Here is a 57,494-nt window from a genome sequence, read left to right as displayed (position 1 = left end):
TGCGTACACAGCCGGCACTGACCGGGTCCTGGTTCAAATAAGGGTCGGTGTACTGGCGAAGCACGGCTTCCACCGCTGCGCGATTGACGGCGCTCATGGGCTACTCCCGAAAAAGACTGACTGAAACAGGCGGCTATCCTAACCGTTCCAGCGGCGTTACGGCATGCTTTCGCAGGATGGGAAGATTCTGAAACAGCGCCACGGGGTGAAATATATTTCCCGGCGCTTTATAGTGGCCGACCTCCGTTTCATCAAGTAGCCGAGCCCCATGTCCGAGCCACGCAAGATCCTCGTCACCAGCGCCCTGCCCTATGCCAATGGTTCCATCCATCTTGGCCATATGCTTGAGTACATCCAGACCGATATGTGGGTGCGCTTCCAGAAGCATCGCGGCAACCAATGCATTTATGTCTGCGCGGACGACGCCCACGGTTCGGCCATCATGCTGCGCGCCGAAAAGGAAGGCATCACCCCGGAACAACTGATCGCCAATGTGCAGGCTGAACACAGCGCCGACTTTGCCGAGTTCCTGGTGGATTTCGACAACTTCCACTCGACCCACTCCGAAGAAAACCGTGAGCTGTCGAGCCAGATCTACCTGCGGCTCAAGGAAGCCGGGCACATCGACCAGCGTTCGGTGACCCAGTATTTCGACCCGGAAAAGAAAATGTTCCTGGCCGACCGCTTCATCAAGGGCACCTGCCCGAAATGCGGTACCGAAGACCAGTACGGCGACAACTGCGAAAAGTGCGGTGCAACCTATGCACCCACTGACCTGAAGGATCCAAAGTCAGCAATCTCCGGCGCCACGCCGGTGCTCAAGGATTCCCAGCACTTCTTCTTCAAGCTTCCGGATTTCCAGCAGATGCTGCAAACCTGGACCCGCAGCGGCACCCTGCAGGATGCCGTGGCCAACAAACTCTCCGAATGGCTCGACAGCGGCCTGCAGCAATGGGACATCTCCCGTGATGCGCCGTACTTCGGCTTCGAGATCCCGGGCGAGCCGGGCAAATACTTCTACGTGTGGCTGGATGCGCCGATCGGCTACATGGCCAGCTTCAAGAACCTCTGCGACCGCACGCCGGAGCTGGACTTCGACGCGTTCTGGAACAAGGACTCCACCGCCGAGCTGTACCACTTCATCGGCAAGGACATCGTCAACTTTCACGCCCTGTTCTGGCCGGCGATGCTCGAAGGTTCGGGCTACCGCAAGCCAACCGGTATTGCCGTGCACGGCTACCTGACGGTCAACGGCCAGAAAATGTCCAAGTCCCGTGGCACCTTTATCAAGGCGCGCACCTACCTGGACCACCTGTCACCTGAATACCTGCGCTACTACTACGCGTCCAAGCTGGGCCGTGGTGTCGATGACCTGGACCTGAACCTGGAAGACTTCGTACAGAAGGTCAACTCGGATCTGGTCGGCAAGGTCGTTAACATCGCCAGCCGTTGCGCCGGGTTTATCCACAAGGGCAACGCCGGCGTGCTGGTGGCCGAGAACGCCGCCCCGGAACTGACCGACGCGTTCCTGGCCGCCGCGCCAAGCATTGCCGATGCCTACGAAGCCCGTGACTTTGCCCGTGCCATGCGTGAGATCATGGGCCTGGCCGACCGCGCCAACGCCTGGATCGCCGACAAGGCTCCGTGGTCGCTGAACAAGCAGGAAGGCAAGCAGGCGGAAGTCCAGGCGATCTGCGCAACAGGCATCAACCTTTTCCGCCAGTTGGTGATCTTCCTCAAACCCGTGCTGCCACTGCTGGCCGCCGATGCCGAGGCGTTCCTCAACGTGGCGCCGCTGACCTGGAACGATCACGCCAGCCTGCTCGGCAATCATCAGCTGAACGAGTTCAAGCCGCTGATGACCCGTATCGACCCGGTGAAAGTCCAGGCCATGACCGACGCTTCGAAAGAAGACCTGGTCGCCAGCCAGACCGACACTGGCGAATCGACGCCGGCGGGTAATGGCGAACTGGCCAAGGATCCGATTTCCCCCGAAATCGAGTTTGACGCCTTTGCTGCGGTGGACCTGCGTGTCGCGCTGATCGTCAGGGCCGAATCCGTGGAGGGTGCCGACAAGTTGCTGCGCCTCACCCTGGACCTCGGCGGTGAGCAACGCAACGTGTTCTCCGGGATAAAGAGCGCTTACCCGGACCCGTCCAAGCTCGATGGCCGCCTGACCATGATGATCGCCAACCTCAAGCCTCGGAAAATGAAGTTCGGTGTTTCCGAAGGCATGGTGATGGCGGCCGGCCCTGGTGGCGAAGAGATTTACCTCCTGAGCCCTGACAGTGGTGCCAAGCCAGGCCAACGTATCAAATAAGCTACCTTGTAATGAGCGGGCTTGCTGAGGTGAAGGAACTGGTTGTGGTGAGCGGGCTTGCCCGCTCACCACAAGAAAGCCCCACCTTCCATTAAACCCAGTTTGCTTAACCGGCACGCCCATGATCACAGCATGAACCTCATTCAACGCATCGACGCACTGCTGCCGCAGACCCAATGCGGCAAATGCGGGCACCCAGGATGCAAACCTTACGCCGAGGGCATTGCGCGGGGTGAGGCGATCAACAAGTGCCCGCCCGGCGGACAAGAAACCATTGCCGGTCTTGCACTGTTGCTGCACGTACCGGTGCTGGATCTGGACACCAGTCGCGGGGAAGCGCCTGCCCAGGTTGCCTATATCCGCGAGGCCGAGTGCATCGGCTGCACCAAGTGCATCCAGGCCTGCCCAGTAGACGCAATCGTCGGCGCCGCCAAGCTGATGCACACCGTCCTCATGGATGAGTGCACCGGCTGCGACCTGTGCGTTGCGCCCTGCCCTGTCGACTGCATTGAGATGCGCCCAGCGACCGGCGTGCTGCCAATGGTGGGTGGACTGGCGATCAACGATCATCAACATCATGAACGCGGCCTGAAACGCGACAGGGCGCGACGACGCTTTGAGCAACGCAATGCACGCCTGCAACGGGAAGAAGCCAATAGACTCGCCGAACGCCAGGCTCGGGCCAAGCGTTCCACGTCGGTTTTGCACGTGCAGGCCGATGTTGCCCAGGATGCAGCGACCAAGAAAGCCAAGATCGCTGTCGCGATGAGCCGCGCCCAACTGCATAAGTCCTTGAAGGCGTTTGGTCACCCCCCCACCTTTGAACAGCAGTCGCAGTTGATCATCCTGCAGCAGCAGTTCGAAGCAGCGGAACAAGCGTTGGCGGCCTTGGAGGTGGATCAGCTACCGAAAGCAACGACGGCATCCAGCAACACTGCTGATCTGAAACGCGCCAAAATCCAGTTGGCGATGCGTCGAGCGGAACTGAAGAAAGCCCAGGACCTGAACGTCGCACCGCAGCATCTGGACGATGCGCAACATAAGCTGGACGAAGCGCAGCGCCAACTGGATGCCCTCAGCGAAGCCTGATCCGCAAACCTGCCATGTGTGTTGATACAATCCCGCCGACCGTCTGCAAGGAACCCACCGCCCAATGAACGCCGCAAAACGCCTGGAAATCTTCCGCAGGCTTCACGAAGACAATCCGGAACCCAAGACCGAACTGGCCTACTCTTCGCCATTCGAGTTGCTGATTGCGGTGATCCTGTCGGCCCAATCCACCGACGTTGGCGTCAACAAGGCCACGGCCAAGCTGTATCCCGTGGCGAACACACCGGAAGCGATCTATGCCCTGGGTGTGGAAGGGTTGTCCGAGTACATCAAGACAATCGGCCTCTACAACAGCAAGGCCAAGAATGTTATCGAGACTTGCCGCCTGCTGGTGGAACTGCATGGTAGTGAAGTGCCACAAACCCGTGAAGCTTTGGAAGCCCTGCCAGGGGTGGGTCGTAAAACTGCCAATGTGGTGCTCAACACCGCGTTCCGGCAACTGACGATGGCGGTGGACACCCATATCTTCCGGGTCAGCAACAGAACCGGCATTGCCCGTGGGAAGAACGTGGTTGAGGTCGAAAAGCAGTTGATGAAGTTTGTACCCAAGCCCTATCTGCTGGATTCTCACCACTGGCTGATCCTTCATGGGCGCTACGTTTGCCAGGCCCGCAGGCCGCGCTGCGGCAGCTGTCGTATCGAAGACCTGTGCGAATACAAGGACAAGACGTCCGACGATTGAGGGATCATTGGTTTTTTCGATCAAGCGATTGAAAAAATCTTTTTTACCCGATCATGGTTTATCGTTATAAGGAGCGCCAACGGCAGTCTTAGCCCGGAGTGAACCTTATGAGCACTGGCAAAGAACAACTGGAAGTGGAAGACGACCTCGTTGAGTCGGATGACGATGGAACAGAGGCACCTGTGTTAGAGGTTGCCAAGACCAATTTGAGCAAACGCCGCACCATCGACAATCTTCTGGAAGAACGACGCTTGCAAAAACAGCTGGCCGATTACGACTTTGATCTCTGATCGAGCGGTCGACGGCCGGAAGCCTCCCTCACGGAGGCTTTTTTCTGCCGGTTACCCAAAGCGCTGTGCAGCGTCCTCCTCTATACCAGACCGTTACGCTGGGCCAGTTCGATCAGGTCCACAAGGGAGCGGGCGTTGAGCTTGAGCAGCAAACGTGTCTTGTAGGTGCTGACGGTCTTGTTGCTGAGGAACATGCCATCGGCAATCTCCTTGTTGGTCCGGCCTCGAGCCAATTGCTGCAATACCATCATTTCCCGACCCGACAGGCGCTCGACCATATCGGCCTCGCTGGCGTTGCCCATGGTGGAGCGCACAGAGTTGAGCGCCTGATTCGGGAAATAGCTATAACCCGACAATACCGCCTTGATCGCACTCAGCAATTCGGTCAGATCCTGTTGCTTGCACACGTAGCCGGCAGCGCCTGCCTGCATGCAACGCATGGAAAAATGGCCAGGGGCCTGGGACGTCAGCACCAACACCTTGAAGGGCACCGATTGTTTGGTAGAAGACAGCCGGCAAATAACTTCCAGCCCATCAAGTTTGGGAATCCCAATATCCAGTATGACAATGTCCGGCATATGCTCCCGTGCAAGTTGCAATGCATCGACACCGTTATCGGTCTCGGCAACGACCTCATAACCATGACGCTCCATTAGCATACGCACAGCAAGACGAATGACGGGATGATCATCCACGATCAGCACTTTATTCATGAGAAAGTCCAATTTCGCTGTTCGAATTATTTAGAGCAAGCACAATAGCCTAGTCGTTTCCTGGTTGGCATAGCGTTCCCCCCCGAGCAACAGCAAGCAGAGACCCACCCCACAGCGATAAAGGAATTGCCCTACAAAAAAACGCCAACTCGGATGTATCCAGTTTTATGGATCCTTTCAGACCTTTCTGGGGGCTTACATATTTTGAGTGAAATATCCATCGAGTATCCGAGGCTGGGTAAACGTGCCGTACGCAACTCTCAGGAAATGCCCATTGCCTCTGCCCCACGCTAAGGAATACCGGCAAGAAATGTCCGACTGTTTTAGTTCCATTTAACATATCCTCTTACACCCTTAATTCCTACAGACTATTCCATGGTTTATACATTCACCTCACTTTCATGAGTGAATCTTCTGTAAGACCAGTTCCTAAACAGGTGTAAAAAAATCATTCGCCCTACAAACTTTCAACAACAACACCGTCGAAGGCGCATTCAAAAACGGCGCGGCAAAAAAACATCAACAAATGTTTAACCATTTATAAACATCGCAATCCCATACAAATTCCATAGGCAAAAAAAATGGCCCCTGAATAAGGGGCCATTCTTGAAAACCGGCTGAGACTTAGAACAACGAGCGACCTTTGTTGGCCGCAATGCGCATGCGCAGTGCGTTCAACTTGATAAAGCCTGCTGCGTCCGCCTGGTTGTAGGCGCCGCCATCTTCTTCGAAGGTAGCGATGTTGGCGTCGAACAGCGACTCATCGGACTTGCGACCGGTGACGATCACGTTGCCCTTGTACAGCTTCAGGCGCACAACGCCGTTTACATGCACCTGGGAAGCATCGATCATCTGTTGCAGCATCAGACGCTCAGGGCTCCACCAGTACCCGGTGTAGATCAAACTGGCATACTTGGGCATCAGCTCGTCTTTGAGGTGAGCCACTTCGCGGTCCAGGGTGATGGATTCGATGGCCCGGTGGGCGCGAAGCATGATGGTGCCGCCAGGGGTTTCGTAGCAACCACGGGACTTCATGCCCACGTAGCGGTTCTCGACGATGTCGAGACGGCCGATACCGTGTTCGCCACCGATACGGTTCAAGGTTGCCAGCACAGTGGCCGGGGTCATTTCGACGCCGTCCAGCGCGACAATGTCGCCGTTGCGGTAGGTCAGTTCCAAGTATTGCGGCTTGTCTGGAGCGTTCTCCGGGGAGACGGTCCATTTCCACATGTCTTCTTCGTGCTCGGTCCAGGTGTCTTCCAGCACGCCGCCTTCATAGGAGATGTGCAGCAGGTTGGCATCCATCGAGTACGGGGACTTCTTCTTGCCGTGACGCTCGATCGGGATCGCGTGCTTTTCAGCGTAATCCATCAGCTTTTCACGGGACAGCAGGTCCCATTCACGCCAAGGGGCGATCACTTTCACGCCTGGCTTGAGCGCATAGGCACCCAGTTCGAATCGCACCTGGTCGTTGCCCTTGCCGGTAGCACCATGGGAAATGGCGTCGGCGCCGGTTTCGTTGGCGATTTCGATCAGGCGCTTGGCGATCAGCGGACGTGCGATGGAGGTACCCAGCAGGTACTCGCCTTCATAGACGGTGTTGGCGCGAAACATCGGGAAGACGAAATCGCGGACGAACTCTTCGCGCAGGTCGTCAATGTAGATCTCTTTCACGCCCATGGCTTGCGCCTTGGCACGTGCAGGTTCGACCTCTTCGCCCTGACCCAGGTCAGCGGTGAAGGTCACCACTTCACAGTTATAAGTATCCTGCAGCCACTTGAGGATCACCGAAGTGTCCAGGCCGCCGGAATACGCGAGAACGACCTTGTTTACGTCGGCCATGCCATCACTCCACGGGGTTGTACGGAAAGGCGTCGATTCTACCGACCAAAACCGTGAATTTACAGGGGCGCGACAGCAAATGCAGATAAAGCGACAGATTATGTCGAACGGGCGACCGATGGTCGCACCTCAGGACGTGTGCGCTGGGTTGCTCGGACCAGCGGCCTGGGGTGCTGGTTTTTCGGGAGCTGCCACGCGCTCAAGCTGGATATTCACACGGCGATTGCGCGCCCGGTTGGCGGCATTGGTGTTGGGCGCCAGGGGGTAGCTTTCACCATGGAAGCGCAGGGTGATCTGCGACTCCTGGATACCGTTGGCCTTGAAGTAGTCCATCACCGCCAAACCACGGCGGCGCGAAACGTCGCGATTGGTCAGGCGGTTGCCGCTGTTGTCCGAATGGCCATTCAACTCGATATGGTTGACCGTCGGGTCGGCTTTCATGAACGCAAGAATCACGTCGAGTTTCTTCTTGGCGGCCGCGTCCAACTCGATACCGCCACCAGGGAATCCGACTTCGGTCTGTTTGACCTGATCGTAATTCATCGGCAACAGCTTGGCGGTGCACAGCTGGTAGTCGTTATAAGCTTTGTTGAATTTCACCGGCAACAAGCGGATTTCGGAGTAGCCGCCTTCACGGCTGTAGTGGCGGACCGTCGGACTACGCCCTTCCAGCAGTCCGGTGAACAGGCGCCCGGCCTGACCCTGCGAGCTGTTGAACAACACATCGCCACTGCCGGCACGCACGGCGCCGAGGTTGATATCGCCTCGGCCTGGCTGCCAAGGGGCGGCGGCGGCCAACAAGGTGGCCGAGCCGGCGCCCAGCGAACCGTTATAGGCTTTCAGACGAAATGTTGCCTGCTCACCCGCCCGGCGCACGAACTCACCCGAACCGAAGTCGGTGATCGGTTGGGTCAGGCGGCACTCGAACTGGTCGCCTTCCACCTTCCACTCGATATTCTCCAGACGTGTCTGGAACGTGAGGGCCATCGCGGGCAGGCTGGCGAACACACTGAGCAGGGCTAGATAATGCTGGCGCACGGGAGGCTCCACTGGTTTCTACAACACTTCAAAGCGTCATACATCGATAAGGCATATAAAAGGCTATCGGTTGCATCCTGCAAAACTTGATAGCGAGTGCCTGATAGAGTCTTTTCCGGTAGCATTCCCCCCAGATTGACCCGCCTGGAATCCCCAATGTCCGACCGCCTGACCCTGCTGCGTCCCGACGACTGGCATATTCATCTTCGCGATGGTGCTGTGTTACCCCACACCGTGGCCGATGTAGCGCGCACGTTTGGCCGCGCCATCATCATGCCTAACCTGGTACCTCCGGTGCGTAACGCCGAGCAAGCCGATGCCTACCGCCAGCGTATCCTCGCTGCACGGCCGGCTGGCAGTCGCTTCGAACCGCTGATGGTGCTGTACCTCACCGACCGTACCCAGCCCGAAGAAATTCGCGAGGCCAAGGCCAGTGGTTTTGTGCACGCCGCCAAGCTATACCCGGCCGGCGCCACCACTAACTCCGACTCCGGCGTAACCAGTATCGACAAGATCCTGCCGGCCATCGAAGCCATGGCAGAAGTCGGCATGCCGCTGCTGATCCACGGTGAAGTCACCCGTGGCGATGTGGACGTGTTCGATCGCGAGAAGATCTTCATCGACGAACACATGCGTCGCGTGGTGGAGCTGTTCCCGACCCTCAAGGTCGTGTTCGAGCACATCACCACCGCCGATGCCGTGCAGTTCGTCACCGAGGCCTCGGCCAACGTCGGTGCGACCATCACCGCGCATCACTTGCTTTACAACCGCAATCACATGCTGGTGGGCGGGATTCGACCGCACTTCTATTGCCTGCCGATCCTCAAGCGCAATACCCACCAGGTGGCCCTGCTGGATGCGGCGACCAGCGGCAATCCGAAGTTCTTCCTCGGCACCGACTCCGCACCTCACGCCCAGCATGCCAAAGAAGCCGCTTGTGGCTGTGCCGGTTGCTACACTGCCTATGCCGCCATTGAGCTGTACGCTGAAGCGTTCGAACAACGCAATGCGCTGGACAAGCTCGAAGGGTTCGCCAGCCTCAATGGCCCGCGTTTCTATGGCCTGCCGGCGAATACCGATCGCATTACCCTGGTTCGTGAAGACTGGACCGCCCCTGCCAGCCTGCCGTTTGGCGAGCTGACTGTCATCCCGCTGCGCGCCGGTGAAACACTGCGCTGGCGCCTGCTGGAGGAAAGCAAGTGAGTGAAGACCATTACGATGACGAACACGAGCACGGCGGTGGCGGCTCCCGTCACCCGATGGCCGAGCGGTTTCGCGGCTATTTGCCGGTTGTCATCGACGTAGAAACCGGTGGTTTCAACTGCGCCACCGATGCGCTGCTGGAAATCGCCGCGACGACTATCGGCATGGACGAACAGGGTTTTGTGTTCCCGGAACACACCCACTTCTTCCGCGTCGAGCCGTTCGAAGGCGCCAACATCGAGGCGGCCGCCCTGGAGTTCACCGGGATCAAGCTTGATCACCCATTGCGCATGGCAGTGAGTGAAGAAGCGGCACTGACCGATATTTTCCGTGGTGTGCGCAAGGCGTTGAAGGCCAATGGCTGCAAACGCGCGATCCTGGTCGGCCACAACAGCAGCTTTGACCTGGGCTTCCTGAATGCCGCCGTGGCGCGGTTGGACATGAAGCGCAACCCGTTTCACCCGTTCTCCAGCTTTGACACCGCGACCCTCGCCGGGCTCGCGTATGGCCAGACGGTGCTGGCGAAAGCCTGCCAGGCGGCCGGTATCGACTTTGACGGTCGCGAGGCCCACTCGGCCCGCTACGACACGGAGAAGACCGCCGAGCTGTTCTGCGGCATCGTCAACCGCTGGAAGCAGATGGGCGGCTGGGAAGACTTCAACGATTGAGCAAAGCTTGTGTGGAGAGTCGACTTGTTGTGGTGAGCCCGCTCACCACAGAGGTCATATCCCACACATAAAAAAACCGGCCCTATCACAGGCCGGTTTTTTTGTACCCAGATTCTGGCTTACAGCTTGCCAGCGTTCTCGGTCAGGTAAGCCGCAACACCTTCCGGCGAAGCGTTCATGCCTTTGTCGCCTTTTTTCCAGTTGGCAGGGCAGACTTCGCCGTGCTCTTCGTGGAATTGAAGGGCGTCGACCAGACGGATCAGCTCTTCCATGTTACGACCCAGTGGCAGGTCGTTGATGATCTGGGAGCGAACCACGCCTTTGTCGTCGATCAGGAACGCGCCACGGAAGGCCACGCCGCCTTCGGACTCAACGTCGTAGGCCTTGGCGATGTCGTGCTTCATGTCGGCAGCCATGGTGTATTTGACTTTGCCGATGCCGCCATCATTGATGGCGGTGTTGCGCCAGGCGTTGTGAGTGAAATGGGAGTCGATGGAAACAGCTACCACTTCAACGTTGCGCGCCTTGAAATCGTCCATGCGGTGGTCCAGAGCGATCAGCTCCGAAGGGCAGACGAAGGTGAAGTCCAGCGGGTAGAAGAACACCAGGCCGTATTTGCCTTTGATGGCTTCAGACAGTTTGAAGCTGTCTACGATTTCGCCATTGCCGAGGACGGCAGGTACGTCGAAATCCGGGGCTTGTTTGCCGACGAGTACGCTCATTGGTTATCTCCTGATGTGAGGGTGACGATTGAAGTAAAAGGACCGGCCCTGAGTCTGCCGTTAATAAGCGACAGCCCTGTGACGCAGTCACGCTTCGTGAAGACCGACCATCATACACTGAAAAAACCGTTCGTCAGTGCGGGCACGGTGCCAGCGAATACCCTACGATTCTACTTTGACAATCATTCTCGTTAACATTAAGATCCACCGCACTTAAGCCTTAAACCCGCGATGGTTCTCCCTTATGTATGTGTGCCTCTGTACTGGCGTCACCGACGGAAAAATCCGCGAAGCAATCTATGAAGGTTGCTGCAGCTACAAGGAAGTGCGTGAAGCTACCGGCGTTGCCAGCCAGTGTGGCAAATGTGCTTGCCTGGCCAAGCAAGTGGTACGGGAAACACTGACACAGCTGCAGACCGCTCAGGCCGCTCTCCCCTATTCAGCAGAATTTACACACGCCTGATTGGCATGTTTTAAAGAACCGGACTTAGTGTCCGGTTTTTTTATGCCCGCAATTCAATAAGTTAGCGCTAAGACGCGGAACACAAACATTCTTATTCCGATTAATTTTCATTTATTATTCAATAACTTAGGTTTGACACTAGGGATTCTGCCGCTCAAACTCCGCCTTATACACAGCTATTACAGGGCAGGACCCCAGTCATGAAAGGCGACATCTCAGTCATCCAGCAACTCAACAAAATCCTTGCCAATGAACTGGTCGCGATCAATCAGTACTTTCTGCATGCGCGCATGTATGACGATTGGGGCCTGGAAAAGCTGGGCAAGCGTGAATACAAGGAATCGATCAAGGCCATGAAGGACGCGGACGCGCTGATCAAGCGCATCCTGTTCCTGGAAGGCCTGCCGAACGTGCAGGACCTGGGCAAGCTGAACATCGGCGAGGACACCAAGGAGATGCTCGGCAGTGACCTTGGCTTTGAGCGCAAGAGCCACAGCGACCTCAAGGCCGCTATTGCTCACTGCGAAATCAAGAGCGACTTCGGCAGCCGTGAACTGCTGGAAGACATTCTGGAAGACCAGGAAGAGCACATCGACTGGCTGGAAACCCAACTGGGCCTGATCGACAAGGTCAGCCTGGAAAACTACCTGCAATCGCAGATGGGCGAGTAACCCCGTTTTCTGTAGGAGCGAGCTTGCTCGCGAAGAATGCCAACGATAACGCAGCGGTCCTGATTTATCGCGGCGCTCTCAGGCTCTTCGCGAGCAAGCTCGCTCCTACAGTAGAAGCAAAAAAGCCCCGCTCTCTCACGAGAAGCGGGGCTTTTTATTGCAAGCGAATCACGCGTCGGTCTTGGCCGCCGCATTTGCCGCTGCTTCTTTGATCAGCGCTTGCAACGAACCATCAGCCGCCATCTCAACGATGATGTCACTGCCGCCGACCAGCTCACCGGCAACCCACAGTTGTGGGAAGGTCGGCCAGTTGGCGTACTTCGGCAAGTTGGCGCGGATTTCCGGGTTTTGCAGGATATCCACGTAAGCGAACTTCTCGCCGCACGCCATGATGGCCTGGGATGCCTTCGCGGAGAAACCGCACTGAGGAGCGTTTGGCGCGCCCTTCATGTAAAGCAGAATGGTGTTGTTGGCAATCTGCTCTTTGATCGTTTCGATGATATCCATGGAACACCTCGGCTGGAACTTTGCGACTCACAGGTCGGCACGGTGGCGCATTGTAACGCAAAATTCCAGCGTGGTGCTCAGGCCGCTGCGACCTGCACCGGAACGCCATTGAGTGCGGCATTGCCCGACAGCTCATCCAACTGCCGTTCATCGGTCAAGTCATTGGCACTGGCCCCTGGCTGCCCGCTGGCAATCGTCATCTGCACGCCCGGGCGCCCATGGCCCCAACCATGCGGCAGGCTGACTACACCGGGCATCATGTCCAGGCTGGCCAAGACTTCCACTTCAATCATGCCGATGCGCGAACTCACACGCACCCGCTGGCCATCGTGCAACTGCCGACTGGCCAGGTCATCGGGGTGCATGAACAATTGATGACGCGGCTTGCCTTTCACCAGCCGATGGTAGTTGTGCATCCAGGAATTATTACTGCGCACGTGGCGGCGGCCGATCAGCAGCAATTCGTCAGCCACCGGCACCGGCTGCGCGGCAAAACGTGCCAGATCGGCAAGAATCACCGCCGGCGCTGCTTGTACCATGCCATCAACGGTTTTCAACCGAGCGGCGAGATTGGGCTGCAGCGGCCCCAGGTCCACGCCATGGGGATGATCCGCCAGCATCGCCACCGACAACTTATGGCTGGACGCATCACCGTACACTCCCGCACGTAGCCCGAAATCGATCATCTGCGCAGGTGGCATGGTCGGCTTGAGCACCGCGCCAGTTTGTGCGGCAAACGCCTTGGCCAGGCCGACAAAAATCTCCCAGTCATGCAGCGCGCCCGCAGGCTTGGGCAGAATCGCCCGATTGAAGCGGGTGACATTGCGCACCGCGAACATGTTGAAGGTAGTGTCGTAGTGATCATTCTCCAGCGCCGAAGTGGACGGCAGGATCAGGTCGGCATAGCGCGTGGTTTCGTTGATATAGAGGTCGATGCTGACCATGAACTCCAAGCCGTCAAGGGCTTGTTCCAACTGCCGGCCGTTGGGTGTCGACAACACCGGGTTGCCCGCCACCGTCACCAAGGCGCGGATTTGCCCTTCACCTTCGGTGAGCATTTCTTCGGCCAATGCTGACACCGGAAGCTCGCCGCCGTACTCCGGGCGCCCGGACACCCGACTCTGCCAACGATTGAAATGCCCGCCCCCGGTGGATGCCACCAGATCCACCGCTGGCGTGGTGCACAGCGCACCACCCACGCGGTCCAGATTGCCCGTCACCAGATTTATCAACTGCACCAGCCAATGGCACAGCGTGCCGAACGCCTGGGTCGACACCCCCATGCGTCCATAACACACCGCTTTATCAGCGGCAGCGAAGTCCCGCGCCAGCTGGCGAATCTGTTCGGCAGGCACCGCACATTGACGGCTCATGGCCTCGGCGGTAAACCCGGCAATGGCACGACGGACGTCCTCAAGACCTGTAACCGGCAGATGGCTGGCGCGGGTCAGATTCTCGGTAAACAACGTGTTGAGTATCCCGAACAGCAACGCCGCGTCACCGCCGGGGCGCACGAACAGGTGCTGGTCGGCCATCGCCGCCGTCTCGCTGCGCCGTGGATCGACCACCACCACTTTGCCACCCCGCGCCTGGATCGCCTTGAGGCGCTTCTCCACATCGGGCACGGTCATGATGCTGCCGTTGGACGCCAGTGGGTTGCCGCCCAGGATCAGCATGAAGTCGGTGTGATCAATGTCGGGGATCGGCAACAACAGGCCATGGCCGTACATGAGGTAACTGGTGAGGTGATGCGGTAATTGGTCCACCGAGGTGGCGGAAAACCGATTGCGCGTCTTCAACTGGCCCAGGAAGTAATTGCTGTGGGTCATCAACCCGTAGTTGTGCACGCTGGGATTGCCTTGATACACCGCCACCGCATTCTGCCCGTGCCGCGCCTGAATGCCTGCCAGCCGCTCAGCTACAAGCATAAAGGCGTCTTCCCACGCGATCGGCTGCCATTCACTGCCCACCCGCAGCATCGGTTGGTGCAGGCGGTCGGGGTCATTCTGGATATCCTGCAGCGCCACGGCCTTGGGGCAGATATGCCCGCGACTGAATGTATCCAGCGGATCCCCCTTGATCGAGGTGATCGCCAGGCTGCCGTCGTCGGCCTGGGTGGTTTCCAGGGTCAGGCCACAAATGGCTTCACACAGATGGCAGGCACGGTGGTGGAGAGTCTTGGTCATGGCCAGTCTCTTTTATAGGGGCTTTGATCCCACTATGGGCCGGGAGCGGCAGGGGCGCCACCAACGTTCGCCCCGTGAATCGACCAGCATCAGGCCAAGCCATAGGCAAGCGTGAGCAAATGTTTCAAAGCCCGGCATATAGCCTCTGAAACCGACGCTGCCTGGTCTGCGCCCGTCTCCGCGCATTGCAAAAGGTCTCGGCGCCAGTGTACAAATGGCCCGCTGCTGTCTGGAAATCGTCTTCAAAAGCGCTTCGGCGCCCTGCTTGAACACCCTTAAAAACCGTAGCCCTATTGGTAAGACGCGACATTTAATTATAAGATCGCGCCTTCCCCTATTTCGTCGCCCCGTGCGGCTTTCGCCGCAGGTCTCGCCCGTTGTCACAATAAACAAGGCTTTGAGTATCTGCGGTCTGTTGCAAAAAGGTAGTTAATGATGAGCGCAAGGCACTTTCTCTCCCTGATGGATTGCACGCCCGAAGAGCTGGTCAGCGTGATCCGTCGAGGCATTGAGCTTAAAGACCTGCGTAACCGCGGCGTACTGTTCGAGCCTTTGAAAAACCGCGTGCTCGGCATGATCTTCGAGAAGTCGTCGACCCGCACCCGTGTGTCGTTCGAAGCCGGCATGATCCAACTGGGTGGCCAGGCTATCTTCCTGTCCTCGCGCGACACCCAACTGGGCCGTGGCGAGCCGATCGCCGACAGCGCGAAAGTGATGTCGAGCATGCTCGATGCCGTGATGATCCGTACCTTTGCCCATAGCACCGTGACCGAATTTTCCGCCAACTCCCGTGTACCCGTGATCAACGGCCTGTCCGATGACCTGCACCCGTGCCAGTTGCTGGCTGACATGCAAACCTTCCTTGAACACCGTGGATCGATCCAGGGCAAGACCGTGGCCTGGATCGGCGACGGCAACAACATGTGCAACAGCTATATAGAAGCCGCCATCCAATTCGACTTCCAATTGCGCGTTGCATGCCCGGAAGGCTACGAGCCTGACGCGCGCTTCCTGGAGCAGGCCGGCGACCGCGTGATCCTGGTTCGCGACCCGCGTGACGCGGTGATCGGTGCGCACCTGGTAAGCACCGACGTCTGGACCTCCATGGGCCAGGAAGACGAGACCGCCAAGCGCCTGGCCCTGTTCGCCCCGTATCAGGTGACCCGCGCCCTGCTCGACCTGGCCGCGCCTGATGTACTGTTCATGCACTGCCTGCCGGCCCACCGTGGAGAAGAGATCAGCACCGACCTGCTCGACGACCCACGCTCGGTCGCCTGGGACCAGGCTGAAAACCGCCTGCATGCACAAAAGGCCCTGCTCGAATTCCTCGTCCCACCGTCGTACCACCACGCATGAGCCATTCATTACTGCTGAACCTGCGCAACCTGGCATGCGGCTATCAAGATCAACGGGTGGTACAGAACCTCAACCTGCACCTCAATGCCGGCGACATCGGTTGCCTGCTAGGCTCCTCGGGCTGCGGCAAGACCACCACCCTACGAGCGATTGCCGGGTTTGAGCCGGTGCACGAAGGTGAAATCAGCCTGGCCGGCGAAGTGATCTCCAGTGCCGGGTTCACCCTGGCCCCTGAGAAACGTCGCATCGGCATGGTGTTCCAGGACTACGCGCTGTTTCCTCACCTGAGCGTGGCCGACAACATTGCCTTCGGCATTCGCAAGCACCCGCAAAAAGACCGCGTAGTCGCCGAGTTGCTGGAGCTGGTAAACCTGAAGAACCTGGGCAAGCGCTTCCCCCATGAGCTGTCCGGCGGCCAGCAACAACGCGTCGCCCTCGCCCGGGCCTTGGCGCCAGAACCGGCCTTGCTGTTGCTGGATGAGCCCTTCTCCAACCTGGATGGCGAGTTGCGACGCAAGCTCAGCCACGAGGTGCGTGACATCCTCAAGGCCCGCGGCACCAGCGCAATCCTGGTCACCCATGACCAGGAAGAAGCCTTCGCCGTCAGCGACCAGGTCGGCGTGTTCAAAGAGGGCCGTCTTGAGCAGTGGGACACGCCCTACAACCTTTATCACGAGCCGCAGACGCCCTACGTCGCCAGCTTTATCGGCCAGGGCTACTTCATTCGCGGCCAGTTGAGCTCGCCGGAATCGGTCAGCACCGAGCTGGGTGAGTTGCGCGGCAACCGCGCCTACACCTGGCCCACCGGCGGTGCGGTGGATGTGCTGCTGCGTCCGGATGACATCGTCTACGCGCCGGACAGCGGATTGAAAGCGCGGATCGTCGGCAAGACCTTCCTCGGCGCATCGACGCTGTACCGCCTGCAGCTGCCGACCGGCGCGCAGCTGGAGTCGATTTTCCCGAGTCATGCCGATCATCAGGTCGGTGCGGATGTGGGCATTCGGGTGGCCGCCGAACACCTGGTGTTGTTCCAGGCGTCAGGCAGCACGGCCGCACACATCCCTCCAGTCGAATCCGGCGTACGACGCTACAGCCCGGTATAAAACCTCGTCATGCCCGGCCAATTTCCGCGAACTTGGCCTGGGTATGCTCAGCCAGCACCGCCGCTGGCAATTCAACCTCCAAGCCCCTCCTCCCCGCACTCACAAAAATCGTCGCAAACGGCTGCGCTGTCACATCGATAAACGTGCGCAATCGTTTCTTCTGCCCCAACGGGCTGATGCCGCCTAATAGATAGCCAGTGGAACGTTGAGCGGCCGCCGGGTCGGCCATTTCGACTTTCTTGACGCCTGCCGCATGCGCCAGGGCTTTCAGATCCAGACTTCCGACGACTGGCACCACCGCCACCAACAATTCGCCCTTCTCGCTGCTGGCCAGCAAGGTCTTGAACACCTGCGCAGGGTCCAGGCCCAATTTTTCCGCGGCCTCCAGCCCATATGAAGCCGCCTTGGGATCATGTTCGTAACTGTGAATTCGATGTTCGGCGCGAACTTTTTTCAACAGGTCCAATGCAGGCGTCATGGGGTCTCCGAGGCGTGGCAAACAGATGGCCAATTCTAGGCCAAGCCCACGCAAAACGCTCTAGTCCGCCCACTCTTGCGGTACACGAGCAATGTGACAAGCGTGATCATTCACCAGACCAATAGTTGGAAAGTGACTGACGGTTCACTTTCGACCTTTGACAGCCGTCATTCTTGTCTATATTTTTTCGTTTCCGAATACTGTAGGAATAGTCCCGCAGCGTTCAAGCAGTAAGCCGCGTCCGGGATGGGGATCCCTGCCACGGTGAAAATCGCGCAACAACCCGTTGAGGTTGTGCGCCAGACAAGAACAACAACTGAGGTTTTCCATGACAACTGCTCTTCAACAGCCTTCACTTTCGAGCCAATGCATGGCCGAATTCCTGGGGACTGCGCTTCTGATCTTCTTCGGTACAGGATGTGTCGCTGCGCTCAAGGTCGCGGGTGCCAGCTTTGGCTTGTGGGAGATCAGTATCATCTGGGGGGTCGGCGTCAGCATGGCGATCTACCTGAGCGCCGGTATTTCCGGAGCCCACCTCAACCCGGCCGTCAGCATCGCGCTGTGTATTTTCGCTGACTTCGACAAGCGCAAACTGCCCTTCTACATTCTTGCCCAGATCGCCGGCGCCTTCTGCTCGGCAGCCTTGGTGTACACGCTCTACAGCAACCTGTTTTTCGATTACGAACAAACCCACCATATGGTGCGCGGCTCCCAGGCCAGCCTGGAGTTGGCGTCGGTGTTCTCCACCTACCCCCATGCGCTGCTGAGCACCGCCCAGGCGTTCCTGGTGGAGATGGTCATCACCGCCATCCTGATGGGCGTGATCATGGCCCTCACCGATGACAACAACGGCCTGCCACGCGGCCCGTTGGCGCCGCTGCTGATCGGCCTGCTGATCGCGGTGATCGGCAGCGCCATGGGCCCTTTGACCGGCTTTGCGATGAACCCGGCGCGGGATTTCGGACCCAAGCTGATGACGTTTTTTGCCGGTTGGGGTGAAATGGCCTTCACTGGCGGCCGCGATATTCCTTACTTCCTCGTACCGATTTTCGCGCCGATTGTCGGCGCATGCCTCGGCGCCGCGGCCTATCGCGGGCTGATTGCCCGCCACCTGCCGAGCGCCGCACCTGCTATAGAAGAAACACCTGACACGGCTGTCAACGGCAAGACCCGTATTTCCTGATAGCGCCAGCCTGGACGCACCTGCCCTTTTTGCGGCCCAGGCTGATTACCGACTTTCTTATTTTCCAAGGCATTCGACATGACCGATATTCAGAATAAGAACTACATCATCGCCCTTGACCAAGGCACCACCAGTTCCCGGGCGATCATCTTCGATCGTGACGCCAACGTGGTGTGCACCGCCCAGCGCGAGTTCGCCCAGCATTACCCGCAAGCGGGTTGGGTCGAGCATGACCCGATGGAGATCTTCGCCACCCAGAGCGCGGTAATGGTCGAGGCCCTGGCCCAGGCCGGCCTGCACCATGACCAGGTCGCCGCCATCGGTATCACCAACCAGCGTGAAACCACCGTGGTGTGGGACAAAGTCACCGGTCGCCCGATCTACAACGCGATCGTCTGGCAGTGCCGCCGCAGCACCGAGATCTGCCAGCAGCTCAAGCGCGACGGTCACGAGCAATACATCGGCGACACTACCGGCCTGGTCACCGACCCGTACTTCTCCGGCACCAAGCTCAAGTGGATCCTCGACAACGTCGAAGGCAGCCGCGAGCGTGCGCGCAACGGCGAACTGCTGTTCGGCACCGTCGACAGCTGGCTGATCTGGAAATTTACCGGCGGCAAGACCCACGTCACCGACTACACCAACGCCTCGCGCACCATGCTCTTCAACATCCACACCCTGGAGTGGGATGCGAAGATGCTGGAGATCCTCGACGTGCCGCGCGAAATGCTGCCGGAAGTGAAGTCTTCCTCGGAAATCTACGGCCGTACCAAAAGCGGCATCGCCATCGGCGGTATTGCCGGCGACCAACAGGCCGCCCTGTTCGGCCAGATGTGCGTCGAAGCCGGCCAGGCCAAGAATACCTACGGCACTGGCTGCTTCCTGCTGATGAACACCGGCGACAAGGCGGTGAAGTCCAAACACGGCATGCTCACCACCATCGCCTGCGGCCCGCGCGGCGAAGTGGCCTACGCCCTGGAAGGCGCCGTATTCAACGGGGGCTCCACCGTACAATGGCTGCGGGATGAGCTGAAAATCATCAACGATGCCCACGACACCGAATACTTCGCCGGCAAGGTCAAGGACAGCAACGGTGTGTACCTGGTGCCCGCGTTTACCGGTCTGGGCGCACCGTACTGGGACCCGTATGCCCGTGGCGCACTGTTTGGCCTGACCCGTGGCGTACGCGTGGATCACATCATTCGTGCGGCCCTGGAGTCGATTGCCTACCAGACCCGCGACGTGCTCGATGCCATGCAACAGGACTCGGGCGAACGCCTCAAGGCCCTGCGCGTGGACGGCGGCGCGGTGGCCAACAACTTCCTGATGCAGTTCCAGGCCGATATCCTCGGCACCCAGGTCGAGCGCCCACAAATGCGCGAAACCACTGCGTTGGGCGCGGCCTACCTGGCCGGCCTGGCGTGCGGCTTCTGGGGCAGCCTGGACGAGCTGCGCGGCAAGGCGGTGATCGAGCGTGAATTCGAACCGCAACTGGACGAAGCCGCCAAGGAAAAACTCTACGCCGGCTGGCAAAAAGCGGTCAGCCGCACCCGTGACTGGGAGCCGCACGAAGGCGCTGAATAAGCCAACGTCGGGTTGTAACTGGCAGGGAGCGGATTCCTGCGTCATCATGGGCCACTTTTGTATGGCAGCCCAAAGGACGCCCCATGAATCTGCCTCCCCGCCAACAACAAATCCTCGAGCTGGTCCGCGAACGCGGCTACGTCAGTATCGAGGAAATGGCGCAGCTCTTCGTTGTTACCCCGCAAACCATCCGCCGCGATATCAACCAGCTGGCGGACGCCAATCTGCTGCGCCGCTACCACGGCGGCGCGGCCTATGACTCCAGTGTCGAAAACACCGCGTACGCCATGCGTGCCGACCAGATGCGCGACGAGAAACAGCGCATCGGCGAAGCCATCGCCGCGCAGATCCCCGATCACGCCTCGTTGTTTATCAATATCGGCACCACCACCGAATCCATCGCCCGTGCGTTGCTCAACCACAACCATCTGAAAATCATCACCAACAACCTCAACGTCGCCACCATGCTCAGTGCCAAGGACGACTTCGATGTGTTGCTGACCGGCGGTAATGTGCGGCGTGACGGGGGGGTGGTCGGTCAGGCAAGTGTCGATTTCATCAACCAGTTCAAGGTCGACTTTGCCCTGGTAGGCATCAGCGGTATCGATGAAGACGGCAGCCTGCTGGACTTTGATTACCAGGAAGTGCGGGTTTCCCAGGCGATCATCGCCAATGCACGCCAGGTGATCCTGGCGGCGGACTCCAGCAAGTTTGGGCGCAATGCCATGATTCGCCTGGGGCCGATCAGTTTGGTGGACTGCCTGGTGACGGATCAGCAGCCGGTGCCGGCGTTGGTGCAGTTGCTCAATGACCACAAGGTTCGTCTGGAAGTGGTGTAGCGCCTGCACTGACGCCATCGGGGGCAAGCCCCCTCCCACATTGGAATGCCATCAACCTGTGGGAGGGGGCTCGCCCCCGATAGCTATTTACCTGACCACCCATTTCTCCAGCCAGCACTGGCTCATGTTCAAAAATTTTCCTTTCTCCGCCCTTCGATGAGTTTTTTCAATCGAAGTCAGGTGGCTGCGCGCGCGTTTATCCGCTACCATTTTCGCAAATGAACATTTATGTTCGAATTCCAATACGAAAAAAGATCGCGAGGCCAGCCGATGAACCCTTCTACCTTGCCTGCCCCACCGCTCGCCGAAGTCTATGACGTTGCCGTTATCGGTGGCGGGATCAATGGCGTCGGCATTGCAGCAGACGCAGCCGGGCGCGGTTTGTCGGTATTCCTTTGCGAAAAGGACGACCTGGCCAGCCACACCTCCTCCGCCAGCAGCAAGCTGATCCACGGCGGCCTGCGCTACCTCGAACATTACGAATTCCGCCTGGTGCGCGAAGCCCTGGCCGAACGTGAAGTGTTGCTGGCCAAGGCCCCCCACATCGTCAAGCAGATGCGCTTCGTACTGCCGCACCGCCCGCACCTGCGTCCGGCGTGGATGATCCGTGCCGGCCTGTTCCTGTACGACCACCTGGGCAAGCGCGAAAAACTGGCCGGTTCGAAAAGCCTCAAGTTCGGCGCCGACAGCCCACTGAAAAGCGAAATCACCAGAGGCTTCGAATACTCCGACTGCTGGGTCGATGACGCCCGCCTCGTGGTGCTCAACGCCATGGCCGCCCGCGAAAAAGGCGCGCACATTCACACCCAGACCCGCTGCATCAGCGCACACCGCAGCAACGGCATGTGGGAAATGAACATGGAACGCGCCGACGGCAGCCTGTTCTCGATCCGTGCCCGCGCCCTGGTGAATGCTGCCGGCCCGTGGGTCGCCAAGTTCATCAAGGACGACCTGAAGCTGGATTCACCCTACGGCATCCGTCTGATCCAGGGCAGCCACCTGATCGTGCCGAAACTGTACGAAGGCGCCCACGCGCACATCCTGCAGAACGAAGACCAGCGCATCGTCTTCACGATTCCGTACCTGAACCACCTGACCATCATCGGCACCACCGACCGCGAATACACCGGCGACCCGGCAAAAGTCGCGATCACCGAAGGTGAAACCGACTACATGCTGAAAGTGGTCAACGCGCACTTCAAGAAACAACTGAGCCGCGATGACATCGTGCACACCTACTCCGGCGTGCGCCCGCTGTGCAACGACGAGTCGGACAACCCGTCGGCCATCACCCGCGACTACACCCTGGCACTGTCCGGCGGCACGGGCGAAGCGCCGATCCTGTCGGTGTTCGGCGGCAAGCTGACCACGTATCGCAAACTCGCTGAGTCGGCGATGGCGCAACTGGCACCCTACTTTACCCAGATGCGCCCAAGCTGGACCGCCACCGCCAGCCTGCCGGGCGGTGAAAACATGACGACGCCAGAAGCCCTGGCCGAAGCGATTCGCAGCAAGTTCGACTGGATACCGAGCGAGATCGCCCGCCGTTGGTCCACCACTTACGGCAGCCGCACCTGGCGACTGCTCGAAGGTGTGCAGTCGCTGGCCGACCTGGGCGACCATCTGGGTGGCGGCCTGTACACCCGCGAAGTCGATTACCTGTGCGCCGAAGAGTGGGCGACCCAGCCCCACGACGTGCTGTGGCGCCGTACCAAGCTCGGCTTGTTCACCACCCAGGAAGAACAGGACAACGTGCAACGTTACCTGTCCAAGGTCGAGCAAACCCGTGCAAAGATTGAAGCGGCCTGATCAGGTCGCCTTGAAAAGCCCCTGCACCGAAAGGTCCAGGGGCTTTTTTATGCAAGAAAAATCCCACACCCCCTATTCGGTTTTCCGAACGCCACACCACAGCCTATTCGGATTGCCGGATCACGGCGTGATAAATTCTTCGAAACAAAAATTTAATACCCTTATAAATCAAATAGATAACCTTTTATTCGAGGTATGGCACGACTCATGCTCTACACTCCCTGACGATTGCCTGAGACGCCTCAGGAGCCGTCACGGGCATTCGCTGTACAAGAGAGCCGTTTAGCCGGCTTCATAAAAAAAACAAATGTCGAGGAAGTATTGATGCGCATCGTTCCCCATATCCTGGGCGCAGCTATCGCTGCTGCTCTGATCAGCACTCCAGTTTTCGCCGCCGAACTCACCGGCACACTGAAGAAAATCAACGACTCCGGCACCATCACCCTCGCTCATCGCGACAGCTCCATTCCGTTTTCCTACATCGCGGATGGTTCGGGCAAACCTGTGGGCTACTCCCACGACATTCAGCTGGCTATCGTTGAAGCCCTGAAAAAAGACCTGAACAAGCCCGACCTGAAGGCCAAGTACAACCTGGTGACTTCGCAAACCCGTATTCCGCTGATCCAGAACGGCACCGCGGACCTCGAGTGCGGTTCCACCACCAACAACGCCGAACGCGCCCAGCAAGTTGATTTCACCGTCAACATCTTCGAAATCGGCACCCGCCTGCTGGTCAAGAAAGACAAGGACGGCAAGCCGTCCTACGCTGACTTTGCCGACCTGAAAGGCAAGAACGTCGTGACCACCGCTGGCACCACGTCCGAGCGCATCATCAAGGCGATGAACGCCGACAAGCAGATGGGCATGAACGTCATCTCCGCCAAAGACCACGGCGAATCCTTCCAAATGCTGGAAAGCGGCCGCGCCGTTGCGTTCATGATGGACGACGCCCTGCTGGCCGGTGAAGAAGCCAAGGCCAAGAAGCCGGACGACTGGGTCATCACCGGTACTCCACAGTCCTTCGAAGCCTACGCGTGCATGGTTCGCAAAGGCGATCCTGACTTCAAGAAAGCTGTCGATGACGCCATCGTTGCCCTGTACAAATCCGGCGAAATCAACAAGATCTACAGCAAATGGTTCGAGAGCCCGATCCCCCCAAAAGGCCTGAACCTGAACTTCCCGATGAGCGACAAGGTGAAGGAGCTGATCGCCAACCCAAGCGACAAACCAGCCCCTGACGTAAAAATCTGATACCTGACTAAGCTTATCTCCTGAGGGAGCCAACCTCCCTCAGGCGTCTGTTACTACCTGCTGGCTTTATTGTGGAACACTCGACCTGGCGGTTTTCGAGCCGATCGCGTGTGCCTGGCGTTCACTGCCGGGCGGGAAAGGATCTTCCCCAAGCGGGTGCTTGTACATCGATCGATTTCGAGGGGAGACCCTAATGAATTACAACTGGGACTGGGGCGTGTTCTTCAAGTCCACTGGCGTGGGCAGCGAGACTTATCTCGACTGGTACATCGCCGGCTTGGGCTGGACCATCGCCATCGCTGTCGTGGCATGGATTATCGCCTTGCTGCTGGGGTCCATTCTGGGCGTCATGCGCACCGTGCCAAACCGCATCGTATCGGGCATCGCGACCTGCTACGTGGAACTGTTTCGTAACGTGCCGCTGCTGGTTCAGCTGTTCATCTGGTACTTCCTGGTACCCGACATGCTGCCGCAGAACCTGCAGGACTGGTACAAACAGGACCTCAACCCGACCACCTCGGCCTACCTGAGCGTTGTCGTGTGCCTGGGCCTGTTCACCGCTGCCCGTGTGTGCGAACAAGTGCGTACCGGCATCCAGGCGCTGCCACGTGGCCAGGAATCCGCTGCACGCGCCATGGGCTTCAAGCTGCCGCAGATCTACTGGAACGTGCTGCTGCCCCAGGCCTACCGGATCATCATTCCGCCGCTTACCTCGGAATTCCTCAACGTCTTCAAGAACTCCTCCGTGGCGTCCTTGATCGGCCTGATGGAACTGCTGGCGCAAACCAAGCAGACCGCCGAGTTCTCGGCCAACCTGTTTGAAGCCTTCACCCTGGCCACGCTGATCTACTTCACCCTGAACATGAGCCTGATGTTGCTGATGCGCGTGGTCGAGAAGAAAGTCGCAGTGCCCGGCCTGATCTCCGTGGGGGGTAAATAATGGACTTCGATTTCAGCGGCATCATCCCCGCCATCCCGGGCCTGTGGAACGGCATGGTCATGACCCTGCAGCTGATGGTCATGGGTGTGGTCGGCGGTATCGCGCTGGGTACGGTTCTGGCGCTGATGCGCCTGTCGTCCAGCAAACTGCTGTCGCGTGTCGCCGGCGCTTATGTGAACTACTTCCGCTCGATCCCGCTGCTGCTGGTGATCACCTGGTTCTACCTGGCGGTGCCGTTCGTATTGCGCTGGATCACCGGCGAAGACACCCCGATCGGTGCGTTCACCTCCTGTGTCGTGGCCTTCATGATGTTCGAAGCCGCGTACTTCTGTGAAATCGTGCGGGCCGGCGTGCAGTCGATCCCCAAGGGCCAGATGGCGGCGGCACAGGCCATGGGCATGACCTACGGCCAGACCATGCGCCTGATCATCCTGCCCCAGGCGTTCCGTAAGATGACCCCGTTGCTGCTGCAACAGTCGATCATCCTGTTCCAGGACACCTCGCTGGTCTACACCGTGGGCCTGGTGGACTTCCTCAACTCCGCCCGCTCCAACGGCGACATCATCGGCCGCTCCAATGAGTTCCTGATCTTCGCCGGTGTCGTCTACTTCATCATCAGCTTTTCCGCCTCGCTGCTGGTCAAGCGTCTGCAAAAAAGGTTTGCCGTATGATCTCTATCAAGAACATCAACAAGTGGTATGGCGACTTCCAGGTGCTGACCGATTGCAGCACCGAGGTTAAAAAAGGCGAAGTGATCGTGGTGTGCGGGCCGTCCGGCTCGGGTAAGTCCACCCTGATCAAGTGCGTCAACGCGCTGGAACCGTTCCAGAAGGGCGACATCGTGGTCGACGGCACTTCCATTGCCGACCCGAAGACCAACCTGCCGCAACTGCGCTCGCGCGTCGGCATGGTGTTCCAGCACTTCGAGCTGTTCCCGCACCTGACCATCACCGAAAACCTGACCATCGCGCAGATCAAGGTACTCGGCCGCAGCAAGGAAGAGGCCACCAAGAAAGGCCTGCAACTGCTCGAGCGCGTCGGCCTGTCGGCGCATGCGCACAAGCACCCTGGCCAGCTCTCCGGCGGCCAGCAACAACGTGTGGCGATTGCCCGCGCCCTGGCCATGGACCCGATCGTCATGCTGTTCGACGAACCGACCTCGGCGCTCGACCCGGAAATGGTCAACGAAGTGCTCGACGTGATGGTGCAACTGGCCCACGAAGGCATGACCATGATGTGCGTGACCCACGAAATGGGCTTCGCCCGCAAAGTGGCTGACCGCGTGATCTTCATGGACGCCGGCAAGATCATCGAAGACTGCCCGAAAGAAGAGTTCTTCGGCGACATCAGCGCCCGCTCCGAACGCGCGCAGCACTTCCTTGAGAAAATCCTGCAGCACTAAGCACTACATAGCTTCCACTGTAGAAACCGGGCCCATGTGACAGTGGGCTTGTGTGGGAGCGGGCTTGCTCGCGAAGGCGTAGTGTCAGTCGATAGATTCTTCATTGACCCACCGCCTTCGCGAGCAAGGCCGCTCCCACATTGGTCCGCGCAGGCCGGTAAGCTCTGGTTGACCCAAGGCATCTGTGATGAAATGCGACCCCAACCAATTTCGCGCCGCACCGCCATCACTTGCCGTGAAACCACGTCTGATCCGCCAACTGTTCCTGCCGCCCCTGATCATCGCCCTGATGATCGGCCTGGGTTTCATCGGCTTCTGGGTCAGTGAGTACTATGGCATCCGCACCCTCAGCGACACCGGCGAACGCCAGTTGGAGCTGCATGCACGCACCGTCGAAAGCGAACTGAGCAAATACACCTACCTGCCCAGCCTGTTGGAGCTGGAGTCCAGCGTCTCCACGCTGCTGGCCGACCCGAACCAGGGAACCCGCAAGACCGTCAACGATTACCTCGAAGGTCTGAACCGACGCAGTCGCAGCCGGGCCATCTACGTGATGGACACCACCGGCCGCGTGCTGGCCACCAGTAACTGGCGCGATGCCGACAGTTACCAGGGGGAAGACCTGTCCTTCCGCGCCTATTTCCAGAACGCCGTGCGGGGACAGCCTGGCCGTTTCTACGGCATCGGCAGCACCAACGGCGAACCCGGCTACTACCTGGCCCACGGCCTGGAAGAGCATGGCAAGATCATCGGCGTCGCCGTGGTCAAGGTACGCCTTGAAGCCCTGGAAGAACGCTGGCAACGCGCACGCCTCGAAGCGTTCGTGAGCGATGAGAACGGCATCATCATCCTCTCCAGCGACCCGGCCCGCCGCCTCAAGGCCGTGCGCCCACTGAGCGATGACACCAAGGACCGCCTGGCCCACAGCCTGCAATATTACTGGGCGACGCTGAACGAGTTGGAACCCCTGGCCCGCGAGCGCCTCAACGAAGGCACCGAAAAACTGACCTTCCCGGCCAACAGCGAAGTGGTCAACGACGAGCACGAAGTCAGCTACCTGGCGCAAACCCGCCCGCTCAATGACACGCCGTGGAATTTCACCCTGCTCACCCCGCTCAACGACCTGCGCCGCGCCGCGATCAACCAGGGCATCCTGGTGGCCGTTGCGTTTGGCCTGGTGGCATTTTTGCTGATTGCCTGGAACGAACGGCGCAAAGTCATCGCCACTCGCCTCGCGGCACGGGAAGCCCTGCAGGAAGCCAACAGCCAACTGGAACGACGGATTGCCGAACGCACCGCCGACCTGCGCGCCAGCAACGAACGCCTCAAGGGCCAGATCCGCGAGCGGCGCCAGGCCGAAGAAACCCTGCGCCGTGCCCAGGATGAACTGGTGCAGGCCGGCAAACTGGCGGCCATCGGCCAGATGTCCACCAGCATCGCCCACGAATTGAACCAGCCACTGGCCGCGCTGCGCACCTTGTCCGGCAATACCGTGCGCTTCCTGGAGCGCGGTGCGCTGGACACCGCCAGCGCCAATCTCAAGACCATCAATGAACTGATCGATCGCATGGGCCGTATCACCGCCAGCCTGCGCTCCTTCGCCCGGCGCGGAGACGATCAGGGCGAAGCCAGCCTGGCCAAAGCGGTAGACGCCGCGTTCCAAGTGCTCGGCGCACGCCTGGACAGCCTGCCGCTGACGCTGCACCGCGACTTTTCCCACGCCCAACTGCAAATCGACCAGACACGCCTGGAACAGATCCTGGTCAACCTGATCGGCAATGCCCTCGACGCTATGCAAGCCCAACCGGCCCCGCAATTGTGGCTGGAAGGCAGCAGCAACGACGGCAAATACCGCCTGCTAGTGCGCGACAATGGCCACGGCATCGACCCCGAGGCGCGCAAGCATTTGTTCGAACCGTTCTTCACCACCAAGCCCGGCGAGCAAGGCCTGGGCCTGGGCCTGACGCTGTCTGCCAGCCTCGCGGCGGCCACCGGCGGCAACCTCGCCGTGGAACACCCGGCCAGTGGTGGAACGGCCTTTGTCTTGTGCCTGCCGCTGGCGGGCACTCAACAAGCTGAGTCGACATGAATACAGACGCTACAGCCCTTAAAGAAGACCTCACCGTGCTGATCGTCGAAGACGACCCTCACGTGCTGCTCGGCTGCCAGCAAGCCCTGGCCCTGGAAGATATTCCCAGCGTCGGCGTGGGCAGTGCCGAAGAAGCCTTGAAGCGCATCGGCGAAAACTTCGCCGGTATTGTGATCAGCGATATCCGCCTGCCGGGCATCGACGGCCTGGAGCTGCTCACCCGCCTCAAGGCCCTGGATAAAAGCCTGCCGGTGGTGCTGATCACCGGGCATGGCGATATTTCCATGGCGGTCGGCGCGATGCGCAACGGCGCCTATGACTTCATGGAGAAACCCTTCTCCCCCGAACGCCTGGTCGACGTGGCGCGCCGCGCCCTGGAGCAGCGCGGGCTGGCGCGGGAAGTCTGGTCGCTGCGTCGGCAATTGGCCGAGCGCGATTCGTTGGAAGGTCGCATCATCGGCCGTTCGCCGGCCATGCAGAACCTGCGCGAGCTGATCGCCAACGTCGCCGACACCTCGGCCAACGTGCTGATCGAAGGCGAGACCGGCACCGGCAAGGAACTGGTCGCGCGCTGCCTGCATGATTTCAGCCGGCGTCACGCCCACCAGTTCGTCGCCCTGAACTGCGGCGGCCTGCCGGAGAACCTCTTCGAAAGCGAGATTTTCGGCCACGAAGCCAACGCCTTCACCGGTGCCGGCAAGCGCCGCATCGGCAAGATCGAACACGCCCACGAAGGCACGCTGTTCCTCGATGAAGTGGAAAGCATGCCGATCAACCTGCAGATCAAGCTGTTGCGGGTATTGCAGGAACGCACCCTGGAACGCCTGGGGTCGAACCAGAGCGTGGCGGTGGACTGCCGGGTGATCGCCGCCACCAAGTCCGACCTCGACGAACTGAGCCGCGCCAACCAGTTCCGCAGCGACCTGTATTACCGCCTCAACGTGGTCACCCTGGAACTGCCGCCCCTGCGCGAGCGACGCGAAGACATCCTGCAACTGTTCGAACACTTCCTGCAGCAGTCATCCCTGCGCTTCGACCGCACCGCGCCGGAGCTGGACAACCAGACCCTGTCCAGCCTGATGAGCCACGACTGGCCGGGCAACGTGCGTGAACTGCGCAACGTCGCCGAACGCTTCGCCCTCGGCCTGCCCGCCTTCAAGAAAAGCGGCGCCAGCAGCGGCGGCCAGGGCCTGGCCTTCACCGAAGCGGTAGAAGCCTTCGAACGCAACCTGCTCAACGATGCACTGCAACGCAGCGGCGGCAACCTGACCCAGGCCAGCCAGGAACTGGGAATGGCCAAGACCACGCTGTTCGACAAGGTCAAGAAATACGGGTTGAGCCACTGATGGACTTACTCTTGAAGGCAGCCCTCGGCGCGGCAGTGGTGCTGATCCTGGCGGCGCTGGCCAAGACCAAGAACTATTACATCGCAGGCCTGGTGCCGCTGTTTCCGACCTTTGCGTTGATCGCCCACTACATCGTCGGCAAGGGGCGCTCGGTAGACGATTTGAAGACCACGATCCTGTTCGGGATGTGGTCGATCATTCCGTACTTCGTGTACCTGGCGACCTTGTATGTGATGGTGGATCGGATGCGGTTGGAGGCGTCACTGGCCGTGGCGGCGGTGGCGTGGTTGATGGCGGCAACGGTATTGGTGAGCATCTGGGTACGCGTCCACACCTGACCCAACACGGTCAAAACTGTGGGAGGGGGCTTGCCCCCGATGGCGGTGTATCAGAGACAGAAAAGCTGTCTGACCCACTGCAATCGGGGGCAAGCCCCCTCCCACATTTGAACCTCGGTGTGTCAGCGGACGATCTTGTCGACCTGGATACCCAGCTTCTTCAGGCGATACCAAAAGCTGCGCTCGGAAATCCCGATCTTCGCCGCTGCCGCCGCCTGCACCCCATTGCTCTCCTGCAACGCCGCCAGGATATAGGCCTTCTCCACCTCCGCCAGCGCCGCGTCCAGGTCCTGGGGAATGCCCGGCCCGTCGCTGAGGATGGCGGTCACACCGCCCTCGCTTGGCTTGGACGCAAACAGGTAACCCGGCAGGTCGATGTCCTCGATTACCGGTGACGCCGCGACGATGGTCGCGCGTTCGACGCAGTTCTGCAGTTCACGGATATTGCCCGGCCAGTGATACGCCGCCATGGCCTGCAAGGCCTCCGGGCTGAAGCCGGTGATACGTTTGCCGGCGGTGGCGCTCAGGGTCTGGGCGAAGTGGCGGGCCAACGGTGCGATATCTTCCACCCGCTCACGCAAGGCCGGCAACGGGATCGGGAACACGTTGAGGCGGTAATACAGGTCTTCGCGAAACTCTTTGTTGGCCACCGCATCCAGCAGATTCTTGTTGGTGGCGGCAATCACCCGCACGTCCACCTTGCGCTCGCGGGGGTCGCCCACCGGCTCGATCACCCGCTCCTGCAATGCGCGCAGGATCTTCGCCTGCAACGCCAACGGCATGTCGCCCACTTCGTCGAGAAACAACGTGCCCTTGTCAGCCTGCTGGAAGCGCCCTACCCGGTCGGCCACGGCACCGGTAAACGCGCCTTTGCGATGGCCGAACATTTCGCTTTCCAGCAGGCCTTCCGGGATCGCTGCACAGTTGACCGCCACGAACGGTTGGTCGGCACGGCTGCCGTGTTTGTGGATGGCGCGGGCCACCATTTCCTTGCCGGTGCCGCTTTCGCCGGTGAGCAGGATGGTGGCGCTGCTGTCGCGCACCGAGTCCACCGCTTGCAGCACTTTGCGAAACGCCGGGCTGTCGCCCACCAGGCTGTCGAACTGCGCGTGTTCGTCCAGTTCGGCACGCAGGCGCGCGTTGTCGCGCATGATGTCGCGAAACTGCAGGGCCTTGGCCACGGTGATGTCCAGTTCGTCGATATCGAACGGCTTGGCGATGTAGTCGTAGGCACCGTTGCGCATCGACTGCACGGCGTTTTTCACGGTGCTGTAGGCGGTCATCACGATCACCGGTACGTGGGGGTAGCGCACCTTGATCTCGGCCAGCAGCGCCGGCCCGTCCATGCCGGGCATGCGCCAGTCGCTGATCACCAGGTCGATGTCTTCCTGCTCCAGCACCTTGAGCGCGTGCAGGCCGTTGCCGGCGATGAACACCTGCACACCGTTCTGGCCCAGGGCCGACGCCAGCAGGTCGCAGAGCTTGGGTTCATCATCGACTACCAGAATGTTATGCGTCATGACTGTCCTCGTCGTCTTCGCCAATCGCCGGAATGTACAGGCTGAAGGTGGCGCCGGCATCTTTCTCACTGGCGCATTCGATGCTGCCGTCGTGACTTTCCATGATCGAATAGACTTTGGCCAGGCCCAGGCCGGTGCCCGAGGCCTTGGTGGTGACGAATGGGGTGAAGATACGTTCAAGCATATCCGCCGGGATACCCTGGCCGGTGTCGGCGATGCTGATCACCGTGTTGTCGCCCACTGTGCGAATGCCCAGGGTCAGGCGCCCGCCTTCGGGCATCGCGTCGATGGCGTTGAGAATCAGGTTGAGGCACGCCTGCTTGAGTTGCTTGGCGTCGGCGTAGAGAGTCGCTCCCGGTGCCTGGTCATCGACACGGGCATCGATCGCGTGGGTGGCCAACTCCGGCGCGCAGAAGCCGAGGATCTCATCCACCAGCGCACGCGCCGGTTGCAACACCCGCAGCGGCGGGTTGGGCTTGGCGAAGTCGAGGAACTCGGTGATCAGGTCGTTGATGCGGCTGACCTCACTGACCACGTATTCCAGATGGCGCTTGTCGGTTTCCGCCAGATCGGCACGCCGGTGCAACAGCTGCGTGGCCGTCTTGATGATGCCCAGCGGGTTGCGGATCTCGTGGGCCAGGCCCATGGCGACTTCGCCGAGGGCGTGCAGGCGATCGCGTCGGCGCAACTGGGCTTCAAGGTGATGCAACTCGCCCAGGCGCTCGGTCATGTGGTTGAAGGTGCTGCTCAACTGGGCGAGCTCATCGCCGCCGCTGACCAGCACACGGTGTTCGTAGTTACCCGAGATCACTGCGTCCACGCCCTGGGACAGGTCCCGCAGCGGCTTGGTCAGGCGCCGCGACACCAGCACCCCCGCCGCCAGCGACAGGGCCGAGCTGAGCAGGAAGATAAGCAGGAAAAGGTTGCTCTGGTTGACCAGCCCGACCAGGCTGGTGTGGCGCAACAGGCCGCTGAAAATCACGCCCTGCAAATCTCCCGCATCATTGAAGATCGGCCAGTACAGCCCGCTGTAGTTATTGGTGAACTGCTCGCTCGGCTGGCGGGTGCTGCGCATCGCCGTTTCGACGCTCTTGGGGATGCGCGAGGGGTGATCCACGAAACGCTGGGTCGAGAATATCTCGGAGAAACCGTCGGGGTTGGCCAGGTACAGGCGCAGGTCGAGGGAGTGCACATCGGCCACGCTAGTGAGGAAACTGCTGTCCAGGTAGGTGGCAACCAGCAAAATGTAATCGATACCGTCACGGCTGGTCTCGAAGGTCGACACCACCAGGCCGGTGCTCACACCGGCCACCTGCACCGTCTGTAATACCGCATTACTGGTCAGATTGATCTGTTTGACGATGTCATCGGAGGCAGTGCTGAACTCCACTTTGTGGTCGCTGGCGCGAATCAGCGCGACCACGTCGATATCGGTCGCGTCGGCAATGTCGGCGGTCAGCCGGTCGTGCTTGGCGGCTTGGCGGCTCGACGGCGGGCTGGTGTAGCGCAGGAACAGTTTGGCCATGCGCGCGTTGTCGTGAAGGATGTCGCCGATCTCGTCCTTGACGATCTTGGTCGACTCCTGCAGCCAGATGCGCACGTTGCTGTCGAAGATCTGCGACAGCGTGGTCGCGGCCAGCTCGGCCGCGATCATGGTAGGGATCACGCTGACCAACCAGAACGCCAGCACCAGCTTGCGCTGGACGCTCCAGCGCGAAATGGCAAAGGGGCGGGCTTTCTGGCGGGTCTTGGTGATCATCAGGTTTCGCTTATCGCAGCAGCCATGGCAGGGTCGGAACGGTCCGGTCGAATAAACAGTTTTACAAGCTTGAGCAGGCCGTTGACCAGCCGGTTGCGGTGACGGAAAAACACACTGTTGCCCTGAAACTCGCAGCCCAGGCGCAGCTTACTGGCATACCCGGCCTGCCCGCACTCATACACCGCAATATTGTGTTGAATACAGTAGTCGACATTGGTCAGCCAGCTGCGGAAGTACAGGTTGTAGTCGCGGGTAAACGCCACGTCATGCCCGAAAAACTTGTCCACCAGGCGGTGTTCGTCGACCAGGATCAGGTTGAACGCCACCAGTTGCTCGTCCACCCAGTAAAGAACACAGATCGCGCGCTCATCCAGGCGTTCGAGTACGCCGGTGAAGTAACCGGCGGGCAGCCGTTCGAACTGCAACTCGGCGCGCGTGAGCGTGGCTTCGTACAGGCGCATGACCTCGGGCAGCACGTCGTCGATATTGCGCCGCCACTCCACCCGCGGCCCCGGCGCACGCAGCTTGCGACGCAGGTCCTTGCGCGTGGATTTGCCCAGCGAACCCAGGTAGGCATCCACCGAACCGTACGGCAATGGCAACACGCCAGTGGGCAAGCTCGGCATGCTCTGGAAGCCCGCCGCGCGGCAGCTCTGGAGCCAGTGCGGGTCTTTGCTCGGCGCATCCTTGACCGCCACCAGGCCGATGCCGAAATCATCGGCATCCTGGCGTGCGGCCTCCAGCAAGTGCTTGAGCAACAGCGGACGCTGGGCATCCGGCACGCTGCTGGCGAAACCCACGTCGCAGCGCTCGGCCACGGGCGATCCGAGGGCATACAGCCCCAATTGCAAAAGCCCCGGCCACAGCCGCTCGACACGCTCGGTCAAGCGCTTGCCGGCGCCCGACACCGTGGTGTCGAGGCGATAATGCGTGATGAACGCGGCAGCTACGGCCACCAGCGTTCCATCTTGATAAACCGCGAGATAACGCCACTGGAAATCATCGATGGCGGCGTTTTCCACGGCGACGTAATAGTCCCAGTCCTCCAGCGCACCCGGGAAACAATCGTTCCAGGCACTGCGCTGGATAGCCCGGATGGTCGGGAAGGCTTGGGCGGTGATCACATCGTTTCCTTTTCGCTCGCGTCCCTGTAGGAACGAGCTTGCTCGCGAAGAACCCACAGACACCGTGTCAAGCCAGGCTGTACGCGTTATCGTTGACGATTTTCGCGGGCAAGCCCGCTCCTACAGAAGTGGTGTGTTGTTCGACGAACTCCGCACTCAACTCGATCACCCGGCGGTATTGCAGGTCGACGGTGATCATGTGGTAGCAGTTGTCCAGCAGGATCTTGGTCACCGGCCCGCCCAGGTGGCGTTCCACGTAGTCCGCGTTCCAGCGGCTGGTGATGTCGTCCTCGATGGAGTGCAACACCAGCGCCGGTACGTTGATCTTCGGCATGCGTTTCTTGACCACGGCGTTCATCCGGTGCAGCTCGCGCACGGTGATGCCCTCCATGGTCAGCAAGCCCGCTTCGCTGCTTTCGCCTTCCTTCATCTGCCGCTCGACAATGCCGCGCAGGCGTTCGTTCTTGATGCCGTACGGCGGCTTCTCTTCGAAGCGGCAGATGTGCACGCCGAACGGGATTTTCATCAGCAACGGCGTAAGGAACGCCAGCTTGTTGATGCTCCAGCCGTCGTACTTCAAGGTGGTGGAATACATCAGCAGCCCGGCGACTTGCCCCGGGTGTTCGGCGGCGACGTACATCGACATCACCGCGCCCATCGACAAGCCACCGACAAACACCTGCTCGTGACGCTGGCGAACCTGCACGAAGGTCTTGCGCACCCCTTCGTACCAGTCCAGCCAGCCCGTGGCCTGCAGGTCGCTGTTGTCACCGCAGTGCCCGGCCAGGGTGGGCACGTACACCGTGCAATTGCCCACCTTGGCCAGGCCCTTGGCGACCTGGCGCAACTCCGTCGGGGTGCCGGTCAGGCCGTGGATCAACAGGATCCCGACCGGACCGTCACCGAGAACGAAACCGGCATCACCTTCACCGAGGTCGATCCCGACGCTGTTCACCGGTTGGTCGCCCGCACCAGCAGTTGCTCCAGCAGCTTCAGGCCCAGCTCGATTTCCGGGTAGCTGATTTCCAGGGACGGTGCCAGGGTGATCACGTTCTTGTAGTAACCGCCCACGTCGAGGATCAGGCCGAGTTTCTGGCCATCCACCACCATGTCGCCCTTCATGCCTTCTTCAACCATGTAGTCCAGGGTCGCCTTGTCCGGGGTGAAGCCATCCGGCCCGCAGATTTCGCAGCGCAGGGCCAGGCCCAGGCCGTCGACGTCGCCGATGATCGGGAAACGTTTCTGCAGGTCCTGCAGGCCTTCGAGGAAGAACTTGCCCTTGGCCATGACCATCGCGCCGTAGTCGACTTCGTTGGTCATCTTGAACATTTCCAGGCCTACCGCCGTACCCAATGGGTTGGAGGCGAAGGTGGAGTGGGTCGAACCTGGCGGGAAGATCTTCGGGTTGATCAACTCTTCACGGGCCCAGATGCCGCCCAGGGGGTTGAGGCCGTTGGTCAGCGCCTTGCCGAACACGATCACGTCCGGCTGTACATCGAAGTGTTCGATCGACCACAGTTTGCCGGTGCGGTAGAAGCCCATCTGGATCTCGTCGGAGACCATCAGGATGCCGTGCTGATCCAGCACGTGCTTCAATTCGCGATAGAAGTTCATCGGCGGGATCACGTAGCCGCCGGTGCCCTGGATCGGCTCGACGTAGAACGCGGCGTATTCGCTGGAACCGACCTTCGGGTCCCACACGCCGTTGTATTCAGTCTCGAACAGGCGGGCGAATTGCTGCACGCAGTGGCTGCCGTATTCTTCCTTGGTCATGCCTTTGGGGCCACGGAAGTGGTACGGGAACGGGATGAACTGCGCGCGCTCGCCGAAGTGGCCGTAGCGACGACGGTAGCGGTAGCTGGAGGTGATCGACGAAGCACCCAGGGTGCGCCCGTGGTAGCCGCCCTCGAAGGCGAACATCAGGCTCTTGCCGTTGGTGGCGTTACGCACCACTTTCAGGGAGTCTTCGATGGACTGCGAACCGCCGACGTTGAAGTGCACGCGACCGTCGAGGCCGAATTTCTTCTTGGCGTCGACCGCGATCATTTCCGACAGCTCGATCTTGCCCTTGTGCAGGTACTGGCTGGCGATTTGCGGCAGCGTGTCGATCTGTTGTTTCAACGCGTTGTTCAGGCGCGGGTTGGCGTAGCCGAAGTTGACCGCCGAGTACCACATTTGCAGGTCGAGGTAGGCCTGGTCTTCGGTGTCCCACACGTAGGAGCCTTCGCAACGGCTGAAAATACGCGGCGGCTCGATGTAGTGAACGGTGTCGCCGTAGGAGCAATACTTGGCTTCTTTGTCCAGAAGGATCTGGTCTTCGGCGGTAGCGATACGGATATCAGACATGGTGGAAGAGTTCCTGGTTGTCAGCAGCAGTAAAGGTGGTGGCGTTGGCGGCGATGCCCTGAGGCAGTCGGGCCAGCAATGCAGGCAGCTCGGCAAAGGTGTCGAAGCGTGCGTGAGGAATGTTGTTGGCTTCGCAGTACTTGGCGAGGCTGCCCTTGGCGAACACGAAGTCAGCGGTGGAGGCCACGCACATGTCGGACTTGCCGTCGCCGATCACCAGCACGCGCTTGTTGCGTGGGGTGGACTTGCACTTGCAGTTGCCGGAAGCGGCACGGCACGCGTCGCTGGAATACGGGAAGTCGATGCGCCAGCTGTTCTGGTCGACCTGGCGCAGGCGGTTGGCCAGGATCGGCAGCAAGGTCACGTAGTTGCGCGACAGGATGCGGGCGATGCCCTGCTCGATGCCGTCGCTGACCACTTCGATGGTCGCGCCCAGTCCCATGACGTGGTCGACGAAGTCGGGGAAGTCCGGGTCGATTTCGACGCTGTCGAAGTACGCGAGCAATTCGGAAGGTGTGGCCTTGATCAGCGCCAGTTGGCGGCTCAGGCATTCGCGTGAACCGATATGCCCATCCAGCCATTCCTGTTCGATGGTTTCCCATTCGGGGCCGGCGAAGCGTTGGAGGACGTTGTCGATGACATCGGTGGGGGTAATGGTCCCGTCGAAGTCACACACGATATGCCACTGGATCATCGTTGTTTACCTTGGAGGAGCGCGCTGTGTGCGCTTGCACCAGAGGTAGAGCAGGGACTGTGCCAACTGGCCATCACCCAGCAGGGCCGGGGCTTTGGCGCGTATCGAAGGCGAAATGTGTCTTCCAAGCTACAATTTTTGTAGCTTGCTACAAACAAGATGAGTGCTTGCGTGAAGCTGGCCCTTCGCGCGTTCATGCGCACGTAATCAATCAAGGAACCGTGACCATGTACAGGATCACATGCGCTGCATTCGCCGGTTTGCTTGGCCTGTGGAGCTTTTCAAATGCTGCCCTGGCCGAAGGCATCACCGGTGAAGTGGGCGCAGGCCTCAGTTATCAGCCCCATGACCCCACCGCCAGCCGCTACGAAACCCGCCCCGTGCCCTACCTGGACCTGGACTGGGGCAGCGTCAGCCTGAGCACCGATGACGGTTTGACCTGGAGTGCGCTCAACACCCACGGCTTTACCGCCGGCCCCTATATCAATTACCTGTCGGGGCGCACGTCCAATGGCGATCTGCAGGGCCTGCGCAATGTGTCGGACATGGCCGAGGTAGGTGGCTTCGTCCAGTACGCCCCAGCTGATTTCTGGCGGGTCTACGCGCAATTGGGGCAAGCCGTGGGCGGTGGGCATTCGCAGAGTGGCGCCCTCGGCAAACTGGGCGGCGAACTGGGCTACCCGCTGGGTGGCGGGATCATCGGCAGCAGCGGGCTGGTGGCGCATTTTGCCGATGCACGCCAGACCAACACGTTTTTTGGCGTGGATGACAACGAGGCCGCCGCCACTGGCTTTCGTCCCTACAACGCCAGCGGCGGTTTCCAGAACGTGACGCTGACGCAGAGCTTCGAGTTTCCCCTGGCTGCCAAATGGTCGTTGTTGACCAGCGCGAGCTGGGTGCATCTGGTGGGTTCGGCAGCGGACAGCAGCATCGTCCGGCAGACCGGCGACGTGAACCAGGGCCAGGTGCAAACAGCGATCAGCTACAAGTTCGATTAGGTTGGTCTGGGGTTTGCAATGAAGGCCTGGAATCCATTTTCCCAGGACACTTTTCATGGCTCGCCCCGCTTACCGCCTGCTGCACCACTCGCTCTGGGACCTGGTGCCCATCGTCCTGGGCCTGGCACATTTCGCGTTTGTCGTCTGGCTGGTTGCCGCGTTCCATAGCCTGAGCTGGTGGGCCCTGGTGCCGCTGGCGCTGCTCTACGCGGTGAGCCTGTCGTGGAGCATCAACAGCATCTCCCACAACCAGATCCACAACGCCTACTTCACCCATCGCGCCATGAACCGGGCCTTCGACCTGCTGCTGTCGGTGACCATCGGTTTCTCCCAGACGCTCTACCGCGACATCCACAACCGCCACCACCGTGGCAACGCCGACCTGCCGGGGCCGGATGGCAAGACCATCGACCCGCTGTCGATCTACCAGCGTGGTCGCGATGGCCAACCGGAAAACCCGTGGGCCTATACCTTCCTGAGTTTTTTCCGCGACGACCCCAAGCCCTTCTATGACGAGATGAAGCGCAAACGCCCGGCCGATGCGCGCTGGGTGAAAGTCGAGATCGGTGTGACCGTGGCGTTCTACATCGCGCTGGCGTTCTACAACTGGCAGGCGGTGCTGTGGCTGTTGCCGTTCTGGTACCTGGGCCAGTGCCTGTCATCGCTCAATGGCTACTACGAGCATTTCGGCGGCAACCCGGACCTGCCGATCGCCTGGGGCGTGAGTTCCTACAGTGTGTTGTACAACCTGATCTGGATGAACAACGGCTACCACGCCGAGCACCACTACCGGCCGAAGATGCACTGGACCAAAGTGAAGGCGTTTCATCGGGAGATTGCCGAGCAGCAGCGTGAGGCGGGGGTCAAGCAGCTTCCGGTGTCACACGGGTTGGGCTTTCTGGTAGCGCACCGCAACAACTAGGGCTGAAACCGGGATTTTGTGGTGAGCGAGCTTGCCTCGCGCGGGGCAAGCCCGCTCACCACAAAAATCAAATCAAACCAGACCAAAGTGATCAGTTTTCTTCGCCTTCCGCCAGGAGGGCTATACCACCGATAATCACCGCCACCCCCACCCAGTGCAGCGGGCTGATATGTTCCCCCAGCCCCAGCCACGAACCCAGCAACACCACCACGAACACCAGTGAACTCAGCGGAAACGCCAGGGACAGGCTGCTGCGCCGCAGGATCAGCATCCACACGAAAAACGCGCCGATGTAGCTGGCAATCGCCGCCAGGATCCCAGGGTTGCGCACCACCTCACCCAGCCACTGCCAGTTGAAATCCATCTGCCCCAACTGGTCGCCAGCGACTTTGGTAAACAACTGGCCGGCGCTTTCCGTGCAGATCAGCAAGGCCCACAGCACCACCGTGCCCAAACGCCCATGCAACCATCCGGTATTCATCGTTTGCGTACTCATGCCTGACTCCCTGCAATCGCCACCAACATCACACCCAAGGTAATCACCAGCGTACCGAGCCAACGGCGCCGGCTGACGGTTTCGCCCAGCACCACCTTGCCCGCCAGCACCACGCCGCAATACGCCAGCGCGGCCGCCGGAAACAGCAGGCTCAGCGGCGCGCGCGAGAGGGCTTCGAGCCACACGAAAAATTCGATGGCATAGGCGCCGATCCCCGCCCATAGCAACGGCGCATTGAACACCTGGCCCCAGAACGCATTCAGGCGAAAACCACCGTCCAGTTCAGGCAAACGGTCCAGGCCGATCTTGAAACACAGCTGGCCAATCACATCGAGCACGATGGAAAACGCCACCAGCAACACCACGGTCAAGGTCACGGGAACAGCTCCTCAAACAGATCGATCAGGGCTTCATTGGTCGCGGCATTGCGCTGCAAGTCTTGCGCACTCCAGCGCTCGGGCGGCGGCTGGTCGGACTTGGCTTCCCAACGCTTGAAGGCATTGCTGAACGCCGGCGTGGCGAACTCGCCGCACACGTCGATGCCGATGATGCGCTTGCGCGCCGCCAATGCGCGCAAGGCTTGCAGCAGGTGGGTCAGGCGCATGCCACCCTGGTCCCAGTTAGTGGCGGCGTCTTCACTGGCGAGCACGTCTTTGTCGATGGTGATCCAGATCGCCTCGGTGGGCAGGCTACCGATCATCTGCTCCAGGAATGCCGCCCAGTCCAGCTCGGCCAGATTGCGCCAATGCAGGTGGTTTTCCTGCTGCTGGTGGCCGGCACCGTCCCCTACCCGCCCCCAGACTTTGGAGGGGGCATGCTGCCAGGGAAACAACTGCAATTGCCCGCGCTTGAGCGCCCCGAGGTTGCCGCCCCGCAGTTGTGGGTTGTGCAGGTCGTCGCTGCACGGGCCGAGGGTGACGATGCGTTTGATCGCCGGCATCTTCAGCGCGCGGTTGACCCACGAACCACAGTGGCGCTTGGGCGCAAAGCGCACCCAGTCGGGGTGGTTGTCGAAGTGGATCAGGCTGATGGGCTCTTTCAAATCAGCCAGGAATGCCGGCGTGAGGTGGTGATAATCGCCGGAGCCGACAAACAGGATTTCCGGCCGTGCGTCTTTGGGCCGAGGCCTTTGGGCCAGACGTTCGGCGAAGCGCTTCCAGGTTTTTTCGGTGGACCACAGGCGCAGCTTGGGGCCCAGGTCCAGCAGGTCGATACGGTGGGCGCGGCCACTGGCCAGGCGCCGGGCAATCGGTGCCTGGCCGGTGAGGCTGTGGTCGAGGTCAAGAATGTTCAAGGCAGTGTCCCTTAAGGCTTTAAAGGGTCAATGCAAGGGACGGGCCAGCACCTGTTTCAAGACCAATGGAGAACAATGTGGGAGGGGGCTTGCCCCCGGTAGCAGAGTGTCAGTCAACACATGTCTTGACTGAACCACCGCTATCGGGGGCAAGCCCCCTCCCACATTTTGACCTGCGTTCGGCGTTAGTTTTTGGATTCGCTGATGATCTGCCGGATGGCGCCTACAAAAGCTTCCGCCGGCTGCCCACCGCTGACGGCGTACTGGTCGTTGAACACGATGGTCGGCACCGAGGTCACGCCACGGGAGATCCACAGCTGTTCCTGTTCACGGACTTCGGCGGCGTACTCGTCGCTGGCCAGAATCTCGGCTGCACGCTGGATATCCAGCCCGACGCTCTCGGCAATGATCGCCAGGGTCGCGTGGTCGGACGGGTCCTGCCCATCGGAGAAGTACGCCTTGAACAGCGCTTCCTTGAGGTTGTACTGCAAACCTTCCAGACCGGCCCAGTGCAGCAGGCGGTGCGCGTCAAAGGTGTTGTAGATGCGGCTCTGGCCGTCGGTGCGGAACGCAAAGCCCAACCCGGCGCCCATGTCGCGGATGCGTTCGCGGTTGGCCTGGGATTGCTCGGCGGTGGAGCCATATTTCTCGGTGATGTGCTCGACGATGTTCTGCCCTTCGGCGGACATGTTCGGATTCAGTTCGAACGGTTGGAAGTGGATCTCGGCTTGCACGTCGGCGCCAAGCTGGTCGAGGGCTTCGGTCAGGCCGCGCAGGCCGATGATGCACCAGGGGCAGGACACATCGCTGACGAAATCGATTTTCAGGGGAGTACTCATGGCAGGCAACCTCGCTGGCAGTAATGCGCCGTAAAGGTTGCACGATACACCAATGTCACAACACCTTCGAAGGCTCGCCCAGGTCAATCTGCGCCCAGTGCGCCGCATCTTCGCGATGGGCTTGCAGGTACGGCAACACGGCCGTCAACAGTGGCGCCTTGAACGCCTCCTGGAACCGATGGGCCATGCCGGGAATCAGCTTCAACTGGCTGCCCTGGATATGCGCCGCCAGGTGCACGCCGTGCATCACCGGCAGCAACGGGTCGGCAGTGCCGTGCACCACCAGGGTCGGCACGCGCAGTTGGTTGAGCAACGGCACGCGGCTCGGTTCGGCGAGGATCGCCATGATCTGGCGCTTCACGCCGTCCGGGTTGAAGGCGCGGTCGTAGGACAGCGCCGCCTGGTGCAACAGCGACTGGCGATCATCCTTGACGTTCGGGCTGCCCAGTGCGGCGAGCAAGTCGGCCTGCTGCTCCAGCGCCACTTCACGATTCGGCGCGCTGCGTCGCGACAACAGTTGCACCAGCGCGGCATTCGGTGCGGGCAGGCCTTCGGCGCCGGAGCTGGTCATGATCAGCGTGAGGCTCTCGACCCGTTGCGGCGCCATGGCGGCCAGGTGCTGGGCGATCATCCCGCCCATGCTCGCGCCCAGCACGTGGAATTGCTGGACCTGCAACGCGTCCATCAAACCGATGGCGTCATCGGCCATGTCGGTCAGCGTATAAGGCGCCGCCACCGGGAGGCCGAGCTTGTAGCGCAGCACTTCAAAGGTCAGGTTGGCGTTGGCCGGGGCCTGGCGCCAGGTGGACAGGCCGACGTCTCGATTGTCATAGCGAATCACCCGGAAACCTTGCTGGCACAAGGCAACAACCACCTCGTCGGGCCAGTGGATCAACTGCCCGCCCAGGCCCATCACCAGCAGCAAGGCAGGGTCGGACGCACGGCCGATGCTCTGGTAGGCGATGCTTACCTGAGCCAGGTCGACCGTTTGGGTCGGGACATTGACATCACATCGAGAAGCCGCAAAAGACGGCAGGCCGAACACTAAGGCGGCCAGTAAAAACAACACGCGCATGAAAAACACCGAAACGCAGAACCCCAGTAGAGCGCGAGTCTGATGAAGTTTGTTCAAGCGCGCTGCCACAGTTGCGTGACAGTTTGATGAAGAGCGCTCAACGGTCATGGTCGACACGGCTTGCAACATGAGACAAACTCACGCCATTCCGATTCGTCACAAATTATGTTCATGGAGAACCCGTGCTCGAGATCCGCCACCTCAAGACCCTGCACGCCCTGCGCGAAGCCGACAGCCTGGTGGAAGCCGCCGAACGCCTGCACCTGACGCAGTCGGCGCTGTCCCACCAGTTCAAAGAGCTGGAAGAACGCCTGGGCATGCCGCTGTTCGTGCGCAAGACCAAACCGTTGCGCTTCACCAGCGCCGGCCTGCGCCTGCTGCAACTGGCCGATGCCACCCTGCCGCTGCTGCGCGGCGCCGAACGTGACATCGCGCGCTTGGCCGGCGGCACCGCCGGGCGCTTGCACATGGCGATCGAGTGCCACAGTTGCTTCCAGTGGTTGATGCCGACCATCGATCAGTTCCGCGATGCGTGGCCGGAAGTCGAACTGGACCTGGCCTCGGGGTTCGCCTTCGCGCCGCTGCCGGCCCTGGCCCGTGGCGACCTGGACCTGGTGGTGACCTCCGACCCGCTTGAGCTGCCCGGCATCACCTATGTGCCGCTGTTCACCTATGAAGCCATGCTCGCGGTGGCCAATCAGCACCCGCTGGCTCACAAGGCCTACATCGTGCCGCAGGACCTGCTGACCGAAACCCTCATCACCTACCCGGTGGAGCGCGACCGCCTGGACATCTTCACCCGCTTCCTGGAGCCGGCGGATGTGGAACCCGCCCAGGTGCGCACCTCGGAACTGACGGTGATGATGATGCAATTGGTGGCCAGCGGCCGTGGCGTGTGCGGCATGCCCCATTGGGCATTGCATGAGTACAGTTCGCGCGGTTACGTGAAGGCCAAGCGCCTGGGCGAAAAGGGTCTGTTTGCGACCCTGTACGCCGGCATCCGCGCCGACATGCTGGATGCACCGTACATGCGCGACTTCCTGCTGACGGCCAAGGACACCTCGTTCTCCACCCTGGATGGGGTCAGCGCGGTGCGCTGAGCGGAGATCACCGGGTTTTCAATTCTCGGTAGAACGGCAGGATCACGTCGCGCGTCAGCGGTGCCAGGTGCAGTCCGCCATCGCCCATCGGATCGATCCAGCGTACTTCTTCGATTTCCGCGGCGGGCGTCACTGCGACGTCGATGTGCACCTGGAACAGGTCGGCTTGTACGGTAAAGCCTGGTTCGTTGACCGCCGGTGCCGAGAACTGGCCGAGGTACTGCGCGGCACTGGGCTCAATCTGCAGGTTCAGTTCTTCGTGAAGCTCACGGGCCAAGGCTTGCGCAGGTTGCTCGCCCGCATCGATCTTGCCGCCAGGCTGCATGAAGGCCTGGGTGCCGCGCTTGCGCACCAGCAGGGTCTGGCCGTCGCTGCCGATCAGGAGGGCAGCGGCGATGCGGATAGTCATGGGCATGTAATAAACACCTGAGGAGAAAAGCCGGCAAGGATTACACGCGCCTGCGCGCCAGGCAATTGATCGCTCCCGGTCGCCGCCGCACCGACACACATGCACCGCAACGCCCTTGAGCGCCAACCCTAGACTCCGAACTCAGATTCAGCCGTGCGCGGCACGCGCCCTTCATACGAGTTCACACATGCACAGTTCATTACCCCCCTCCCCTCCCGACAGCGCACCTGTCGACCCCTTGCAACCCGTGACCATGCCGGTGGTGCCAGCGGCCCATCAACCCATCGACCAGCAGCAGACGCAGCTCATCCAGGCCCTCGCCAGGCTCAATGCCCAGACCGACGCGCTGCTCCAGGAACAGCCGAGCCTGGAAACGGTGTATCAGCAGCAATTGGCCGCGGTGTTTCCCGACTTGCCTCGGCCCATCCATCCAGATCGGATTTTCTACAGCCGCTACCGCGAAGACGCCGACGGCGAAAAACAACTGCTGGGCAGTGAGTCCCTTGGCTCACTCCTGACCCGATTAAGAAGCCCCGACGCAGACGCCTATCTGGCACAAGAAAGCGGGGCCTTCTACCGGGAAAGCGATACGGTGGAGGAAGACAAACGCCTGTCCCCCGCCAGCCCGACCGCGACACTGGCCGGCGTGCTGGAAATAGCCTTGACGATCAAGCTCAATGAGTTCTGGACATTCCGCGAAAGCGATCAACCCACCACCGAGGCACAGTTGGTCGCCTTGCGTCGCCAGGTACTGGCCCATCAATTGGCCTTGCGCACGCTGGACGGCACCTTATCGGCGGCGGCGCGGGCGCTGGCGGACAGCGTCTTGAAATACCCGACGGCGGCGGCACGGGAAACGCTATTCCCCGCCGGCCAACGACCCGGCGCCTACAGGCTGGCCTTGGAGAACGGCAGCGCATTCGCCGGCGCGTTCATCCTCAATAACACGGGCGGCACACCGCCACAGGGGCAGGTATTGCTCTTCAGTCCAGGCGAAGGATTCGAGGAGTTTGAGCACCTGGGGCAGTTGAATCACACCGTGGGGGCACGCTTGAACGCAGGTGGATCGGCCGGCCAGCGGCTGCTCGCCAGCCTGCCATTGGCCGATCAAGCCCCTCTGGCCAGCTTGCCCGTGCTGACCACTAACCCGCCGCTGATCGAAGCGGATGTGCTTGCAGACCATATCCACTCACTGCGGGTGCGGCAGTACTTCAATACCCAAGCGACCCTGCGCAAGGATCCATTGCCACTGGCCGGCGACCTCGACAGGGCCGCCGACCTGGCGCCCCAACTGGATGTCTCTGCCGCCCTGGCGAGCCGCAACCTGCGCCTGGTGGCGCCGCGTGACCCCGACTGGCTGACAGCGGCCAGCCCGGCCGACCGGCAACAGTACCAGCAACTCGAAACCGCCCTGATTGACAGCCATGAAGTGCTCGCCCCCCTGCTGGAGAACATCGCGCCATTTGCCGTGTTTGCCGAACAGGAAACCGGCAAGGTGCTGAAACTGCAAAAACCGGAATATGCCGCTGTCGACCTGGCGCCCTACAAAAGCCTGGTCAGGCTGCGCGTGAGCGCCTCGATGGAGGTCAAGGTCACGGGCTATCGCGATGCGGCCTCCGACGTCGTGTACATCAGCGAAGACCCGCAAATCGACATCCCGCAGGTGCTGCCAGAGCGCACGCTGACCTTCGGCACCTGGAACGCAAAAGTCGTGGTGGACCTGCGCACACTGGGCAGTTACGCCCGGCGCAACGTCGACCCGTGGTCCGCCCATGAGCTGCACCGGACGATCAGCGCCAGCGCCGACATTGTCGACGCCTCGGGACAAAAGCGCGGTCGGCTTGAGGATGCCGATCTACGTGCGCTCGCCCGACAGGCGGATGTTGGCACACAGTACGAGGCGTACCTCAGGTCGGCCTTCTTGCCCCATGGCGAGGGACGCGCCTTTGCCAGCGCCTGGCAGCGGGCGAGCGCGGCGGCATTGCGCAAGGATGCGCAGGAGAGCCGATTGAACCCGGCGGTCTACGAATTGTTCAGCTTCAAGACGCCCGGCGGTGGAATGGACTGGATAAAAGCGGTTGCCGAGTATCCCGACTCGACCACCCGCCCGCCTGTGGGCCGATCCGATATCGAGGTCAACACGCTGGTCATGGGGGGCGGATTGGAAGGTGGCCAGGGCGGCCAGGTCATCAATGGCGTACTGGTCATCCAGCGCAAAGGCACCAAGCCGGGCGGCGTCTGTGTCCTTTACACCCCGCAGGCTCCCGACAACGCGCCCTTCCGGGAACTGGTGCTGGGGCTGGTGGAACTCGACGCACTGAAGGCCAAACCTGAATGGCGCGCCTATTTCACCCAGCGCATGGCCACTGGCGATGCACGGGAACTGGCGCGGATTTTCAGCGATACCCGTAGCGTGCACCGCTATGCCGTGACGCCAATTACCGGTGATCTGCATGCGTACCTGTATTCGGCGCAGCTGGGCTTTCAGCTCGCCCATGCCGACTACCGTTCGCGGACCAACGCGGAAATTGCCCTTGAATCGGCGGCAAATGGCTTTCTGTTTTCCGTCGAAGTGGCCGACTTCCTGCTGGGGCTGTCACTGTTCAAAACCCTACGGAGCGTAGCCCATCGCTACATCGTCAGAGGGGTGAACAACGCGCAGAAACTGGGCCGTGCCATTCCGGGGCTGATCCGGAAAATCGGTGCAGACAAAACACCCTACATTGCCATCGCCAAGCCCTCTATCCGACCGCTGGACCCGGCCTGGGTCGATGTGGCGAGCTACCGACTGCCGAAACAGATCGATGCGCTCTTCGACGTCGACGACTTTGCCCAGACCCATCAGTACAGGCTGTCCCGCAGACTGGGCGCGCCCAGTTTCATAGACAGTCGCAACCAGCACTTTATCGCCATGCGGGCTGAGGATGGTCGCTACCATTTGTATGCGTCCTATGTGGAGGACGGTGCCCGGTATGTCAAAGACCCGACGGGGATCAACGTAGACTTCATGGTGGTGCCGGGAGATGCAAAAAGCTGGAAACCGCGCTTTGAACGAACCACGCGAGGCGGCGGAGCGGTATTGGGTGTGCTGAGAACGCGTACGCCTGAACAGCAAGTGGATGATGACTTGCTCGCCGCATTGCGCATGTTTTCACCCGCCGAGCACGGCGAAGCGCTGCTCAAGGAACTGACGGTCCTTCAGAAACGTCGGCTTTGGGATAACGCACTGCAACAGTTGAATGTCGATGAAAGCACCTTACGGCGCATTGTCTGGGGGCAGCAGGGATCTGCGCGTCCGCCCCAACTACGCCAAGCCTTGTTAATGATTGAATTCGACGCGCACGTTTACACGCACCTGAACAAGACCACTCATTTTTTATCCGAACACCTGACGCTCTCGCCCATTGAACTGGACAATCTGTTTATAAAAATCAAACGTCTCATCGGAAAGAATGATGACTTCGCCAAACATATCAGGGCGTCGATCAGTATTGCTGACCACGATACGGGCGCAAAACTCGTCGGCTACGCATTCACCTACAAGCAACTTAAAAGCCTTGATAAATTCGACAGGAAATACCACCTGTCGACGTGGAGCAACGACACTATCGAGGCGTTCTTGAGAGAAAAAGGACGACGAGAGATCGTCGAGAAAATAGCCGCCAATCACAAAATAACTTTCAATGACGCACTGCAACAATTGCTGTCCAGCCCCAAAAGTAAAGAAGCGCTGGAAGCGTTCAGAATCGAAAAACGCCACGAGCTTCTCAATACACTCGGCGTCGACTCTATTTCCGATGACTTCAAGAAATATGGAGTTCCTTACATTGCATTGTCTTACGGCGAACGCACCGGAACAGCCTCTGGCTTAAAAGTAATCGACAGTGTCACCGTCGCTGAATTTGAAAAAACCATTCCGAAGTTTTCAACACCGTTGGAATTGACCCCGCCACGCCCCCGCACACACAAAGTTGAAAAACCATCGGGGCGACCCGACATTTCCCCCCCGCCTGCCCCCGTACCACCCAACGAGGCGGCCACCAACATCGTCAAGCTGGACGAACTGGCAGAAACGCAGCTACCCCTGTTACCCACCAATGCCAAAAACAAACTTGAGGAGATCATCCAGGATATCCAGGGCGGCCGTATCAGTCGGAAAAAAATTGGCGCCAATACCTATGTCGACTTACCCCAGCTGGATCCAGGCTCGGGCCGCGGTTCATGGCGCGTAGCGTTTGAGAAAACCGGCAAGGAAGGCGAGAGAGATGTCTATCTGCTCAAAGGCATCTATGACTATCACGCCAGCCGGCGAAGAGTCTGGGGCGTTTAGAAGACGCTACGTCAATAACGGCGCCCCATCGGGCACCTTGATAAACACGCTGTACTTGGCCCCTTCCATCGCCTCGAACGCGATCAGCTTGTCCACCAGCGGCAGGTTCAGCACCTTGCCGGCGTTGAGCAGCAGCATGCCGTTGTCGGCGTTGAGGTTGCGGGCCAGGACCATGCCGGCCTCCAGCTCGCGGGTGGTGAACACCTTGACCGTTGGATCGCCCAGCGTCACGTCACTGAGAAACGCCGCGCAGGCCAGCACAAAATCTTCAACCAGCTCCGGATCATAAAGGCGCCCGGCGTACTTGCGGATGTACAGCAGCGCTTCATCGCTGTTCATCTGCCGCTCAAGGATCAGGCCCTTTTGCAATTCGATGAAATCCACCGCCAGCTTGAGCAGGCGAGAACCGAAAGGAATCGCCTCGCCCTTGAGATGGTCGGGGAACCCTGTACCGTCCCAGCGTTCCTGGTGATGGCGAATGATCCGCGCCGCATCCTTCATCGGCTCCAGGGTCATCAACAGCGATTCGCTCTGGCCGGGGTAGCCTCGGTAACGCTCGCGGTCGGTGCTGTGCAGCAGGTCCGACGGGGAGGCCATCATGCTGTCGCTCCAGCTCAGCTTGCCGATGTTGTAGAGCGCGGCGGCCATGGTCAGGTCGCGGTTGCTGGCCTCGTCCAGGCCATGGGTGTTGCACCAGGTACGCACCAGTTCGATGATTTGCCGGTTGGTCTGTTTGGACCGGGGCAGGCGCAAATTAGCCAACAACGAAAACACTTCGGCACCGGTGGCATAGCTGTGCTTGAGCTCTTCATAGGCCAGGTCGAGCATGTCGGCGGTTTGCTGCAGCTCGCTGGTACGCGCGGCCACGCGTTTTTCCAGGGTGGCGTTGAGCTGTTTGAGTTCATCGTTCTGCTGCTGGATCAGGTGTTCGAGGCGCAGGCGTTCACGCTCGGAACGCTGATGGGCCAGGGATTGGCGCAGGGCCAGCAGCAACTCTTCATCTTTCCAGGGTTTACTGAGGTAGCGATAGATCTCGCCTTCGTTGATGGCTTTCACGATCAGGGTCAGGTCGGTCTCGCCCGTCAGCAGAATACGCACGGTGTGGGGGTAATGCTGGTGGATATGCGCCAGCAATGAAGCGCCATCCATGTCCGGGAGGCGCGCGGCGCTCACCACCAGGTCAACGGGTTGGCGGGCAAGGATGGCCAGGGCATCGGCGGCACATGTGGCGCTGTACAGGTCAAACGGCTCGACCCGCAAGAGTTGCGTGAGGCTGTGGAGTACATCCGGGTGGGCATCGATCAGCAGCACCACGTCACGGTCGATATCGGTGAAAGTAACTGACTCTCCCATGGGACACCTCGGATCGTCGGTGTGCGTTCCTTAGGTTCGGGGCTGCCTCCTGGCGATTACTGAGTAGTTTAGTCGGTTTTACACGAAGTGATGGCCTTTGGATATCAACGCAAAAAAGCCGCTCCAGAAACTGGAGCGGCTTTCGAGGTGAAGCGTCTGTTCCTCACGCCTCGGCTTTTTTCGGGCTCGAACCAAACGACGCGAACCGCTTGTTGAACCCGGCGATCCGCCCTTCGGCCTGGGTCTTGCGCTGTTGGCCGGTGTAGATCGGGTGCGAGGCGCTGGACACGTCCAGCGGGATGTACGGGTAGGTGTTGCCGTCGCTGTGTTTATGGGTGCGGTCGCTGTCGGCGGTGGAGCCGATCAGGAAGAACACATCGGCGGCGGTGTCGTGGAACAGCACGGTGCGGTAGTCGGGGTGGATACCAGCTTTCATAAGGCCTCCGGGGCGTCTGGGTGCGAAATATGCGTTATACAGTAACATAAATGATGCACCCAAACGAGAACCGATTGCAATAAGCATAGACCTGTCAGAACTCACAGTAGACGTTGTTAGCTGCTAGCCAGACACTCCACGTAAACCCACTGCCTCGGAACGCACGCATGGAGCGTCGACTGCTGATCCTGCTGCTGACTTACCTGCCGTTGGTGGCGATGGCACAGGATGATGGGGTCGAGCACCTACTGGCGCAGATGACCCTTGAAGAAAAGGTGGGCCAACTGACGATGTTGCACATAGTGGACACCCCTGACGGGGCCATCATTAATCTGCAAAGCCAGAAACACCTGGCGATGACTGATGTTGGCGCAGTGATAGGCGCCGGCGGTGCAGAAAAAACCCGTCAATTGCAGCGTCTGGTGGTGGAAGGCTCGCGACTGCATATTCCTTTGCTGTTTTCTCTAGACGTCATTCACGGTTTTTGCACAATGTTCCCGGTACCCCTTGCCGAAGCCAGTGCCTGGGAGCCTGATCTCACCCAGCGCACCGCGCATGCCGCCGCAGTGGAGGCGACGGCCAGTGGCGTGCATTGGACGTTGGCGCCGATGATCGATATCACTCGCGACCCACGTTGGGGACGCGTGGTGGAGGGCTCGGGAGAAGACCCGTTTTTGGGCTCGGCTATGACGAGGGCGCGAATCAAGGGTTTTCATGGGGACGGGCCGACCAGTACGGCGTTCATGTTAACCACCGCGAAACATTTCGTGGCATACGGCGCTGCCGAAGCAGGACGCGACTACAACACCGTAGACCTGTCGCAACGCACGCTGTGGGAAGTCTACCTGCCACCCTTTCAGGCCGCCGTTCAGGCAAGCGTCGATGCCATCATGCCGGCTTTCAACGAACTTGAGGGGCTGCCGATGGCCAGCAACCAGGCACTGCTTGACGGTGTGCTGCGTCGGCGATGGGGGTTTTCGGGAATGATCGTCTCGGACCATGGCGCACTGTCGGAATTGATCACCCATGGCATTGCAGCGACGCCCCTGGACGCGTCACGTCAAGCGATAGGCGCAGGCCTGGAGGTAGAAATGGCCAACCAGTTTTTCAGGCAGAACCTGCCCTATCTGGTGAGAAACGGCCAAGTGTCCATGGCGACCGTGGACAACGCCGTACGCCACGTACTCAAGGCCAAGCAACGGCTGGGCCTGTTCGATGATCCCTATCGCTACAGTGATGCAACCCGGCAACGCTTGCTGTCCCAGACCCCGCAAGCCCGCGCACTTGCCCGAGAAGCCGCACAAAAGTCCATCGTGCTGCTGAAAAATGCCGATTCCTTACTGCCCTTGTCGAAAGATCTTCAAAAGATTCTGGTCGTCGGCAGCCTCGCAACGGATGTCGCTGCCAGCCTGGAAAACTGTATGGCTGCGGAGCGACCCATTGGGGCGATCTCAATTCTGCAAGGCATACAGAACGCCGCCTCCCCCGCCAGTCGAGTGATCTATGTGCCCGGCGCTTCACCGTCAAGCCAGGACACCCAGGGTATTGCAGCGGCACAAAACGCTGCCCAAGAGGCCGATGTGATCGTTGCGGTATTGGGTGAAACCTCAAACATGAGCGGCGAAGCCAACAGCCGTGCCAGCCTGGACCTGCCCGGCGCCCAGAATGCCCTCCTGCGGGCTCTCTTGAAAACCGGGAAGCCCGTAGTCGTTATCCTGATGAATGGGCGCCCACTGGCATTGACCGGCACCGTTGAGCGAGCACCGGCGATCATCGAATCCTGGTTTCTGGGTACTGAAGCAGGTAACGCCGTGGCCGATGTACTATTTGGCGACACAAACCCCAGCGGCAAACTGCCCATGACCTTCCCCCGCAGCGTGGGGCAGGTTCCCATCTACTACGCGCACAAAAACACCGGACGTCCGGTTGTTGACCAGGACGACAGTTGGACATCGCGTTACATCGATCAACCCTCGACCCCGTTATACCCTTTCGGTTTTGGCCTGAGTTACACCACGTTCAGCTACGGCACTCCTCAATTGAGCAACACGCGCCTCGGCTCCAGCCAGCGCTTGACTGTAACGACCAGCGTCACCAATACCGGCTCACGCGCAGGCGATGAAATTGTTCAGTTGTACCTGCGGGACAATGTCGCCAGCGTCACCCGCCCTGTGCGCCAGTTACGCGGCTTTCGCAAAGTGCATTTAAGACCCGGCCAAACCCAGGAGGTGGTTTTCACCCTCGATGAAAATGACTTTGCAGTGCTGGATGCGGATTTTGAGCCAAGGGTGGAAGCCGGCACCTTCACCCTGTTCGTTGGGGGTGATTCAACCACCGACAACCGGGCCCACTTCGAAGTCACTGATAGCCGCAAGCTATCTGTATCAGGCCAGTCCGTCTCATCCAGCGGGTCAAATTGAACATTCCCACAGGTTGTCTAGGGTTTCCTTACAGGCGCAGAATGCCGGACCGACCAAAAGAGTCTGAACCCAAGGAAACCGTATGAGCCTGTCCTTGCTAAGCCGTTACGCCTTCTTTGCCGTGTGCATCATCTTCACCCTCGCCAGTCTCCCCTTTATCGAACACGAATGGCTGTGGCCCATCACGGTGGTCACCGGCGTGTTGAGCCTGATCGGCCTCTTCGATCTGCTGCAAAGCCCCCACGCCGTGCGCCGCAATTACCCGATCCTGGGCAATATCCGTTACCTGGTGGAAGCCATCCGCCCGGAGATCCGCCAGTACCTGCTCGAATCCGACAGCGATGCCCTGCCCTTCTCCCGTGCCCAGCGCTCGCTGGTCTACTCGCGGGCAAAGAACGAAAGCGCCGACAAACCCTTCGGCACCCTGATCGACGTGTACCAGTCGGGCTTCGAATTCATCGGCCACTCCATGCGCCCGGCGCCGCTCAGCGACCCCAGCGCATTTCGCGTGATGGTCGGCGGCCCGCAGTGCACGCAGCCGTACTCGGCATCGGTGTTCAACATCTCGGCGATGAGCTTCGGTTCATTGAGCGCCAACGCGATTCGCGCGCTGAACCAGGGCGCCAAGCTCGGCAACTTCGCCCACGACACCGGCGAAGGCAGCATCAGCCCCTACCACCGCGAAAACGGCGGCGACCTGACCTGGGAACTGGGCAGCGGTTATTTCGGCTGCCGCACCAGCGATGGCCGTTTCGACCCGGAGCGCTTCGCCGTACAGGCGCAGAACCCGCAAGTGCGCATGATCGAAATCAAGATGAGCCAAGGCGCCAAACCTGGCCACGGCGGGATCCTGCCCAAGCACAAGGTCACCCGGGAAATCGCCGACACACGCGGCATCCTGATGGGTGAAGACTGCATCTCGCCGTCGCGCCACAGCGCGTTTTCCACGCCGATCGAACTGATGCAGTTCATCGCCCAACTGCGTGAACTGTCCGGCGGCAAACCGGTGGGCTTCAAGTTCTGCCTGGGTCACCCATGGGAATTCATGGGCATCGCCAAGGCCATGCTCGAAACCGGCATCCTCCCGGACTTTATCGTGGTCGACGGCAAGGAGGGCGGCACCGGCGCCGCGCCGGTGGAATTCACCGACCATATCGGCGTGCCGCTGCGTGAAGGCCTGCTGTTCGTGCATAACACCCTGGTGGGCCTGAACCTGCGCGACAAGATCAAGCTCGGCGCCAGCGGCAAGATCGTCAGCGCGTTCGATATCGCCAGCGTACTGGCCATCGGTGCTGACTGGGCCAACTCGGCACGCGGCTTCATGTTTGCCATCGGCTGCATCCAGTCGCAAAGCTGCCACACCAACAAATGCCCGACCGGCGTGGCGACTCAAGACCCGCTGCGCCAGCGCGCCCTGGTGGTGCCGGACAAGGCCCAGCGCGTGTTCAACTTCCACCGCAACACCCTCAAGGCCCTGGCGGAAATGCTCGCGGCGGCGGGCCTGGAGCATCCGTCGCAACTGTCGGCCAAGCACCTGGTGCGGCGTATGTCGGCGACCGAGATCAAGTTGTTCTCGCAATTGCATGTGTTCCTCAAGCCCGGCGAACTGCTCACAGGGGAAGTGAACGGCGAGTTCTATTCGCGGATGTGGCAGATGGCACGGGCGGATAGTTTCGAACCCCACGAAGCCAGCGCCGCGTAGCATCAAGATAGCGACCCTCACCGCTGAACCGGACCACCGACGGCATCGTTGAAACAAGGAGATTCACATGCCGTTACTAGACTTCGCTGCCATCGCCGGGCAACTGCCGTACAGTTGGAGATCGACGCAGTTGGGCCGGGTGGAAGCGGGTATCGCTCACGCCTTGCTCGGCGGCCGCCATGGCACGCGGGTCATCATTGATGTCTAGAGACATTCAGTAATACCCAACCTTTGCAATTGCTTACAAATACCGCCAACCTGCGCCCGCCCGACGTGCGGCGTACGACAACGCCCACGCTCACCTGTCCTTGTTAAACCTGATATTCAAGAGCCCGTAGCCATGCCTGACGGACGCGACCCACGCATCGATTTTTTTCGGGGCCTGGCGTTGATCTTCATTTTCTGGGATCACGTCCCCCACAACCCTCTCGGCCAGATCACCTTGCGCAACGTCGGTTTCAGCGACGCGGCGGAGGTGTTCGTGTTCCTCGCCGGCTTTGCTGCCGTGCTCGCCTACGGCAAGATCCTGCGGCGCGACGGCTACTGGCTGGCCAGTTTGAAAATCCTGCGCCGCACCTGGGTGCTGTACGTGGTGCATATCTTTTTGCTGGCGCTGCTGATGGGCATCGTGTTCTTTGCCAACAGCCATGTGGAAACCCGCGACCTGGTCGAGGAAATGGGCCTGACACACTTCGTCACCCACCCGCAGCAGGCGCTGACCGACGAACTGCTGCTGCGCTTCAAGCCCAACCTGATGGACCCGCTGCCGCTGTATATCGTGCTGTTGGGCGGCCTGGCGCTGGTGCTGCCGATGATGATGCGCAAGGTAGAGGCCGTGGTGGCCGTGTCGCTGGCGATCTACTTGATGGCGCCGTGGATGGGCTGGAACCTGCGCGCGATTGCCGATGGCGTGTGGTACTTCAACCCGGTCACCTGGCAGTTGCTGTTCGTGCTCGGCGGCGCGGCGGCGGTGTACAGCCAGCGGCCGAAACCGGCGCAGGTACGCCCCTTGTCGCGCCAGCCGCTGTTTGTCGCGTGCGCGCTGTATGTATTGCTGGCTGCGGTGATCACCCTGTCGTGGCGCTGGCCCGAAGTGCACGACGCGTGGATGCCGGCGTGGCTCAGTGACGGGCTGTACCCGATCAGCAAGACCGATTTGTCACCGGTGCGACTCTTGCATTTCCTCGCCCTGGCCTACGTCACGGCGAAGCTGTTGCCCCACCACGGCTGGACGCAGAACCGTGTTGCCACTGAGGTCTGCCGCATGGGCCGCTATTCCCTGGAAGTGTTCTGCCTGGGGGTGGTGCTGGCGCCCTTGGCAGACATGATCAACGCCCTGGCCAACGATGCCGTCGCCATGCAACTGGCCACCGCCGTGGCCGGTGCGCTGTTGATGGTGGGCCTCGCCGTCTGGCTGGACATGCTCAAGCGCCTGGACTCGGCCCACAAGCCCGCGCTACATAGGTAGCGCCCGGTAAAACCGGCAGGGTGATTCCATTTCCTTCCACTTCAACGGTGAAAGGAAATGGTCCATGCCAACCCATCAACTGCTCAACGGTCTGTCGGGCAACCTGCAATCGAGCGACGCCTGGGGCCAACAGCAAGCCCTGGCACAGATCCGGCGCACCCTCACACGCACACTCGACAGCCTCACCCCGGACCAACAGCGCACTTATGTATGGCTGCAACGCGAAGCGCTCCAGGCGCTTACCGCAGTGGAGTCCGAAAACCACAACCTGATCAACACGTTCAAGACCCAGGGGCTGGCCCGATTGCGCGAGCGCATCGGCAATCAGGACCCTCTGCACGTGTTCCTGCACACCCGCTATCTGGAGGAAGTGCAGGCGCCACTGCCCTGGGAACCGCGCACCAGCACCACCAGCCTCTCGCCGAACCTGCGGCGCTTTCGCCGCGCCTACGACGAATGGAAATATCGCTCGCACGTGTCCAGCCTGTCGTTGTGGGAGGCGGCCTGCCTGAATTTCGACTTCGCCACCAGCACACCGCAGCGCTCGGGGACCACCTTCATCGATGCCGCCTACCTGACGGGCAATGAAAACCCACAGCTGACCGTCAAAGCCTTTGTCGACATCGCCCGCGACCTGGACCTCGGTGGGCAACTGGATACCACCCTCAGGGCGACCTTGGGCAAGGACGGAAAACTGCAACGGCTGCTGCACGAGAGCACGCTCGCAAACCTCAGGTTCGAAGCCTTGGAAGCCTACCGGAACCGTGCCGTCACCGGGCTCACCCGGGAACTCTACGACCGCCTGACCCAAGCCATTGATGGCAGTGGCCCGGCACTGGAATTTGAAACACTGGGGATGAGCACCGGTGTCACGCTGCTGCCGGCGGTGCCGTTCGTGCCGTCCGGCGAGACCATCCCGGTGCCCCTGCTGCTGATTCGCGTGGGCAGCCTCGGGGTGGTGTCTTATTTCCCGTTTCGTCCCGGCGGCGCAATGCACTACCACGCGGATGCCAACGCCGCCAACGCCCACTTCATGCAGCAACTCAAGGACGGCCATCGCAAGCACGACCTGGGCT

At 60.3% G+C, this 57,494-nt stretch carries 52 protein-coding genes and 1 pseudogene (2 of these 53 only partly in view); 31 read left to right on the top strand and 22 right to left on the bottom strand.

The window, feature by feature from the left end; translation table 11 throughout:
- A protein-coding gene (apbC, locus tag BLR69_RS27500; protein WP_071492673.1) for an iron-sulfur cluster carrier protein ApbC crosses the window boundary here: on the bottom strand, nt 1–97 show its start. The gene continues 998 nt to the left of window position 1, outside the view; 97 of the gene's 1,095 nt are visible here — the first part of the coding sequence; the start codon lies at nt 95–97; the stop codon falls past the left edge of the window.
- A gap of 171 nt (nt 98–268) precedes the next feature.
- On the opposite strand from apbC, the gene metG reads away from it, so the two are divergent.
- From metG to BLR69_RS27480, 4 genes are all read left to right on the top strand, one after another.
- Nucleotides 269–2,320, top strand: coding sequence for a methionine--tRNA ligase (gene metG, locus BLR69_RS27495; RefSeq protein ID WP_071492674.1), 2,052 nt, complete (start codon nt 269–271; stop codon nt 2,318–2,320).
- 132 nt (nt 2,321–2,452) lie between these two features.
- Nucleotides 2,453–3,409: an electron transport complex subunit RsxB gene (gene rsxB, locus BLR69_RS27490; protein WP_071492675.1), complete on the top strand. Its 957-nt coding sequence runs from the start codon at nt 2,453–2,455 to the stop codon at nt 3,407–3,409.
- 64 nt (nt 3,410–3,473) lie between these two features.
- Nucleotides 3,474–4,112, top strand: a complete 639-nt coding sequence (gene nth, locus BLR69_RS27485; protein WP_071492676.1) for an endonuclease III — start codon at nt 3,474–3,476, stop codon at nt 4,110–4,112.
- Nucleotides 4,113–4,219: 107 nt separating this feature from the next.
- Nucleotides 4,220–4,402 (top strand): PA3496 family putative envelope integrity protein, encoded by a 183-nt coding sequence (locus BLR69_RS27480; RefSeq protein ID WP_071492677.1) that lies wholly within the window; start codon nt 4,220–4,222, stop codon nt 4,400–4,402.
- An 80-nt stretch (nt 4,403–4,482) separates the two neighbouring features.
- Here BLR69_RS27480 and BLR69_RS27475 read toward each other — a convergent pair whose 3' ends face one another.
- The 3 genes from BLR69_RS27475 to BLR69_RS27465 form a co-directional block, all read right to left on the bottom strand.
- On the bottom strand, nt 4,483–5,115 hold the full coding sequence (locus BLR69_RS27475; RefSeq protein ID WP_058423776.1) for a response regulator transcription factor: 633 nt from the start codon (nt 5,113–5,115) through the stop codon (nt 4,483–4,485).
- A 624-nt stretch (nt 5,116–5,739) separates the two neighbouring features.
- Nucleotides 5,740–6,957 carry an argininosuccinate synthase gene (locus tag BLR69_RS27470; RefSeq protein ID WP_010212738.1) on the bottom strand — a complete coding sequence of 406 codons (1,218 nt, stop codon included), beginning with the start codon at nt 6,955–6,957 and terminating at the stop codon, nt 5,740–5,742.
- A gap of 129 nt (nt 6,958–7,086) precedes the next feature.
- On the bottom strand, nt 7,087–7,995 hold the full coding sequence (locus BLR69_RS27465; protein ID WP_071492678.1) for a flagellar protein MotY: 909 nt from the start codon (nt 7,993–7,995) through the stop codon (nt 7,087–7,089).
- Between the two features lie 156 nt (nt 7,996–8,151).
- Between BLR69_RS27465 and pyrC the strand changes: the two genes are divergently transcribed.
- Both pyrC and rnt read left to right on the top strand, forming a co-directional pair.
- The gene (gene pyrC / locus BLR69_RS27460; RefSeq protein WP_071492679.1) at nt 8,152–9,198 is read left to right on the top strand and encodes a dihydroorotase; all 1,047 of its coding nucleotides are present in this window, start codon (nt 8,152–8,154) and stop codon (nt 9,196–9,198) included.
- Entirely contained in the window at nt 9,195–9,866 is a 672-nt protein-coding gene (gene rnt / locus BLR69_RS27455) for a ribonuclease T (RefSeq protein WP_071492680.1), read from the top strand. The genes pyrC and rnt overlap by 4 nt, the downstream gene beginning before the upstream one ends.
- Before the next feature lie 119 nt (nt 9,867–9,985).
- Here the strand turns inward: rnt and BLR69_RS27450 are convergent, their stop codons facing one another.
- Nucleotides 9,986–10,588, bottom strand: a complete 603-nt coding sequence (locus BLR69_RS27450; protein WP_003172097.1) for a peroxiredoxin — start codon at nt 10,586–10,588, stop codon at nt 9,986–9,988.
- A gap of 244 nt (nt 10,589–10,832) precedes the next feature.
- On the opposite strand from BLR69_RS27450, the gene BLR69_RS27445 reads away from it, so the two are divergent.
- The 3 genes and pseudogenes from BLR69_RS27445 to BLR69_RS31260 form a co-directional block, all read left to right on the top strand.
- The gene (locus tag BLR69_RS27445) at nt 10,833–11,051 is read left to right on the top strand and encodes a bacterioferritin-associated ferredoxin (protein ID WP_058423779.1); all 219 of its coding nucleotides are present in this window, start codon (nt 10,833–10,835) and stop codon (nt 11,049–11,051) included.
- Between the two features lie 200 nt (nt 11,052–11,251).
- Nucleotides 11,252–11,722, top strand: a complete 471-nt coding sequence (bfr, locus tag BLR69_RS27440; RefSeq protein ID WP_071492681.1) for a bacterioferritin — start codon at nt 11,252–11,254, stop codon at nt 11,720–11,722.
- Between the two features lie 23 nt (nt 11,723–11,745).
- Nucleotides 11,746–11,835: pseudogene (locus BLR69_RS31260) on the top strand (outer membrane lipoprotein carrier protein LolA); the annotation flags it as partial.
- A 55-nt stretch (nt 11,836–11,890) separates the two neighbouring features.
- On the opposite strand, the gene grxD reads toward BLR69_RS31260, so the two are convergent.
- Both grxD and BLR69_RS27430 read right to left on the bottom strand, forming a co-directional pair.
- A complete protein-coding gene (gene grxD / locus BLR69_RS27435) occupies nt 11,891–12,229 on the bottom strand; it encodes a Grx4 family monothiol glutaredoxin (RefSeq protein WP_065906770.1) in 339 nt (112 codons plus the stop codon).
- Between the two features lie 77 nt (nt 12,230–12,306).
- Complete coding sequence (locus tag BLR69_RS27430; RefSeq protein ID WP_071492682.1) at nt 12,307–14,415, bottom strand: molybdopterin oxidoreductase family protein; 2,109 nt, start codon at nt 14,413–14,415, stop codon at nt 12,307–12,309.
- Nucleotides 14,416–14,850: 435 nt separating this feature from the next.
- Here BLR69_RS27430 and argF point away from each other — a divergent pair, with 435 nt between their 5' ends.
- Together argF and BLR69_RS27415 are read left to right on the top strand one after the other, a co-directional pair.
- Nucleotides 14,851–15,771: an ornithine carbamoyltransferase gene (gene argF / locus BLR69_RS27420; RefSeq protein ID WP_071492683.1), complete on the top strand. Its 921-nt coding sequence runs from the start codon at nt 14,851–14,853 to the stop codon at nt 15,769–15,771.
- Nucleotides 15,768–16,874, top strand: a complete 1,107-nt coding sequence (locus tag BLR69_RS27415; RefSeq protein ID WP_071492684.1) for an ABC transporter ATP-binding protein — start codon at nt 15,768–15,770, stop codon at nt 16,872–16,874. Before argF ends, BLR69_RS27415 begins: the two co-directional genes overlap by 4 nt.
- Before the next feature lie 7 nt (nt 16,875–16,881).
- On the opposite strand, the gene ybaK is transcribed toward BLR69_RS27415, so the two are convergent.
- The gene (gene ybaK / locus BLR69_RS27410) at nt 16,882–17,352 is read right to left on the bottom strand and encodes a Cys-tRNA(Pro) deacylase (RefSeq protein WP_034096128.1); all 471 of its coding nucleotides are present in this window, start codon (nt 17,350–17,352) and stop codon (nt 16,882–16,884) included.
- A gap of 328 nt (nt 17,353–17,680) precedes the next feature.
- Between ybaK and BLR69_RS27405 the strand changes: the two genes are divergently transcribed.
- The 11 genes from BLR69_RS27405 (at nt 17,681) to BLR69_RS27355 (ending at nt 30,133) form a co-directional block, all read left to right on the top strand.
- The gene (locus BLR69_RS27405) at nt 17,681–18,535 is read left to right on the top strand and encodes an MIP/aquaporin family protein (RefSeq protein ID WP_071492685.1); all 855 of its coding nucleotides are present in this window, start codon (nt 17,681–17,683) and stop codon (nt 18,533–18,535) included.
- A 78-nt stretch (nt 18,536–18,613) separates the two neighbouring features.
- A complete protein-coding gene (gene glpK, locus BLR69_RS27400; protein ID WP_071488708.1) occupies nt 18,614–20,119 on the top strand; it encodes a glycerol kinase GlpK in 1,506 nt (501 codons plus the stop codon).
- 83 nt (nt 20,120–20,202) lie between these two features.
- Complete coding sequence (locus BLR69_RS27395; protein ID WP_034118315.1) at nt 20,203–20,958, top strand: DeoR/GlpR family transcriptional regulator; 756 nt, start codon at nt 20,203–20,205, stop codon at nt 20,956–20,958.
- A gap of 270 nt (nt 20,959–21,228) precedes the next feature.
- The gene (glpD, locus tag BLR69_RS27390) at nt 21,229–22,767 is read left to right on the top strand and encodes a glycerol-3-phosphate dehydrogenase (protein WP_071492718.1); all 1,539 of its coding nucleotides are present in this window, start codon (nt 21,229–21,231) and stop codon (nt 22,765–22,767) included.
- A gap of 324 nt (nt 22,768–23,091) precedes the next feature.
- On the top strand, nt 23,092–24,018 hold the full coding sequence (locus BLR69_RS27385) for a glutamate/aspartate ABC transporter substrate-binding protein (RefSeq protein ID WP_058423787.1): 927 nt from the start codon (nt 23,092–23,094) through the stop codon (nt 24,016–24,018).
- Nucleotides 24,019–24,211: 193 nt separating this feature from the next.
- Nucleotides 24,212–24,958 (top strand): amino acid ABC transporter permease, encoded by a 747-nt coding sequence (locus tag BLR69_RS27380; protein WP_025856885.1) that lies wholly within the window; start codon nt 24,212–24,214, stop codon nt 24,956–24,958.
- Nucleotides 24,958–25,629 (top strand): amino acid ABC transporter permease, encoded by a 672-nt coding sequence (locus BLR69_RS27375; RefSeq protein WP_010212763.1) that lies wholly within the window; start codon nt 24,958–24,960, stop codon nt 25,627–25,629. Before BLR69_RS27380 ends, BLR69_RS27375 begins: the two co-directional genes overlap by 1 nt.
- The gene (locus BLR69_RS27370) at nt 25,626–26,360 is read left to right on the top strand and encodes an amino acid ABC transporter ATP-binding protein (RefSeq protein WP_025856887.1); all 735 of its coding nucleotides are present in this window, start codon (nt 25,626–25,628) and stop codon (nt 26,358–26,360) included. The genes BLR69_RS27375 and BLR69_RS27370 overlap by 4 nt, the downstream gene beginning before the upstream one ends.
- A 187-nt stretch (nt 26,361–26,547) precedes the next feature.
- Entirely contained in the window at nt 26,548–28,449 is a 1,902-nt protein-coding gene (gene aauS, locus BLR69_RS27365; RefSeq protein ID WP_071492686.1) for a two-component sensor histidine kinase AauS, read from the top strand.
- Nucleotides 28,446–29,795, top strand: coding sequence for a two-component response regulator AauR (gene aauR, locus BLR69_RS27360; RefSeq protein ID WP_071492687.1), 1,350 nt, complete (start codon nt 28,446–28,448; stop codon nt 29,793–29,795). Before aauS ends, aauR begins: the two co-directional genes overlap by 4 nt.
- Nucleotides 29,795–30,133: a GlpM family protein gene (locus BLR69_RS27355; protein WP_071488700.1), complete on the top strand. Its 339-nt coding sequence runs from the start codon at nt 29,795–29,797 to the stop codon at nt 30,131–30,133. Before aauR ends, BLR69_RS27355 begins: the two co-directional genes overlap by 1 nt.
- Nucleotides 30,134–30,255: 122 nt before the next feature.
- On the opposite strand, the gene BLR69_RS27350 is transcribed toward BLR69_RS27355, so the two are convergent.
- From BLR69_RS27350 to BLR69_RS27325, 6 genes are all read right to left on the bottom strand, one after another.
- Complete coding sequence (locus BLR69_RS27350) at nt 30,256–31,653, bottom strand: sigma-54-dependent transcriptional regulator (RefSeq protein WP_071492688.1); 1,398 nt, start codon at nt 31,651–31,653, stop codon at nt 30,256–30,258.
- The gene (locus BLR69_RS27345; protein ID WP_071492689.1) at nt 31,643–33,412 is read right to left on the bottom strand and encodes a sensor histidine kinase; all 1,770 of its coding nucleotides are present in this window, start codon (nt 33,410–33,412) and stop codon (nt 31,643–31,645) included. The genes BLR69_RS27350 and BLR69_RS27345 overlap by 11 nt, the downstream gene beginning before the upstream one ends.
- Entirely contained in the window at nt 33,412–34,536 is a 1,125-nt protein-coding gene (locus BLR69_RS27340) for a GNAT family N-acetyltransferase (protein WP_071492690.1), read from the bottom strand. Before BLR69_RS27340 ends, BLR69_RS27345 begins: the two co-directional genes overlap by 1 nt.
- Nucleotides 34,537–34,603: 67 nt before the next feature.
- Nucleotides 34,604–35,491, bottom strand: coding sequence for an alpha/beta hydrolase (locus BLR69_RS27335; protein WP_071492691.1), 888 nt, complete (start codon nt 35,489–35,491; stop codon nt 34,604–34,606).
- Nucleotides 35,488–36,882 (bottom strand): aspartate aminotransferase family protein, encoded by a 1,395-nt coding sequence (locus tag BLR69_RS27330; protein ID WP_016977483.1) that lies wholly within the window; start codon nt 36,880–36,882, stop codon nt 35,488–35,490. Before BLR69_RS27330 ends, BLR69_RS27335 begins: the two co-directional genes overlap by 4 nt.
- Nucleotides 36,875–37,576 carry an MtnX-like HAD-IB family phosphatase gene (locus tag BLR69_RS27325; protein WP_071492692.1) on the bottom strand — a complete coding sequence of 234 codons (702 nt, stop codon included), beginning with the start codon at nt 37,574–37,576 and terminating at the stop codon, nt 36,875–36,877. Before BLR69_RS27325 ends, BLR69_RS27330 begins: the two co-directional genes overlap by 8 nt.
- Before the next feature lie 227 nt (nt 37,577–37,803).
- Between BLR69_RS27325 and BLR69_RS27320 the strand changes: the two genes are divergently transcribed.
- Together BLR69_RS27320 and BLR69_RS27315 are read left to right on the top strand one after the other, a co-directional pair.
- Entirely contained in the window at nt 37,804–38,574 is a 771-nt protein-coding gene (locus BLR69_RS27320) for a MipA/OmpV family protein (protein WP_071492693.1), read from the top strand.
- 55 nt (nt 38,575–38,629) lie between these two features.
- Nucleotides 38,630–39,496 (top strand): fatty acid desaturase family protein, encoded by an 867-nt coding sequence (locus tag BLR69_RS27315; protein WP_071492694.1) that lies wholly within the window; start codon nt 38,630–38,632, stop codon nt 39,494–39,496.
- A gap of 91 nt (nt 39,497–39,587) precedes the next feature.
- On the opposite strand, the gene BLR69_RS27310 is transcribed toward BLR69_RS27315, so the two are convergent.
- The 5 genes from BLR69_RS27310 to BLR69_RS27290 all read right to left on the bottom strand — a co-directional run bounded on the left by BLR69_RS27310 (nt 39,588) and on the right by BLR69_RS27290 (nt 43,200).
- Entirely contained in the window at nt 39,588–39,992 is a 405-nt protein-coding gene (locus BLR69_RS27310) for a DMT family transporter (RefSeq protein WP_058423798.1), read from the bottom strand.
- On the bottom strand, nt 39,989–40,369 hold the full coding sequence (locus BLR69_RS27305; protein ID WP_010212789.1) for a DMT family transporter: 381 nt from the start codon (nt 40,367–40,369) through the stop codon (nt 39,989–39,991). Before BLR69_RS27305 ends, BLR69_RS27310 begins: the two co-directional genes overlap by 4 nt.
- Nucleotides 40,366–41,286 carry an arginase family protein gene (locus BLR69_RS27300; protein WP_071492695.1) on the bottom strand — a complete coding sequence of 307 codons (921 nt, stop codon included), beginning with the start codon at nt 41,284–41,286 and terminating at the stop codon, nt 40,366–40,368. Before BLR69_RS27300 ends, BLR69_RS27305 begins: the two co-directional genes overlap by 4 nt.
- Before the next feature lie 185 nt (nt 41,287–41,471).
- Entirely contained in the window at nt 41,472–42,125 is a 654-nt protein-coding gene (locus tag BLR69_RS27295; protein WP_071492696.1) for a DsbA family oxidoreductase, read from the bottom strand.
- Nucleotides 42,126–42,180: 55 nt separating this feature from the next.
- Entirely contained in the window at nt 42,181–43,200 is a 1,020-nt protein-coding gene (locus tag BLR69_RS27290) for an alpha/beta fold hydrolase (protein WP_071492697.1), read from the bottom strand.
- A 182-nt stretch (nt 43,201–43,382) separates the two neighbouring features.
- On the opposite strand from BLR69_RS27290, the gene metR reads away from it, so the two are divergent.
- On the top strand, nt 43,383–44,300 hold the full coding sequence (gene metR / locus BLR69_RS27285; protein WP_071492698.1) for a transcriptional regulator MetR: 918 nt from the start codon (nt 43,383–43,385) through the stop codon (nt 44,298–44,300).
- A 7-nt stretch (nt 44,301–44,307) separates the two neighbouring features.
- Here the strand turns inward: metR and BLR69_RS27280 are convergent, their stop codons facing one another.
- The gene (locus BLR69_RS27280) at nt 44,308–44,715 is read right to left on the bottom strand and encodes an NUDIX hydrolase (protein WP_071492699.1); all 408 of its coding nucleotides are present in this window, start codon (nt 44,713–44,715) and stop codon (nt 44,308–44,310) included.
- 181 nt (nt 44,716–44,896) lie between these two features.
- Between BLR69_RS27280 and BLR69_RS27275 the strand changes: the two genes are divergently transcribed.
- Nucleotides 44,897–49,039 (top strand): DUF6543 domain-containing protein, encoded by a 4,143-nt coding sequence (locus BLR69_RS27275; RefSeq protein ID WP_134434973.1) that lies wholly within the window; start codon nt 44,897–44,899, stop codon nt 49,037–49,039.
- 6 nt (nt 49,040–49,045) lie between these two features.
- Here the strand turns inward: BLR69_RS27275 and BLR69_RS27270 are convergent, their stop codons facing one another.
- The gene (locus tag BLR69_RS27270; protein ID WP_071492701.1) at nt 49,046–50,392 is read right to left on the bottom strand and encodes an HD domain-containing phosphohydrolase; all 1,347 of its coding nucleotides are present in this window, start codon (nt 50,390–50,392) and stop codon (nt 49,046–49,048) included.
- Between the two features lie 163 nt (nt 50,393–50,555).
- The gene (locus BLR69_RS27265; RefSeq protein WP_071488679.1) at nt 50,556–50,828 is read right to left on the bottom strand and encodes a type B 50S ribosomal protein L31; all 273 of its coding nucleotides are present in this window, start codon (nt 50,826–50,828) and stop codon (nt 50,556–50,558) included.
- 167 nt (nt 50,829–50,995) lie between these two features.
- Between BLR69_RS27265 and BLR69_RS27260 the strand changes: the two genes are divergently transcribed.
- The 5 genes from BLR69_RS27260 to BLR69_RS27245 form a co-directional block, all read left to right on the top strand.
- Entirely contained in the window at nt 50,996–53,248 is a 2,253-nt protein-coding gene (locus BLR69_RS27260; RefSeq protein WP_071492702.1) for a glycoside hydrolase family 3 N-terminal domain-containing protein, read from the top strand.
- Nucleotides 53,249–53,330: 82 nt separating this feature from the next.
- Nucleotides 53,331–54,950, top strand: a complete 1,620-nt coding sequence (locus tag BLR69_RS27255) for an FMN-binding glutamate synthase family protein (RefSeq protein WP_071492703.1) — start codon at nt 53,331–53,333, stop codon at nt 54,948–54,950.
- Nucleotides 54,951–55,017: 67 nt separating this feature from the next.
- Nucleotides 55,018–55,158, top strand: coding sequence for a hypothetical protein (locus BLR69_RS30975; protein WP_166794325.1), 141 nt, complete (start codon nt 55,018–55,020; stop codon nt 55,156–55,158).
- 132 nt (nt 55,159–55,290) lie between these two features.
- Nucleotides 55,291–56,418, top strand: coding sequence for an OpgC family protein (locus BLR69_RS27250; RefSeq protein WP_071492704.1), 1,128 nt, complete (start codon nt 55,291–55,293; stop codon nt 56,416–56,418).
- Nucleotides 56,419–56,482: 64 nt separating this feature from the next.
- Nucleotides 56,483–57,494: the start of an NEL-type E3 ubiquitin ligase domain-containing protein gene (locus BLR69_RS27245; RefSeq protein ID WP_071492705.1), read on the top strand. 5,513 nt of this gene lie beyond the right edge of the window; the window shows 1,012 of its 6,525 coding nt (coding positions 1–1,012); the start codon lies at nt 56,483–56,485; the stop codon falls past the right edge of the window.

This window comes from Pseudomonas azotoformans (genome assembly GCF_900103345.1).
GTDB classification, from domain to species: domain Bacteria; phylum Pseudomonadota; class Gammaproteobacteria; order Pseudomonadales; family Pseudomonadaceae; genus Aquipseudomonas; species Aquipseudomonas azotoformans.
The sequence above is the reverse complement of the archived record's forward strand: the minus strand, read 5'-3'. Positions and strand labels throughout refer to the sequence as shown.

Bases quoted from the DNA above. Each gene is read 5' to 3' on its own strand.
- metG (WP_071492674.1), top strand. From the start codon at position 269: ATGTCCGAGCCACGCAAGATCCTCGTCACCAGCGCCCTGCCCTATGCC.
- rsxB (WP_071492675.1), top strand. From the start codon at position 2,453: ATGAACCTCATTCAACGCATCGACGCACTGCTGCCGCAGACCCAATGC.
- nth (WP_071492676.1), top strand. From the start codon at position 3,474: ATGAACGCCGCAAAACGCCTGGAAATCTTCCGCAGGCTTCACGAAGAC.
- BLR69_RS27480 (WP_071492677.1), top strand. From the start codon at position 4,220: ATGAGCACTGGCAAAGAACAACTGGAAGTGGAAGACGACCTCGTTGAG.
- BLR69_RS27475 (WP_058423776.1), bottom strand. From the start codon at position 5,115: ATGAATAAAGTGCTGATCGTGGATGATCATCCCGTCATTCGTCTTGCT.
- BLR69_RS27470 (WP_010212738.1), bottom strand. From the start codon at position 6,957: ATGGCCGACGTAAACAAGGTCGTTCTCGCGTATTCCGGCGGCCTGGAC.
- pyrC (WP_071492679.1), top strand. From the start codon at position 8,152: ATGTCCGACCGCCTGACCCTGCTGCGTCCCGACGACTGGCATATTCAT.
- BLR69_RS27450 (WP_003172097.1), bottom strand. From the start codon at position 10,588: ATGAGCGTACTCGTCGGCAAACAAGCCCCGGATTTCGACGTACCTGCC.
- BLR69_RS27445 (WP_058423779.1), top strand. From the start codon at position 10,833: ATGTATGTGTGCCTCTGTACTGGCGTCACCGACGGAAAAATCCGCGAA.
- bfr (WP_071492681.1), top strand. From the start codon at position 11,252: ATGAAAGGCGACATCTCAGTCATCCAGCAACTCAACAAAATCCTTGCC.
- grxD (WP_065906770.1), bottom strand. From the start codon at position 12,229: ATGGATATCATCGAAACGATCAAAGAGCAGATTGCCAACAACACCATT.
- BLR69_RS27430 (WP_071492682.1), bottom strand. From the start codon at position 14,415: ATGACCAAGACTCTCCACCACCGTGCCTGCCATCTGTGTGAAGCCATT.
- argF (WP_071492683.1), top strand. From the start codon at position 14,851: ATGAGCGCAAGGCACTTTCTCTCCCTGATGGATTGCACGCCCGAAGAG.
- BLR69_RS27415 (WP_071492684.1), top strand. From the start codon at position 15,768: ATGAGCCATTCATTACTGCTGAACCTGCGCAACCTGGCATGCGGCTAT.
- ybaK (WP_034096128.1), bottom strand. From the start codon at position 17,352: ATGACGCCTGCATTGGACCTGTTGAAAAAAGTTCGCGCCGAACATCGA.
- BLR69_RS27405 (WP_071492685.1), top strand. From the start codon at position 17,681: ATGACAACTGCTCTTCAACAGCCTTCACTTTCGAGCCAATGCATGGCC.
- glpK (WP_071488708.1), top strand. From the start codon at position 18,614: ATGACCGATATTCAGAATAAGAACTACATCATCGCCCTTGACCAAGGC.
- BLR69_RS27395 (WP_034118315.1), top strand. From the start codon at position 20,203: ATGAATCTGCCTCCCCGCCAACAACAAATCCTCGAGCTGGTCCGCGAA.
- glpD (WP_071492718.1), top strand. From the start codon at position 21,229: ATGAACCCTTCTACCTTGCCTGCCCCACCGCTCGCCGAAGTCTATGAC.
- BLR69_RS27385 (WP_058423787.1), top strand. From the start codon at position 23,092: ATGCGCATCGTTCCCCATATCCTGGGCGCAGCTATCGCTGCTGCTCTG.
- BLR69_RS27380 (WP_025856885.1), top strand. From the start codon at position 24,212: ATGAATTACAACTGGGACTGGGGCGTGTTCTTCAAGTCCACTGGCGTG.
- BLR69_RS27375 (WP_010212763.1), top strand. From the start codon at position 24,958: ATGGACTTCGATTTCAGCGGCATCATCCCCGCCATCCCGGGCCTGTGG.
- BLR69_RS27370 (WP_025856887.1), top strand. From the start codon at position 25,626: ATGATCTCTATCAAGAACATCAACAAGTGGTATGGCGACTTCCAGGTG.
- aauS (WP_071492686.1), top strand. From the start codon at position 26,548: ATGAAATGCGACCCCAACCAATTTCGCGCCGCACCGCCATCACTTGCC.
- aauR (WP_071492687.1), top strand. From the start codon at position 28,446: ATGAATACAGACGCTACAGCCCTTAAAGAAGACCTCACCGTGCTGATC.
- BLR69_RS27355 (WP_071488700.1), top strand. From the start codon at position 29,795: ATGGACTTACTCTTGAAGGCAGCCCTCGGCGCGGCAGTGGTGCTGATC.
- BLR69_RS27350 (WP_071492688.1), bottom strand. From the start codon at position 31,653: ATGACGCATAACATTCTGGTAGTCGATGATGAACCCAAGCTCTGCGAC.
- BLR69_RS27345 (WP_071492689.1), bottom strand. From the start codon at position 33,412: ATGATCACCAAGACCCGCCAGAAAGCCCGCCCCTTTGCCATTTCGCGC.
- BLR69_RS27330 (WP_016977483.1), bottom strand. From the start codon at position 36,882: ATGTCTGATATCCGTATCGCTACCGCCGAAGACCAGATCCTTCTGGAC.
- BLR69_RS27325 (WP_071492692.1), bottom strand. From the start codon at position 37,576: ATGATCCAGTGGCATATCGTGTGTGACTTCGACGGGACCATTACCCCC.
- BLR69_RS27320 (WP_071492693.1), top strand. From the start codon at position 37,804: ATGTACAGGATCACATGCGCTGCATTCGCCGGTTTGCTTGGCCTGTGG.
- BLR69_RS27315 (WP_071492694.1), top strand. From the start codon at position 38,630: ATGGCTCGCCCCGCTTACCGCCTGCTGCACCACTCGCTCTGGGACCTG.
- BLR69_RS27310 (WP_058423798.1), bottom strand. From the start codon at position 39,992: ATGAGTACGCAAACGATGAATACCGGATGGTTGCATGGGCGTTTGGGC.
- BLR69_RS27295 (WP_071492696.1), bottom strand. From the start codon at position 42,125: ATGAGTACTCCCCTGAAAATCGATTTCGTCAGCGATGTGTCCTGCCCC.
- BLR69_RS27290 (WP_071492697.1), bottom strand. From the start codon at position 43,200: ATGCGCGTGTTGTTTTTACTGGCCGCCTTAGTGTTCGGCCTGCCGTCT.
- BLR69_RS27280 (WP_071492699.1), bottom strand. From the start codon at position 44,715: ATGCCCATGACTATCCGCATCGCCGCTGCCCTCCTGATCGGCAGCGAC.
- BLR69_RS27275 (WP_134434973.1), top strand. From the start codon at position 44,897: ATGCACAGTTCATTACCCCCCTCCCCTCCCGACAGCGCACCTGTCGAC.
- BLR69_RS27270 (WP_071492701.1), bottom strand. From the start codon at position 50,392: ATGGGAGAGTCAGTTACTTTCACCGATATCGACCGTGACGTGGTGCTG.
- BLR69_RS27265 (WP_071488679.1), bottom strand. From the start codon at position 50,828: ATGAAAGCTGGTATCCACCCCGACTACCGCACCGTGCTGTTCCACGAC.
- BLR69_RS27260 (WP_071492702.1), top strand. From the start codon at position 50,996: ATGGAGCGTCGACTGCTGATCCTGCTGCTGACTTACCTGCCGTTGGTG.
- BLR69_RS27255 (WP_071492703.1), top strand. From the start codon at position 53,331: ATGAGCCTGTCCTTGCTAAGCCGTTACGCCTTCTTTGCCGTGTGCATC.
- BLR69_RS30975 (WP_166794325.1), top strand. From the start codon at position 55,018: ATGCCGTTACTAGACTTCGCTGCCATCGCCGGGCAACTGCCGTACAGT.
- BLR69_RS27250 (WP_071492704.1), top strand. From the start codon at position 55,291: ATGCCTGACGGACGCGACCCACGCATCGATTTTTTTCGGGGCCTGGCG.